Here is a 55886-nt window from a genome sequence, read left to right as displayed (position 1 = left end):
CATTACGCGATAAGCGTGTTATGACGTTAGATATGGGTACAGTTGTTGCTGGCACGAAATACCGTGGTGAGTTTGAGGATCGTTTAAAGAAAGTGATGGATGAAATTCGCCAAGCTGGTAATATCATTCTATTTATTGATGAACTTCATACATTAATTGGTGCAGGTGGTGCAGAAGGTGCAATTGACGCATCCAATATTTTGAAACCATCATTAGCACGTGGTGAATTGCAATGTATTGGGGCGACAACATTAGATGAGTATCGTAAATACATTGAAAAAGATGCAGCACTAGAAAGACGTTTCCAACCAATTCATGTTGACGAGCCAAGCTTAGAAGAATCGATTCAAATTTTAAGAGGGTTACGCGATCGTTACGAGGCGCATCACCGCGTTTCCATTACAGATGATGCAATTGAAGCAGCTGTAAAACTTTCGGATCGTTATATTACAGATCGTTTCTTACCTGATAAAGCAATTGACTTAATCGATGAAGCAGCTTCAAAAGTACGCTTACGTTCTTATACAACACCACCAGATTTAAAAGAACTTGAAGTGAAACTTGAAGAAATTCGAAAAGAAAAGGATGCAGCCGTACAGAGCCAAGAATTTGAAAAGGCAGCTTCTTTACGAGATATGGAACAACGTTTACGTGAAAAATTAGAGGATACAAAACGTCAGTGGAAAGAGCAGCAAGGAAAAGAAAATTCAGAAGTAACAGTAGAAGACATTGCAAATGTTGTTTCTACGTGGACGCGTATTCCGGTTTCTAAACTTGCACAAACAGAAACAAATAAATTATTGAATCTAGAATCCATTTTACATGACCGTGTAATTGGCCAAGATGAAGCTGTTGTCGCAGTAGCGAAAGCAGTGCGCCGCGCAAGAGCAGGTTTAAAAGATCCGAAACGCCCAATTGGTTCATTTATTTTCTTAGGACCGACTGGTGTAGGTAAAACGGAGCTTGCGCGTGCATTAGCAGAATCTATGTTTGGTGATGAAGATGCAATGATTCGTATTGATATGTCTGAGTATATGGAGAAACATTCTACTTCTCGCTTAGTGGGGTCTCCCCCAGGATATGTGGGATATGAAGAAGGCGGCCAATTAACAGAAAAAGTTCGTCGCAAACCATATTCTGTCGTGCTGTTAGATGAAGTAGAGAAGGCACATCCAGATGTATTTAACATTTTACTGCAAGTGCTAGAAGATGGGCGTTTAACAGACTCTAAAGGGCGTACAGTTGATTTCCGAAATACAATTGTTATTATGACATCTAACGTTGGTGCCGAAGCATTAAAACGTAATAAACATCTCGGTTTTAACGTACAAGATGAGAGTCGTGATTATTCAGATATGAAGGGTAAAGTAATGGATGAATTGAAAAAAGCATTTCGTCCAGAGTTCTTAAACCGTATTGATGAAATCATTGTTTTCCATATGCTTGAGAAAAAACATATTCAAGAAATTGTAACGCTTATGGTTAATCAATTAGTAAATCGGTTAAAAGAACAAGAGATTGAATTAGAGTTAACAAGTACAGCAATTGAAGCGATTGCTGATAAAGGATTCGATCGTGAGTATGGTGCTCGTCCACTTCGTCGAGCAATCCAAAAACATGTGGAAGATCGATTGTCAGAAGAACTTCTAAAAGGAGCAATTGAGAAAGGTCAAAAAGTTGTCTTTGACGCCGAAGGGGAATCATTTGTCATTCGCAGTGCAGAAAAGGTAAAATAAGTATAGACAAACAAGGAGGGCTAAATAATAGCCCTCTTTCTTGTACGAGAAGGATGTATGTTTATAGATGAAAGTGAAGTGAAGTAAAAACAAGATGGCTAAAAAGAAAACGAAATTTATATGTCAAGAATGTGGTTATCAGTCACCAAAATATATGGGTAAGTGCCCTGGATGTGGGCAATGGAATACGCTTGTCGAAGAGATGGAACAAGTTGTATCATCGCGTCGCATCAACTATGCAAATGCGATTCAAACGGAAGTAACAAAGCCAAGGCGTCTTACAGAAGTAGAAACAAAGTCAGAGGCACGGATTGAAACAAAATTCCAAGAATTTAATCGTGTACTCGGTGGAGGAATTGTTGACGGTTCCCTCGTACTTATTGGAGGAGATCCTGGAATTGGAAAATCAACCTTACTACTACAAATATCATCGCAATTAGCAGATTCTTCGTATGATGTATTGTATATATCTGGTGAAGAATCAGCAAAACAAATTAAACTTCGTGCAGATCGTCTACATGTAAATGGAAGCAACTTATTTGTTGTTTCGGAAACAGATTTACAGCGAATTGCGGCACATATCGATGAAATGAACCCTTCCTTTGTTGTCATTGATTCCATTCAAACTATTTATTTGCCAGAAGTAACCTCAGCACCAGGTAGTGTTTCGCAAGTACGTGAATGTACAGCGGAACTGATGAAACTTGCAAAAACGAAAGGAATTCCAATTTTTATCGTAGGACATGTAACGAAAGAAGGGGCAATTGCAGGACCGCGTATGTTAGAACATATGGTGGATGCGGTTCTTTATTTTGAAGGAGACCGTCATCATACATATCGTATTTTGCGAGCGGTTAAAAATCGCTTTGGTTCTACAAATGAGATGGGTATTTTTGAAATGAAGGAACTCGGTCTTGCGGAAGTATTAAATCCTTCTGAAATTTTTCTAGAAGAAAGACCTGTTGGAGTTGCTGGCTCTACAGTTGTTGCTTCTATGGAAGGGACAAGGCCTGTTTTAGTAGAAATACAAGCATTAATTTCTCCTACTAGTTTTGGAAATCCACGAAGAATGGCTACAGGGATTGATCATAATCGTGTATCGCTTATTATGGCAGTGCTAGAAAAAAGAGCAGGTTTATTATTGCAAAACCAAGATGCGTATTTAAAGGTTGCTGGAGGATTGAGATTGGATGAACCAGCAATTGATTTGGCAGTGGCTTTAAGTATTGCATCGAGTTTTCGAGATAAGTCAACTGCCCCGACCGATGCGGTAATAGGAGAAGTTGGGTTAACTGGAGAAGTAAGAAGGGTATCGAGAATTGAACAACGAGTACAAGAAGCGGCTAAATTAGGATTTCAGCGTGCCATCATCCCGCAAAAAAATTTAGGGGGTTGGACAATTCCTGAGGGGATTGAAGTAGTTGGTGTTTCTAATTTAGGAGAGGCGCTTCGTTTGACATTAGGAGGCTAGGCTATGGAAGAAAACAAGCAACGTGTCAAAAGTATGATTAATATTTTGCAGCTTGTTGCACCAGGGACACCTTTGCGAGAAGGCATAGATAATGTACTTCGTGCGCAAACAGGTGGCTTAATTGTCCTTGGGTATAATGATCAAATTAAAAGCATTGTTGATGGAGGATTTCACATTAATTGTGCATTCTCTCCCGCTAGTTTATACGAACTAGCAAAAATGGATGGAGCTCTTATTTTAAATGAGACGGGAAGTAAAATTTTAATTGCAAATGCACAGTTAGTTCCCGAGTCATCTATTGATTCCATTGAAACAGGAATGCGTCATCGCACAGCAGAACGTGTAGCGAAGCAAACAGGAAGTCTTGTTGTTGCTATTTCACAAAGACGTAACGTAATTACGCTATATCAGGGAGGTTTACGTTATACACTAAAAGACATAGGCGTTATTTTAACAAAGGCAAATCAGGCTATTCAAACTTTAGAAAAATATAAAGCAGTATGGAATGATGGTATTACGAACTTGGGTATTCTAGAATTTGAGGAAGTTGTTACGATGTCTGAAGTGGTCCACGTCCTACATAGTGTCGAGATGGTACTCCGTATTAAGAATGAAATTCTAAGTTATATTCATGAATTAGGAACAGAAGGTAGACTTATTCGTTTACAGCTTACTGAGCTGTTGGCTGATTTGGAAGCAGAGGCAGCATTATTAATTAAAGACTACTATCAAGAAAAGACGCAGGATCACTATCAAATTTTAAAAAAATTACAGGAACTTGCAAATGCACAGCTTTTAGAAGATAGTGATTTAGTGAAATTGCTTGGTTACCCAGGGCAAATGAGTTTAGAGGAAAGTGTTACACCGAGAGGATATAGGATTACAAGTAAAATTTCTCGGGTACCACCTCTTATTATTGAAAATTTGATCAATCGATTTAAAACATTGCAAGGCGTTTGTCGTGCAAGTATTAATGAGTTAGATGATGTAGAAGGAATTGGAGAAGTTCGGGCGAAAAAAATACGAGAAGGTTTAAAACGAATCCAAGAGCATTTATATATGAGTAGACACAATTAAGAATATTACATTGATTTCATAATATAACGACACTAGCACATTTTTGGTATATGATATGATATATTGGTAAATAAACCAATTTATAAAAAGACACGTCCGCTTTTGCATTCGGCGTTTTGATTAGCAAAACAATGGTTAATAATGAGTAGGAGGTGGTTGGATGTTAAAACGGATCGTACAGCTCTTCGTTCTAGTAATCGGAGGAGCGTTAGGGATTTATTTAATCCCGAAAGTTATTAATGTATTGGACATGGGTGCAATCCCGTTACTGGAGGGCTCGTATGTTCGTGCAATTATTGGTGCAATTATTTTATTTTTAACAACATTTTGGCTCGTAGATTATATTGTTCAGCTTATTAAACATATTGAGGAAGCTCTTGTAAAGGCGCCTGTAACAGATGTTTTATTTGGCACGCTAGGATTAATCTCAGGTCTTATTGTTGCGTATTTAATTTTGATACCAATTCGTGAATTTACAATTCCAGTCATTAGTACTGTATTGCAAATCTTCTTTACACTTCTACTTGGTTACTTAGGATTCCAGGTAGGATTTAAAAAGAGAAATGAATTGTTAGGATTATTTACACTACCACAACGCGGTGGCAAGAAGAAAAATAACAATAGTGATAATGAAGAGGCTGAAACGGAAACAGGAGTAGAGGAATCTTTTTCGCATTGGAAAATTCTTGATACTAGTGTAATTATTGATGGACGTATTGCTGATATTTGTCAAACGAAATTCCTAGAAGGAACGATTGTCATTCCTCAGTTTGTATTAGAGGAGTTGCAACATATTGCTGATTCTTCGGATGCATTAAAGCGTAATCGAGGACGTAGAGGATTAGATATTTTAAACCGTATTCAAAAAGAGATGCCAATTCCAGTAGAGATTTATGAAGGCGATTTCGAAGATATTCAAGAAGTGGACAGCAAGCTTGTGAAATTAGCGAAAGTAACTGGTGGTACTGTTGTCACAAATGATTTTAACTTAAATAAAGTTTCTGAACTACAAGGAGTAACAGTTCTAAACATTAATGATTTAGCAAATGCAATTAAGCCAGTTGTACTTCCCGGTGAAGAACTAAGCGTTTATGTTGTCAAAGATGGAAAAGAGCAAAATCAAGGTGTTGCTTATTTAGATGATGGTACGATGATTGTAGTAGAAGATGGTCGAGAATATGTTGGTTCACAACTTGATGTACTCGTTACAAGTGTACTACAAACATCTGCTGGTCGTATGATTTTTGCAAAGCGAAAATTACTAGAAAAAGCATTATAAGTAGAGGATTATTAGCATGTATACATTAATTATTCCGGCCGCGGGCCGAGGAAAGCGAATGGGTGCTGGTAAAAATAAATTATTTTTGCTTATTAATGAAGTGCCTATTATTGTGCATACATTACGTGTTTTTGAAAAAGATGAAGCATGTAAAAATATTATTATGGCAATTAATGAAGAAGAACGTTCCTATTTTGAAGGGTTAATACAGAGATATCCGATTCAAAAGAGTGTGCAGTTTATCCAAGGTGGGGCTGAAAGACAAGATAGTGTATATAATGCACTTCAATATGTGAAGCAAACCGAGTATGTTCTCGTACATGATGGAGCACGTCCGTTTGTAACGAATAAAATGACCCGTGATGTATTGATTGCAGCGAAGCAGAAAGGTGCTTCGATTTGCGCGGTACCTGTAAAGGACACAGTAAAACGGGTAGAACAAAATACAGTTGTTGAAACAGTTGAACGTTCTCAGTTGAGAGCCGTACAAACACCTCAAGGATTTTCTGTTCCACTTTTACTAGAAGCGCATCAAAGTGCAAAACAGGGATGTTTCCTTGGTACAGATGATGCAAGTCTTGTAGAACGTATTGGTAAGGAAGTGGGCGTAGTAGAGGGTAGTTATTACAATATTAAAGTGACAACGCCAGAAGATTTATTAATTGCTGAAAGTTTCTTGCGTGTTCAGAAGGGGTAGTAGAAAGAATATAAAGAAAAGCCCGGTTACTGCCGGGCTTTTCTTTATAGGTGCATAGATATAATATAGAATCATAACGTTCAGTAGTTTAGCTTGAGGAGGATGTAAAATGTTTCGAATTGGACAAGGTTTTGATGTACATGAATTTGCAGAAGGTAGACCGTTAATTATTGGTGGAATTACGATTCCGCATGAAAAAGGTTTGTTAGGTCACTCAGATGCAGATGTACTTTTACATACAATTGCTGATGCATGTTTAGGAGCAATTGCTGCAGGTGACATCGGAAAACATTTTCCAGATACAGATCCTGCCTTTAAGGATGCAGATTCAGCGGTGTTATTGCAAAAAGTTTGGGAGTTTGTGCGTGAACAAGGGTATGAGTTAGGTAATTTAGATTGTACAATTATTGCGCAGAAGCCGAAAATGGCACCACATATTGAAAATATGCGTAAGCGTATTAGTGAGTTATTAGAAACTTCTATAGGCAATATTAATGTGAAGGCAACAACAACTGAAAAATTAGGATTTACAGGAAGAGAAGAAGGGATTGCTTCTCAAGCAGTTGTATTATTACAGAAAAAATAGTTGTTTTTGATTCGTAAGATGGATAATCGGATTTTTTTGGTGTACAATTATAGAATGTGTTGACATTAAGAATGGAAGGTGTACCAATTATGGAAAAGCAAGTGAGAGTACGCTATGCGCCAAGTCCAACAGGACACTTACATATCGGAAATGCGCGTACGGCATTATTTAATTATTTATTTGCTCGTCATCAAGATGGCAAGTTTATTATTCGTATTGAAGATACTGATGTAAAACGTAATGTTGCTGGTGGTGAAGAAAGCCAATTAAAATACTTGAAATGGCTCGGTATGGACTGGGATGAAGGTGTTGATGTTGGTGGTGAATATGGACCATATCGTCAAACAGAACGTTTAGATATTTATAAAAAGTTATATGAAGATTTGCTAGAACGTGGTTTAGCTTATAAATGTTACATGACAGAAGAGGAATTAGAAGCAGAGCGTGAAGGACAAATTGCTCGTGGTGAAACACCTCGTTATGCAGGTAATCACCGTGATTTAACAGAAGAACAAATCAAGCAATTTGAAGCAGAAGACCGCATTCCAAGTATTCGTTTCCGTGTACCGGCTGACCGCGACTACACGTTTAAGGATGTCGTAAAAGATGAAGTTGCTTTCCACTCAAATGACTTTGGTGATTTCGTTATTGTGAAAAAAGATGGTATTCCAACTTATAATTTTGCAGTAGCGGTAGATGATCATTTAATGGAAATCACACATGTTCTTCGTGGCGATGACCATATCTCTAACACACCGAAACAAATGATGATTTATGAAGCATTTGGATGGGATATCCCACAATTCGGTCATATGACATTAATCGTAAATGAGAGCCGTAAAAAATTAAGTAAACGTGATGAATCTATTATTCAATTTATTGAACAATATAAAGCGCTTGGATATCTTCCAGAAGCGATTTTTAACTTTATCGCATTACTTGGTTGGTCACCAGTAGGGGAGGAAGAAATCTTCTCTAAAGATGAGTTTATTGAAATGTTTGATGCGGCACGTTTATCAAAATCACCTGCATTATTCGATTCTCAAAAACTAAAATGGATGAACAATCAATATATGAAAAAGCAAGACCTAGATGCTGTTGTTGCATTAAGCTTACCGCATTTAGTGAAAGCTGGTCGTGTAAGTGAAAACTTAAGCGAACAAGAACAGGTTTGGGTTCGTGGTGTAATTGCTTTATACCATGAACAAATGAGCTTTGGAGCTGAAATTGTAGAGCTTTCTGAAATGTTCTTCAAAGATCATGTAGACTATGAAGAAGAAGGACAAGAAGTATTAAAAGGTGAACAAGTACCTGAAGTACTTCGTGCATTTGCAGCAGGATTAGAAGCTTTAGATGAAGTAGAACCAGCAGCAATTAAGAAGGCAATTAAAGCTGTTCAAAAAGAAACAGGTCATAAAGGCAAAAATTTATTTATGCCAATTCGTGTTGCAACTACGGGTCAAACACATGGCCCAGAACTTCCAAACGCAATTGCACTTCTTGGAAAAGAAAAAGTTTTAAATCGTATTCGTAAAGTAATTGGTTAACATTTGACGAATTTAGAAATATAATAAGAATACTTAAAAACCTAATAAGGGAAAGCGACGAGAAGGAGAAGTAGAAAATCAGGCTTTTTACAGAGAGAACCACCTTTTGGCTGGAAGTGGTTTATAAGTGGATTTTTGAAATGCCCCTTCGAGTCTTCTGCTGAACAACGAAGAGTTTCGGGACGTCATAAGGACGCAAAGTAAGCAGAAGCGGTATAAACCGTTATCATGGATGAGTTTGAGGCTTTATTTGAGCCTAAACAGAGTGGAACCGCGCTTATAAGGCGCCTCTGTCAATATGACAGAGGCGTCTTTTTTTATACCATGTAAATAGGTATGGGTATAAGTTTTTGTACAGATGGATAAAGACTAGATAACAAACAAGGAAGTTAGCGATAAAGTGAACCTTTAATCAGTGGGGCTTCATTCCTCACTAATTATTAGCCTTCACCAATTGGGCCTTTACGGGTAATTCATCTCCAATCTAACTTCTTTTCTTTCACTGAATGATGAGGTGGAGGTAATACGGTCCACCAATAGCGGGGGAATCAGTTCACTCGGAATAGTAGTCCATAAAGGGGAGGGGACATCGATGTTTAAGAGGCTTCGAGAAGATATTGAAGTCGTTTTTGAACAAGATCCAGCGGCGCGAAATTATTTCGAAGTCATTTTAACTTACTCTGGATTACATGCAGTTTGGGCACACCGAATTGCACACGCCTTTTATAAACGAAATTTTTTCTTTATTGCGCGTTGGATTTCACAAGTTAGTCGTTTTTTTACTGGTATCGAGATTCATCCAGGAGCCACAATTGGTCGCCGTTTTTTTATTGACCATGGTATGGGAGTTGTTATTGGGGAGACATGTGAAATTGGAGACAATGTAACCATTTATCAAGGAGTTACATTAGGTGGTACAGGGAAAGAAAAAGGAAAAAGGCATCCAACAATTCAAGATAATGTACTTATTGCAACTGGTGCGAAAGTACTCGGATCCATTACGGTTGGAGAGAATTCCAAAATTGGTGCAGGGTCCGTTGTGTTGAAAGAAGTTCCTGCGCATTCGACAGTTGTAGGTATACCTGGTCGTGTCGTAATTCAGAATGGAGTAAAGGTAGGTCAGGAATTAAACCATTCGGATCTTCCGGATCCAATTTTTGATAAATTGAAAGTGATGGAAGCTGAGCTTGAGAAATTAAAAAAGCAACTTGAAGTAAAAGTGGAAAGGAAGGATGAAAATGACTATTCACATTTATAATACGTTAACGCGTCAGAAAGAGGAGTTTGTTCCTTTAGAAGAAAATAAAGTGAAGATGTATGTATGCGGGCCGACAGTATACAACTATATTCATATTGGAAATGCAAGACCGCCTATGGTATTTGATACAGTGCGTCGCTACTTAGAATATAAAGGGTATGATGTACAATATGTTTCTAATTTTACGGATGTAGATGATAAATTAATTAAAGCAGCAAATGAGCTAGGAGAGGACGTTCCAACAATTGCAGATCGCTTTGTTGAAGCGTATTTTGAAGATGTAACTGCATTAGGTTGCAAGCACGCTACAGTTCACCCTCGTGTAACAGAAAATATGGATATCATTATTGAGTTTATTGAGGAACTTGTGAAAAAAGGGTATGCATATGAATCAGAAGGAGATGTTTATTACAAAACGAAAGAATTTGAAGGCTACGGCAAATTGTCTCATCAACCAATTGCAGATTTGCGTCATGGTGCACGTATTGAAGTTGGAGAAAAGAAACAAGATCCACTTGACTTTGCATTATGGAAAGCTGCGAAAGAAGGAGAGATCTTCTGGGAGAGCCCTTGGGGGAAAGGTCGTCCGGGATGGCATATTGAATGCTCTGCAATGGCACGGAAATATTTAGGAGATACAATCGATATTCACGCTGGTGGTCAAGATTTAGCGTTCCCACATCATGAAAATGAGATTGCACAATCAGAAGCTTTGACTGGAAAAACATTTGCACGTTACTGGATGCATAATGGATATATTAATATTAACAATGAAAAAATGTCTAAATCATTAGGGAACTTCATTTTAGTTCACGATATTATTAAGCAATATAATCCGCAATTAATTCGCTTCTTTATGCTATCGGTTCACTATCGTCATCCAATTAACTTTAGTGAAGAATTATTACAGAATACGAATAATGGGTTAGAGCGTATTAAAACGGCATACGGTAATTTAAAACATCGCATGGAAAGCAGTACGGATTTAACGGATCATAACGAGAAGTGGTTAGCTGAAATGAAGAAATTCCAAGTTGCATTTGAAGCAGCGATGGATGATGATTTTAATACAGCAAACGCAGTAACAGAATTATATAACTTAGCAAACCATGCAAATCAATATTTACTAGAAGAACATACATCAAAAGCTGTGCTTGAGGCGTATGTAAAACAGTTTGAAACATTATTTGGCATCTTAGGATTAGAATTAACAAAAGAAGAATTACTTGATGAAGAGATTGAAGTGTTAATTCAAAAACGTATTGAAGCTCGTAAAAATCGTGATTTCGCATTATCAGATCAAATTCGCGATGATTTAAAAGAGCGCAATATTATTTTAGAAGATACAGCACAAGGTACAAGATGGAAAAGAGGATAAGCATGATTGATGCAAAGCAATTGAACAGCTTAGCGTTAGCCTATATGGGTGATGCGGTATATGAACAATATATCCGCTATCACCTCCTTCAAAAAGGAACAGTTCGTCCCAATCAACTACATCGTTTAGGGACAAGCTTTGTTTCAGCAAAGGCGCAGGCGAAAGTTGTTTATCATTTTTTAGAGACAGCATTTCTAACAGAGGAAGAAGAAGCGGTACTAAGAAGAGGACGTAATGCGAATTCTGGTACTGTTCCAAAAAATACGGATGTACAAACGTATCGCCATAGTACGGCCTTCGAGGCATTGCTCGGCTATCATTATTTATTGAACAATCGTGAACGATTAGAAGAGCTTGTATATAAAGCAATTGATGTATTAGAAGTAAAAGAAGGAGGCGCATCAACATGAGTAGTGAATACATTATCGGCCGTAACCCTGTAATTGAAGCGTTACGATCAGGGCGAGATATTAATAAGATTTGGATTGCAGAAGGTGCTGCCAAGGGACAAGTGCAAATTGTATTAGCGTTAGCGAAAGAGAATAAAATTATTTTACAGCATGCACCAAAGAAAAAATTAGATCAGCTTGTTGAAGGAAATCATCAAGGGGTGATTGCGCAAGTTGCGGCATATCAGTATGCGGAATTAGAAGATTTATTTGAGGTAGCTGCTAAGCGTAACGAAGATCCGTTCTTCTTAATTCTTGATGAAATTGAAGACCCACATAACCTAGGATCTATTATGCGTACAGCAGATGCAACGGGAGCGCATGGGATTATTATTCCAAAGCGCCGAGCAGTTGGGTTAACGGCATCGGTTGCAAAGGCTTCAACAGGGGCAATTGAATACATTCCAGTTGCTCGTGTGACAAATTTATCACGAACAATTGATGAGTTAAAGGAACGTGGTCTTTGGATTGCGGGCACAGATGCAAAAGGGAAAACAGATTATCGCAACTTAGATGGCAATATGCCGATTGGGTTAGTAATTGGTAGTGAAGGGAAAGGTATGAGCCGTATTATTGGTGAAAAGTGTGATTTCCTTATTCATTTACCGATGGTTGGTAAAGTTACATCCTTAAATGCTTCAGTAGCTGCTAGTCTGCTAATGTACGAGGTATATCGCAAACGTCACCAAATTGGTGAGTAAAAATGGACGATATTTTAATCGTTGACGGTTATAACGTTATTGGAGCTTGGAGAGACTTGAAAAAATTGAGGGATGTAGACTTACAGGCATCAAGGGACGCGCTAATTGATAAGATGGCGGATTATCAGGGCTATACAGGAACAAGAGTAATGATTGTATTTGATGCTTATACAGTTCAAGGTATTGAGAAGAAGATGAAGCAATCGCGTGTTGAAGTTATTTTCACAAGGAGAAATCAAACTGCTGATGAAAAAATTGAACAGCTCGCGATTGAGCTTCGTAACATTAATACACAAATTTATGTTGCAACTTCCGATTATACAGAACAGTGGGTTATTTTTGCGCAAGGAGCACTTAGGAAATCAGCCCGTGAACTAGAGATAGAAGTACAGGCGGTGGAACAACAAGTGCGCCATCAAACGCGAGAGGTAAAAGATAAACAACCAGCTATGCGAACGATATTTAGCAAGGATATTACAGAAAAGTTAGAAAAATTAAGGCGAGGAGAGCGTTGAACCATTGACGCTCTTCAAGCGCTTACTGTATAATATTTCTAAATAAATAGCGGTCGGAGGGATCAGAGTGGAAACAGGCTTCGTAAGTACCAACAACGTTACGTTTCGCGATTTAGAGGATGAGGCAATAGTTGAGTTAGTTCGAAAAGGTAATATTGATGCTCTTGAATATTTAATTCACAAGTACAAGAACTTTGTTCGCGCAAAATCAAGATCGTATTTTTTAGTAGGTGCCGATCGGGAAGATATTGTTCAAGAAGGTATGATTGGATTGTTTAAAGCTATTCGTGATTATAAAGAGGACAAGCTCTCTTCTTTTAAAGCATTTGCTGAATTATGTATTACTCGTCAAATTATTACTGCTATTAAGACAGCAACGAGACAAAAACATATTCCTTTAAATTCATATGTTTCTTTAGACAAACCGATTTACGATGAGGAATCTGATCGTACGCTATTAGATGTTATTTCAGAAGCAAAGGTAACTGATCCTGAAGAGATGATTATTAGCCAGGAAGAATATACCGACATAGAACTAAAAATATCTGAATTATTAAGCGATTTAGAAAGGAAAGTCCTTTCTTTATACTTAGATGGTCGCTCTTATCAAGAAATCTCAGAACAGCTAAATAGACACGTAAAGTCTATTGATAACGCCCTGCAGCGTGTGAAAAGAAAACTTGAACGATATATGGAAATGAGAGAAAATACAACTTTAAACTCATAGTATATGTCGCAGGAGGTAAAGTGATTCTCCTGTTTTCTTTTTGTAAGGTAGTAAGCGGCATGTCATTGACATTGTCTTTTATTGTATGATACATTTTTAGGGACATAATGTTACAAGGTTGGTGTAACAAATGAGGAAAAAAGTTGTACTCTCATGTGAAGAGTGTAAGAATCGAAACTACTCCACAATGAAAGATACGAGCTCAGTAGAGCGACTTGAGATAAAGAAGTTTTGTAAAATATGCAATATGCATACAGTTCATAAGGAAACAAAATAAATAATCGAAACAATACACTGGAGGTCCCGTAAATGCGTTTGACGAACTTTTTCGGCGATGTAGGTCGCGAAATGAAAAAAGTAAGTTGGCCTAAGAAAGATGAATTACTCCGTTCAACAGCTACTGTTATTGCGACAGTTGTGTTTTTTGCAGTTTTCTTTGCAGTAGTTGACATGGGTATTTCTTCTTTAATTCGGTTAATTCTTGGTTAGTTCTTGAATAAGAAGCACTTATCCATGATATAATGTTATTTATACGAACTGTGTAAAAGCCCGATGAACGGGTTTTTTCATTTGCACAAAAAAATGTACGTCAGGGAGGGAAGGACGCTCGTCCTAAATGAATGGAAAAAAGTTGGTATGTTGTCCATACTTATTCTGGATATGAAAATAAAGTAAAAGCAAACCTAGAGAAACGTGTAGAATCAATGGGAATGCAAGATAAAATTTTCCGTGTTGTTGTTCCGGAAGAAGTAGAAGTAGAAATGAAAAACGGAAAAGAAAAGTTAACAAAAAGAAAAGTATTCCCAGGTTATGTATTAGTTGAACTAATTATGACTGATGATTCTTGGTATGTTGTTCGTAATACACCAGGCGTAACAGGTTTTGTTGGATCTTCTGGGTCAGGTTCAAAGCCATCTCCTTTATTAGAAGAGGAAGTTGTTACCATTATGAAGCATATGGGAATGGACAATGAAGTGGTTGATTTTGACTTTGAACTTCATGAAACAGTGCGTGTAAATGAAGGGCCATTCGCGAACTATACAGGCGCAATCGAAGAGATTGATATGGAAAAACAAAAAGTAAGAGTGCTTGTAGACATGTTTGGTCGTGAAACACCGGTCGAGCTGGATTTCCATCAAATTGAAAAATTATAAAATGAAACTTGAAATGAATTGTAAAAAGTGATAATATCTTTTAAGTCAGTACGTCTTCGGTAACGGAGACGTTTTTTGAAAAGATTTTATCGTACAGATAAAATAAAAGTGGGAGGGCAAATCACTGCCCAATTGACCACATCACGGACTTAAGGAGGTGTGTCTCGTGGCTAAAAAGGTAATTAAAATGGTAAAACTTCAAATTCCTGCAGGTAAAGCTAACCCAGCTCCACCAGTTGGTCCAGCATTAGGACAAGCGGGTGTTAATATCATGGGCTTCTGTAAAGAGTTCAACGCTCGTACAGCAGATCAAGCTGGTCTTATCATTCCTGTTGAAATTACGGTATTCGAAGACCGTTCATTCACTTTCATTACTAAAACTCCTCCTGCTGCTGTTCTTCTTAAGAAAGTAGCTGGTATCGAGTCTGGTTCTGGTGAACCAAACCGTAATAAAGTGGCAACTGTTAAGCGTGATAAAGTTCGCGAAATCGCTGAAACTAAAATGCCTGACCTAAACGCTGCTAGTGTAGAAGCTGCAATGCGTATGGTTGAAGGTACTGCACGCAGTATGGGCATCGTAATCGAAGACTAATTCGATTTGTTTTTTGTAAAAAAGGTTGCGGGTCTGGAATTCCAATTCGCAACCTTTATTATCGTAAATGAGTATCGTTTTTAAATAAATGGATGGGCGCACATCCTCGGGGGTTCCCGGAATGAAGGCGTAAACGTGGGAGGTTATTCCGCTAAAACCACATTCAAGGAGGAAATAAACATGGCTAAAAGAGGTAAAAAGTACGTAGAAGCTGCGAAGCTTGTTGATCGTGCAACTGCATACTCTGCAACAGAAGCAGTAGAATTAGTAAAGAAAACAAACACAGCTAAATTTGATGCAACTGTAGAAGCTGCATTTCGTTTAGGTGTTGACCCTAAGAAAGCTGACCAACAAATTCGTGGTGCAGTTGTTCTTCCACACGGTACTGGTAAAGTTCAACGTGTATTAGTATTCGCTAAAGGCGAAAAAGCAAAAGAAGCTGAAGCTGCTGGCGCTGACTTCGTAGGTGATACTGATTACATCGGCAAAATCCAACAAGGTTGGTTCGATTTCGATGTAGTAGTAGCAACTCCTGACATGATGGGTGAAGTTGGTAAACTTGGTCGTGTATTAGGACCTAAAGGTTTAATGCCGAACCCTAAAACTGGAACAGTTACTTTCGATGTAACAAAAGCTGTTAACGAAATCAAAGCTGGTAAAGTTGAATACCGCGTTGATAAAGCTGGTAACATCCATGTTCCAATCGGTAAAGTATCTTTCGAAGATGCTAAACTAGTAGAAAACTTCAAAACAATTGCTGACACGCTGTTAAAAGCTAAACCAGCTGCTGCAAAAGGTACTTACATGAAGAACGCAACTGTTGCTTCTACAATGGGACCTGGCGTACGTGTAGACGTTTCTACAATCGCGTAAAAATTGGAAGTTGACTTCATAAAGAAGTTTTAATATAATCATTTATGTTGTGAATTTAAATAGTGTACCGTAGACAGTGGGTGCCAACTTGGCTTAATTTCCCACCTAGGTGTTAATATACGAAACGGAATTTTTTCTGTGACTATATGCCTCCATGTCTACAATTGGGCATGGGGGTTTTTTAGTGCACTGTCGGTACATCTTCTATATAATCTACAGGAGGTGTAATAACATGAGCAAAGCAATCGAAACTAAACAACAAGTTGTAACTGAAATCGCTGAAAAACTTCGCGAAAGTAAATCTACAATCGTTGTTGACTACCGTGGTTTAACAGTTGCTGAAGCAACAGAATTACGTAAAAACTTACGTGAAGCTGGCGTTGAGTTCAAAGTTTACAAAAACTCTTTAACTCGTCGTGCTGCAGAATCTGTTGAAATGGCTGGGTTAAACGAATTCTTAACAGGACCAAACGCAATCGCGTTCAGTAACGAGGATGTAATTGCTCCTGCGAAAGTTTTAAACGACTTCGCTAAAGATCATGAAGCTTTAGAAATTAAAGCAGGCGTAATCGAAGGTAAACTTGTATCACTTGATGAGGTTAAAGCTATCGCTACTCTTCCATCACGTGAAGGCTTACTTTCTATGCTTCTTAGCGTTCTTCAAGCTCCAATGCGTGGTCTTGCAATCGCTACTAAAGCAGTTGCAGATCAAAAAGAAGAGCAAGGCGCTTAATTTTCAAAAGATAATTACGTGTTATCGATAAAACAATAAGAACCTAATTAAGGGAGGATATTTACAATGACTAAAGAACAAATCATTGAAGCAGTTAAATCTATGACTGTATTAGAACTTAACGACTTAGTAAAAGCTATCGAGGAAGAATTCGGCGTAACTGCTGCTGCTCCTGTAGCTGTAGCTGGTGGCGCTGGTGAAGCTGCTGCTGAGCAAACTGAATTTGATGTTGTACTTGCTAGCGCAGGCGCACAAAAAATCAAAGTTATCAAAGTTGTTCGTGAAATCACTGGTCTTGGCTTAAAAGAAGCTAAAGAAGTAGTTGACAACACTCCAAAAGCAGTTAAAGAAGGCGCTTCTAAAGAAGAAGCTGAAGAAATCAAAGCTAAACTTGAAGAAGTTGGCGCTTCTGTAGAAGTTAAGTAATTAACTTTTGAAGCTATAAAAAAGCTCGCTCTTATGCGGGCTTTTTTTTTAACTGTAAAGAAGAGAGGTGGCCATATGGCAGACCATTATTTTTCTAATGACCCTTCGAGCAAAAGTGATCGTAAACGATGGGAATATACATTGCGAGGATCTCAATTTGCTTTTTTATCTGACCATGGGGTGTTTTCGAAAAACGAGGTGGACTTTGGTTCTCGTCTTTTAATTGAAGCGTTTCAAATGCCGGATATTAAAGGTGACGTATTAGACGTGGGATGTGGATACGGTCCAATCGGTTTGTCGTTAGCGAAAGAGTTTCAAGAGCGTAGCGTTCACATGGTGGATGTGAACGACAGGGCACTTGGACTTGCAAAAGAAAATGCTGCTAATAACAAAATTGAAAACGTTCGTATTTTTCAAAGTAGTGTCTATGAAAATGTAGATGGCAAGTATGCTGCTATTCTATCTAATCCTCCAATTCGTGCTGGTAAGCATATCGTGCATGAGATTTTAGAAAAAGCTGCCCTTCATCTAGTGTCGGGTGGAGAGCTTTGGATTGTTATTCAAAAGAAACAAGGTGCACCATCTGCGCTTAAAAAACTAGAGGAAACATTTTCTGAAGTTGAAGTTGTAGAAAAGAAAAAAGGATATTATATCATAAAATCAAAAAAACGTTGACGGTTATTTTTGGCTATGTTAACATTATACAATGCCAATATATGATTTTCTGCGTTGAGAACGATGTATATTTTTGCTTCTCTTGGAAAAGATAGTAAAATCAGCAGATGATGAAACAGAATGATGGTTTTCTTATAGAAGCCATTTTTCTTTTTTGAGCAGGTAGAAAGACTCAACGTATCTATCTTTGAGAGAAAAAAGCTGCGCTACTGGCGTTAGCTATATTTATTTGTGATTTTGCACAATTTTTTTGTGCATTTATAATACTCATGATTTGAGGGGTGAAGCAGTTGACAGGTCAACTAGTTCAATACGGACGCCACCGCCAACGAAGAAGTTATGCCCGTATTAGTGAAGTATTAGAGTTACCAAATCTTATCGAAATTCAAACCTCTTCTTATCAGTGGTTTCTTGATGAGGGTTTGCGAGAAATGTTCCAAGACATTTCTCCGATTGAAGACTTTACGGGAAATCTATCGCTTGAATTTATCGACTACAGCTTAGGTGAACCTAAATACTCTGTAGAAGAATGTAAAGAGCGTGATGTGACGTATGCAGCACCACTTCGTGTGAAAGTTCGTCTAATCAATAAGGAAACTGGTGAAGTAAAAGAACAGGATGTGTTCATGGGAGATTTCCCACTCATGACAGAGACAGGAACATTCGTAATTAACGGTGCAGAACGTGTTATCGTTTCCCAGTTAGTTCGCTCTCCAAGCGTATACTATAGTGGCAAAGTGGATAAAAACGGAAAACGTGGTTTTACTGCTACTGTAATTCCAAACCGCGGAGCTTGGTTAGAGTATGAAACAGATGCTAAGGATGTTGTATATGTGCGTATCGACCGTACGCGTAAACTTCCTGTAACTGTTTTGTTACGCGCATTAGGGTTTGGCTCTGATCAAGAAATCACCGAGCTTTTAGGTGATAACGAATACTTAAGCAATACGCTAGAAAAAGACAACACAGATAGCACAGAAAAAGCATTGCTTGAAATTTATGAGCGTCTACGCCCAGGTGAACCACCAACAGTAGAAAATGCGAAAAGCTTGCTTGTTTCTCGCTTCTTTGATCCGAAGCGCTACGATTTAGCAAATGTAGGTCGTTACAAGATCAACAAAAAGTTACACATTAAAAACAGATTGTTTAACCAACGCTTAGCTGAAACATTAGTAGATCCAGAAACTGGAGAAATTTTAGCGGCAGAAGGAACAATCTTAGACCGTCGTACACTAGATCGCATTTTACCTTACTTAGAGAAAAACATTGGATTCAAGACAGCGAAACCAATGGGTGGAGTGGTAGAAGGCGATGTTGAGCTGCAATCGATTAAGATTTATGCTCCAGAGTCAGACGGTGAACGTTCTATCAATGTAATTGGGAATGCAAATATCACTCGTGACGTAAAACACATCACACCAGGTGATATCCTTGCTTCTATTAGCTACTTCTTTAACTTACTATACAAAGTAGGGGATACAGATGATATTGACCATTTAGGAAACCGTCGTCTTCGTTCTGTAGGGGAGTTATTACAAAACCAATTCCGCATCGGTCTTTCTCGTATGGAACGTGTTGTTCGTGAGAGAATGTCGATCCAAGATACAAATGCAATTACACCGCAAGCGTTAATTAACATTCGTCCGGTTATTGCATCTATTAAAGAGTTCTTCGGAAGTTCTCAGTTATCTCAGTTCATGGACCAAACAAACCCATTAGCAGAGTTAACACACAAACGAAGACTATCCGCATTAGGACCTGGTGGTTTAACGCGTGAGCGTGCAGGCTTTGAAGTACGTGACGTTCACTACTCTCACTATGGTCGTATGTGTCCAATCGAAACGCCAGAGGGACCAAACATCGGTTTGATCAACTCATTATCTTCATTCGCGAAAGTAAATGAGTTTGGTTTCATTGAAACACCATACCGTCGTGTTGATCCAGAAACTGGACGTGTAACGGGCCATGTTGATTACTTAACAGCAGATGAAGAAGATAACTATGTTGTAGCCCAAGCGAACATGAAATTATCTGAAGAAGGGGAATTCCTTGATGAAGATATCGTAGCTCGTTTCCGTGGTGAAAACATTGTCACAAATAAAGAACGTATCGATTACATGGATGTATCTCCAAAACAAGTAGTGTCCGCAGCGACAGCTTGTATTCCGTTCTTAGAAAACGATGACTCCAACCGTGCACTTATGGGTGCGAACATGCAACGTCAGGCGGTTCCGTTAATGAATCCGGAATCTCCGATTGTAGGTACAGGTATGGAGTACGTATCAGCAAAAGACTCAGGAGCTGCAGTAATCTGTAAACATCCTGGTACTGTTGAGCGCGTAGAAGCACGTGAAGTTTGGGTACGTCGCTATGTAGAAGTTGACGGTCAAAAAGTAAAAGGCGATTTAGATCGCTACAAAATGTTGAAATTCATTCGTTCTAACCAAGGAACTTGTTACAATCAACGTCCAATTGTAAGTGTTGGAGATCAAGTTGTAAAAGGTGAAATCCTTGCGGATGGTCCTTCTATGGAAAAAGGTGAACTAGCACTTGGACGTAACGTGCTTGTTGGCTTTATGACATGGGATGGTTATAACTACGAGGATGCAATCATCATGAGTGAGCGCCTTGTAAAAGATGATGTGTACACTTCTGTCCATATTGAAGAATATGAATCGGAAGCTCGTGATACGAAGCTTGGACCAGAAGAAATTACACGTGATATCCCGAATGTTGGGGAAGATGCACTTCGTAATCTTGACGAGCGCGGTATTATTCGCGTCGGTGCTGAAGTAAAAGATGGAGATCTACTTGTTGGTAAAGTAACGCCAAAAGGTGTAACAGAATTAACAGCAGAAGAACGTCTATTACATGCAATCTTCGGTGAAAAAGCACGTGAAGTACGTGATACATCACTACGTGTACCACATGGTGGTGGCGGTATTATCTTAGACGTAAAAGTATTCAACCGTGAAGATGGCGATGAATTGCCACCAGGTGTGAACCAACTTGTACGTGCATATATCGTTCAAAAACGTAAAATTTCTGAAGGTGACAAGATGGCCGGTCGTCATGGTAACAAAGGTGTTATCTCTCGTATTTTACCAGAAGAAGATATGCCTTACTTACCAGATGGCACGCCAATCGATATCATGTTGAACCCATTAGGGGTACCATCTCGTATGAATATCGGTCAGGTATTAGAGCTTCATCTTGGTATGGCAGCAAGATACCTTGGCATCCATATTGCAACGCCAGTATTCGATGGTGCTCGTGAGGAAGACGTATGGGGTACAATCGAAGAAGCTGGTATGGCAAATGATGCGAAAACAATCCTTTATGATGGACGTACTGGTGAACCATTCGACAATCGCGTATCTGTTGGTGTCATGTACATGATCAAACTTGCGCACATGGTTGACGATAAACTTCATGCTCGTTCTACTGGACCATACTCACTTGTAACGCAGCAACCTCTTGGAGGTAAAGCTCAGTTCGGTGGACAGCGTTTCGGTGAGATGGAGGTTTGGGCACTTGAAGCTTACGGTGCTGCTTATACTCTTCAAGAAATCTTAACAGTGAAGTCTGATGATGTTGTTGGACGTGTTAAGACGTACGAAGCAATTGTTAAAGGTGAAAATGTTCCAGAACCAGGCGTTCCAGAATCATTCAAAGTATTGATTAAAGAACTGCAAAGTTTAGGTATGGACGTTAAAATGATGTCTAGTGACGATACAGAAATTGAGATGCGTGATACGGAAGATGATGATCATCAATCAGCAGACAAATTGAATATCGAAGTTGAGACAACTAAGGAATAATTGGGATAACCTGTAGACTAAAAGGGAGGTAGGCCCCTTGATAGATGTAAATAACTTTGAATATATGAAGATTGGACTTGCTTCACCTGACAAGATTCGTTCTTGGTCATACGGTGAAGTTAAGAAACCAGAAACGATTAACTATCGTACGTTAAAGCCTGAAAAAGATGGCTTGTTCTGTGAGCGTATTTTCGGACCACAAAAGGACTGGGAATGTCATTGCGGAAAATATAAACGTGTACGTTATAAAGGTGTAGTTTGTGATCGATGTGGCGTTGAAGTAACGCGTGCAAAAGTTCGTCGTGAACGTATGGGCCATATCGAATTAGCTGCTCCTGTATCTCATATTTGGTATTTCAAAGGTATCCCGAGCCGCATGGGACTTGTCTTAGACATGTCCCCTCGCGCGCTTGAAGAAGTAATTTATTTCGCTTCTTATGTTGTAACAGAAAGTGGAGATACACCACTTGATAAGAAGCAATTACTTTCTGAAAAAGAATACCGTGCATATCGTGATCGATATGGTAGCACATTCCAAGCTGCTATGGGTGCAGAAGCAATTAAGAAGCTATTACAAGACATCGATTTAGATAAAGAAGTAGACTTCTTAAAAGAAGAATTAAAAACAGCACAAGGACAACGCCGTACTCGTGCTATTAAACGTCTAGAAGTATTAGAAGCATTCCGTAACTCTGGAAATGAGCCATCTTGGATGATCTTAGATGTTCTTCCAGTTATCCCGCCAGAACTACGCCCAATGGTACAGTTAGATGGTGGACGTTTTGCAACTTCTGACTTAAATGATTTATATCGTCGTGTAATTAACCGTAATAATCGTTTAAAACGTCTATTGGACTTAGGTGCACCAAGCATCATCGTTCAAAACGAAAAACGTATGTTACAAGAAGCTGTAGACGCATTAATCGATAATGGTCGTCGTGGCCGTCCAGTTACTGGACCAGGTAACCGTCCATTAAAATCACTATCTCACATGCTTAAAGGTAAACAAGGACGTTTCCGTCAAAACTTATTAGGTAAACGTGTTGACTACTCTGGCCGTTCTGTAATCGTTGTAGGACCGAACTTAAAGATGTATCAATGTGGATTACCGAAAGAGATGGCGCTTGAACTGTTCAAACCTTTCGTTATGAAAGATTTAGTGGAAAAAGGATTAGCACACAACATTAAGAGTGCGAAGCGTAAAATCGAGCGTGTACAACCTGAAGTTTGGGATGTTTTAGAATCTGTGATTAAAGAACACCCTGTACTTCTAAACCGTGCTCCAACGCTTCACCGTCTTGGTATTCAGGCGTTCGAACCTACATTAGTAGAAGGACGCGCAATCCGTCTTCATCCACTTGTATGTACTGCATACAACGCGGACTTTGATGGTGACCAAATGGCGGTTCACGTTCCGTTATCATCAGAAGCTCAAGCGGAAGCTCGTCTTCTTATGTTAGCGGCACAAAACATCTTGAACCCGAAAGATGGAAAACCAGTTGTTACTCCATCTCAGGATATGGTATTAGGTAACTACTACTTAACACTTGAGCGCGAGGGTGCAATTGGTGAAGGTATGGTGTTCAAAGATGCAAATGAAGCATTGCTTGCATATCAAAATGGATATGTACATCTGCACACACGTGTTGCAGTTGCTGCAAGTTCAGTAAACAACGAAACATTTACTGAAGAGCAAAAGAGCAAACTTCTATTAACAACAGTTGGTAAATTAATGTTTAACGAAATCTTACCGAAGTCGTTCCCTTATATTAACGAACCGACAAATTCAAACCTTGAAAAAGAAACACCAGCGAAGTATTTCGTTGAAAAAGGTGCGAACATTAAAGAGATTATCGCTAGTCGTGAAGAAGTGGCGCCATTTAGCAAGAAAATCCTTGGAAATATCATTGCGGAAGTATTTAAACGTTTCCAAATTACGGAAACATCTCGTATGCTTGATCGCATGAAAAACTTAGGATTTAAATATTCTACAAAAGCTGGTATTACAGTTGGGGTAGCGGATATTCTTGTATTAGGTGAAAAAGATGAAATTCTCCACGAAGCACAAGCAAAAGTGGATAATGTAATTAAACAATTCCGTCGCGGTTTAATCACGGAAGAAGAACGTTACGATCGTGTTATCTCTATTTGGAGTAATGCGAAAGATGTTATCCAAGGAAAACTGATGAAATCCTTGAATAAGCGCAATCCAATCTTCATGATGAGTGATTCTGGTGCCCGTGGTAACGCATCGAACTTTACTCAGCTTGCTGGTATGCGTGGTTTGATGGCAAACCCATCTGGTCGTATCATTGAACTTCCAATCAAATCAAGTTTCCGTGAAGGTTTAACAGTACTTGAGTACTTCATCTCTACGCATGGTGCGCGTAAAGGTCTTGCCGATACAGCACTTAAAACTGCCGATTCTGGTTACTTAACACGTCGTCTTGTAGACGTTGCACAAGATGTAATTGTCCGTGAAGATGATTGTGGAACAGATCGTGGTTTACTAATTGGTGCGATTAAAGAGGGTAATGAAGTTATTGAGTCATTATATGACCGTCTTGTTGGACGTTTTGCAAGAAAAACTGTAAAACATCCTGAAACAGGTGAAGTATTAGTTGGTGAAAACCAATTAATTACTGAAGATATCGCTCATATCGTTGAAAATTCGGGTGTTGAAACTGTAAACATTCGTTCAGCGTTTACATGTAATACTCGCCATGGTGTATGTAAGAAGTGTTACGGTCGTAACTTAGCAACTGGTACAGACGTAGAAGTAGGAGAGGCGGTAGGTATTATCGCAGCTCAATCTATCGGTGAGCCAGGTACACAGTTAACGATGCGTACGTTCCATACAGGTGGGGTTGCCGGGGATGATATCACACAAGGTTTACCTCGTATCCAAGAGATCTTCGAAGCTCGTAATCCGAAAGGTCAGGCAGTTATCAGTGAAATCGACGGTGTTATCGCAGCGATCAACGATGTTAAAGATCGCCAAGAAGTAGTTGTACAGGGTGAAGTTGAAGCTCGTACGTATGCTATTCCTTACGGTGCTCGTCTGAAAGTAACTCCAGGACAGCCTATCAGTCACGGAAAAGAGTTAACAGAAGGTTCTATTGATCCGAAAGAATTATTAAAAGTAACTGATATTACAGCAGTTCAAGAATACTTACTACGTGAAGTTCAAAAAGTATACCGTATGCAAGGGGTAGAAATTGGTGATAAGCACGTAGAAGTAATGGTTCGCCAAATGCTTCGTAAAGTTCGCGTAAGCGATGCTGGTGAAACTGATGTATTACCAGGAACGTTACTAGACATCCATCAGTTCACTGATGCGAATGCGAAGGTGTTACTATTAGGTAAACAACCAGCAACGGCTAGACCGGTTCTTCTTGGTATTACAAAAGCTTCACTAGAAACAGATTCATTCTTATCTGCAGCATCGTTCCAAGAAACAACTCGTGTTCTAACAGATGCAGCAATTAAAGGAAAACGTGATGAACTTCTAGGATTGAAAGAGAATGTTATTATCGGTAAACTTGTTCCTGCTGGAACAGGTATGAATCGTTATCGCAAAGTGGATCTTGTGAAAACAACACAAGATGACATGAATGTAGAAAACGATGAAGTTTATGTGGAACAGTAAAATTTTCCGTCGTAAATTTTGTATAAAAACAGATAATCCTAGTTGACATTATATGAGTCAAAATGTTACTATAAGCAAGGTTGCTCCTGAACGATGCTTTGGAGGATATGTATATGTCTTATCAAAAAGTGTCAACTGCTGAAAATGTAGTCGTTGGTCATAAACGAACATTGGAAGCAATCAAAAATGGTACAGTTAAAGAAGTTGTCATTGCAGAAGATACTGACATGCGGTTAACCCATGTTATTACTCGTACTGCATTGCAATATAACGTACCCATAACCAAAGTTGAATCAATTCGTAAACTTGGAAAAGTTTCGGGGATTCAAGTGGGAGCTTCAGCAATAGGAATAATAAGTTAAAACTGTTTTTGTGAGGAGAGAGCATTTGCTCTTCCTTGCAAAAACTTTGTTTTCAACTAATAATGAACCACCTGGATATGTGGTCATACAAACATGCGAAGGGAGGATAAATCAAATGCCTACTATTAACCAATTAGTGAGAAATGGTCGTACTGATAAAGTATGGAAATCTAAATCACCTGCGTTAAACAAAGGTTTCAACTCTTTAAAGAAAAAATCAACTGATATCTCTGCACCTCAAAAACGTGGTGTGTGTACTCGTGTTGGTACAATGACTCCAAAGAAACCGAACTCAGCGTTACGTAAATACGCTCGTGTACGTTTAACAAATGGTATCGAGGTTACAGCTTACATCCCAGGTATCGGTCATAACCTACAAGAGCATAGCGTAGTATTAATTCGCGGTGGTCGTGTAAAGGATTTACCAGGGGTACGTTACCACATCGTTCGTGGTGCGCTTGATACAGCTGGTGTTGACAAACGTATGCAAGGACGTTCTAAATATGGTACTAAGCGACCAAAACCTGCTAAAAAATAATAAACTTAAAATGAAAGGAGGAACTCAATATGCCTCGTAAAGGACCTGTTGCGAAACGTGACGTGTTACCAGATCCAATGTACAATTCTAAACTTGTAACACGCCTAATCAACAAAATGATGGTTGACGGTAAAAAAGGTAAATCTCAAACAATTCTTTATAACGCGTTCGATATCGTTCGTGAACGTGCTGGTAAAGAGCCTATGGAAGTATTCGAGCAAGCTCTTAAGAACATCATGCCTGTTCTTGAAGTACGTGCTCGTCGTGTTGGTGGTGCTAACTACCAAGTTCCAGTTGAGGTTCGTCCAGAACGCCGTACAACTTTAGGTCTTCGCTGGTTAGTAAACTATGCTCGTCTTCGTGGTGAAAAAACTATGGAAGAGCGTCTAGCTTACGAAATCTTAGATGCAGCTAACAACGCTGGTGCATCTGTTAAGAAACGTGAAGACACTCATAAAATGGCAGAAGCTAACAAAGCATTTGCTCATTACCGTTGGTAGGATTCAACGTAAAATAAATGTATGCATAAACCGCTTTATTTGTCGCTTATGGAAGTGTGGAGAGGGAGAATGCCTCTCCCTTTCGTTGGGCGCTCGTTTTACATAATGAGGGTACTGGACACTGGCATATGTAACAATATAAAGTGGCTTTTTTGCTACTTAAAATAAAATAATCCAATCCATATATGGAAGGAGCAAGACACCAAATGACAAGAGAGTTCTCTTTAGAAAACACTCGTAATATTGGTATCATGGCTCACATCGATGCTGGTAAAACAACAGCAACTGAGCGTATTCTGTATTACACAGGACGTATTCATAAAATCGGTGAAACTCATGAAGGTGCATCTCAGATGGACTGGATGGAGCAAGAGCAAGAGCGTGGTATCACAATTACTTCTGCTGCAACTACAGCTCAATGGAAAGGTCACCGTGTAAATATCATTGACACTCCAGGACACGTAGACTTCACAGTAGAAGTAGAACGTTCTTTACGCGTACTTGATGGTGCGGTAGCGGTACTTGATGCACAATCTGGTGTAGAACCACAAACAGAAACTGTTTGGCGTCAGGCTACTACTTACGGCGTACCTCGTATCGTATTCGTTAACAAAATGGATAAGATCGGTGCAGATTTCTTATACTCTGTAGGAACAATCCACGATCGTTTACAAGCAAACGCACATCCAATTCAGTTACCAATCGGTGCTGAGGACGAGTTCAATGGTATCATTGACCTTGTTGAAGAGTGTGCTTACATGTACGGTAACGATTTAGGAACAGACATCGAGCGTGTTGAAATTCCTGAAGAGCACAAAGAACTAGCTGAAGAATACCGTGGAAAACTTATTGAAGCGGTAGCTGAGCTTGATGAAGAAATGATGATGAAGTACCTAGAAGGTGAAGAAATTACTGTAGAAGAGCTTAAAGCTGGTATCCGTAAGGCTACAACTTCTGTTGAATTCTTCCCAGTAATCTGTGGTTCTGCATTCAAAAATAAAGGTGTTCAGATTCTGTTAGACGCAGTTATTGACTACTTACCATCTCCATTAGATGTACCTGCTATTAAAGGTACTCTTCCGGATACAGATGAAGCTGTAGAACGTAAGTCTAGCGATGAAGAGCCATTCGCAGCTCTAGCATTCAAAATCATGACTGACCCTTATGTTGGTAAATTAACGTTCTTCCGTGTATATTCTGGTGTGTTAAACTCTGGATCATACGTGAAAAACTCAACTAAAGGTAAGCGTGAGCGTGTAGGACGTATCCTACAAATGCACGCTAACAGCCGTGAAGAGATTTCAACAGTTTACGCTGGTGATATCGCTGCTGCTGTTGGTTTAAAAGATACTACTACTGGTGATACTCTTTGTGACGAGAAGAGCCTTGTTATCCTTGAGTCTATGGAATTCCCAGAGCCAGTTATCTCTGTAGCTATCGAACCAAAATCTAAAGCTGACCAAGATAAAATGGGTACAGCATTATCTAAGCTTTCTGAAGAAGATCCAACATTCCGTGCTCACACTGACCAAGAAACTGGCCAAACAATCATCGCTGGTATGGGTGAACTTCACCTTGATATCATCGTTGACCGTATGCGCCGTGAATTCAAAGTGGAAGCAAACGTTGGTGCTCCTCAGGTAGCATACCGTGAAACTTTCCGTGCTGCTGCGAAAGTTGAAGGTAAGTTCGCTCGTCAATCTGGTGGTCGTGGACAATTCGGTCACGTTTGGATTGAGTTTGAACCTAATGAAGAAGGTAAAGGATTCGAATTCCAAAACAAGATCGTCGGTGGTGTAGTTCCGCGTGAATACATCCCAGCTGTTGGAGCAGGTCTTGAAGATGCACTTAAAAATGGTGTACTAGCTGGTTATCCACTAGTTGACATTAAAGCTGCATTAGTTGATGGATCTTACCATGATGTTGACTCCTCTGAGATGGCGTTCAAAATCGCTGCATCTATGGCGCTTAAAGCTGCGGTTTCTAAATGTAGCCCAGTAATTCTTGAGCCAATGATGAAAGTTGAAGTTGTAATTCCTGAAGAGTACATGGGTGACATTATGGGTGACGTAACATCTCGTCGTGGACGTGTAGAAGGTATGGAAGCTCGCGGTAACGCACAAGTTGTTCGCGCTATGGTTCCACTTTCTGAAATGTTCGGTTATGCAACGTCATTACGTTCTAACACGCAAGGACGCGGAACATTCTCAATGACATTTGATCATTATGAAGAAGTACCGAAGTCTGTTTCAGAAGAAATTATCAAAAAAAATAAAGGTGAATAATTGATTTTTATCGATTGTTCAAGTATAACTACTTATGTAAGCTTAGAAAGTGGGACTTAAGTTTCACTTTCTAGTCTAAATATAAAATAACCTATATAAACTAAGGAGGAATTTAGAATGGCTAAAGCTAAATTCGAACGTTCTAAACCCCATGTTAACATCGGTACAATCGGCCACGTTGACCATGGTAAAACTACATTAACTGCTGCGATCACTACAGTTCTTGCAAAAGCTGGTGGTGCTGAAGCACGCGGATACGACCAAATCGATGCTGCTCCAGAAGAAAGAGAGCGCGGTATCACAATCTCAACTGCACACGTTGAGTACGAAACTGAAACTCGTCACTATGCACACGTTGACTGCCCAGGTCACGCTGACTATGTTAAAAACATGATCACTGGTGCTGCTCAAATGGACGGCGGTATCTTAGTAGTATCTGCTGCTGATGGCCCAATGCCTCAAACACGTGAGCACATCCTTCTTTCTCGTCAAGTAGGTGTTCCTTACATCGTTGTATTCTTAAACAAATGCGACATGGTAGACGACGAAGAATTATTAGAATTAGTAGAAATGGAAGTTCGCGACCTATTATCTGAATACGGATTCCCAGGCGACGATATTCCTGTAGTTAAAGGTTCTGCTCTTAAAGCTCTTCAAGGAGAAGCTGAGTGGGAAGAAAAAATCATCGAATTAATGGCTGAAGTTGATGCTTACATCCCAACTCCAGAACGTGAAACTGACAAACCATTCTTAATGCCTATCGAGGATGTATTCTCTATCACAGGTCGTGGTACAGTTGCAACTGGTCGTGTAGAGCGTGGAGTAGTTAAAGTTGGTGACGTAGTAGAAATCATCGGTCTTGCTGAAGAGAACGCTTCTACAACTGTAACTGGTGTAGAAATGTTCCGTAAACTTCTTGACCAAGCTCAAGCAGGAGACAACATTGGTGCTCTACTTCGTGGGGTTGCTCGTGAAGACATCCAACGTGGACAAGTTCTTGCTAAAAGCGGTTCTGTAAAAGCTCACGCTAAATTCAAAGCTGAAGTTTTCGTATTATCTAAAGAAGAAGGTGGACGTCACACTCCATTCTTCGCTAACTACCGTCCGCAATTCTATTTCCGTACAACTGACGTAACTGGTATCATCCAATTACCAGAAGGTACTGAAATGGTAATGCCTGGTGACAACATCGAAATGACTATCGAACTTATCGCTCCAATCGCAATCGAAGAGGGAACTAAATTCTCTATTCGTGAAGGTGGACGTACAGTAGGTTACGGTGTAGTTGCTACAATCGTTGCTGAATAATCTTTAAATAGATTATTAAAAACTCAAGGGATTCTCCCTTGAGTTTTTTTATTGCTTGTTTATATAGAAGAATGAGGTGCATTTTCTATTTTTGAATGAGTTTCTTCTATAGTATATAAAACGAAAGTAACGACCAAAAATTGTAAGTTAAATGAGAGTAGATGAAAACTTGAAATTCTTTAAAGTGCCATGTATAATAGCAAAAGTAGAGAAAAGTAGATGCAAACAAAAAGATGCTTGCATCTAGACGAATAACATTGTATAATAGACAATGTTGGTCTTTGACTGCGATGAAGTGGAAGGTTGCTGACACACCCGGCCGCTTTGCCATGGCATGGTGTGGGGAAATTTCCATGGAGAAGGTCTATTTTAGAAATAGGCGAACGAAGGAGGGAAAATAATGGCAAAAGAAAAAATCCGTATCCGTTTAAAAGCTTACGATCACCGTATTCTTGATCAGTCAGCTGAGAAAATTGTAGAAACAGCTAAGCGTTCTGGGGCAACAGTTTCTGGTCCGATCCCATTACCAACTGAAAAAACTGTTTACACAATTCTTCGTGCTGTTCATAAGTACAAAGATTCTCGTGAGCAATTCGAAATGCGCACGCACAAACGTCTAATCGACATCGTGAGTCCTACTCCGCAAACAGTAGATTCATTAATGCGTTTAGACTTACCATCTGGTGTAGATATCGAAATCAAATTATAATTTATATAACTTAAAAATGTAGGAGGTGTAACTCATGACCAAAGGAATCTTAGGAAGAAAGATCGGTATGACTCAAGTATTTGCTGAAAACGGTGAGTTAATCCCAGTAACAGTAATCGCTGCGACTCCAAACGTTGTTCTTCAAAAGAAAACAACAGAAACTGACGGCTATAATGCAATTCAGTTAGGATTTGACGATAAACGTGAAAAGTTAACTAACAAACCTGAACAAGGCCACACTGCTAAAGCATCTACTACTCCTAAGCGCTTCATTCGCGAAATCCGCGATGCAGACGTGGACGGATTAGAGGTTGGTCAAGAGGTAAAAGTTGAAGTTTTCACTGCAGGTGAAATCGTTGACGTAACAGGAATTTCTAAAGGTAAAGGTTTCCAAGGTGTTATTAAACGCCACGGACAATCTCGCGGACCTATGTCTCATGGTTCTCGCTATCACCGTCGTCCTGGTTCAATGGGCCCAGTTGCTCCGAACCGTGTATTCAAAGGTAAAAAACTTGCTGGACGTATGGGTGGAGACCAAGTTACAATCCAAAACTTAGAAATCGTTCAAGTTGACGCTGAGCGCAACTTATTACTAGTAAAAGGTAACGTTCCAGGTGCTAAGAAATCTCTTGTAGTTGTTCAAGGCGCTGTGAAGGTTAGTAAATAATTCACAATAGGAAGGAGGAATTCCAATGCCAAAAGTTACTGTATATAACCAAACTGGTTCACAGGTTGGTGAAATCGAATTAGCTGAAGCTATTTTCGGTATCGAACCAAATGAAGCTGTACTTTTCGAAGCTGTAATGATGCAACGTGCATCTTTACGTCAAGGTACACACAAAGTAAAAACTCGCTCTGAAGTGCGCGGTGGTGGTCGTAAACCATGGCGTCAAAAAGGAACTGGACGTGCTCGTCAAGGTTCTATCCGCTCTCCTCAATGGCGTGGTGGTGGTACGGTATTCGGACCTACACCAAGAAGCTATGCGTACAAACTTCCTAAGAAAGTTCGTCGCTTAGCTATTAAATCTGCATTAGCTACTAAAGTAGTTGAGAACAACATTGTAGTTCTTGAAGACCTAGTGTTAAATGCACCAAAAACAAAAGACATGGTAGCAGTACTTAAAGGATTAACTGTAGAGAAGAAAGCTCTTATCGTAACTGCTGATGCAAACGAAGCTGTAGAGTTATCTGCTCGCAATATTCCTGGAGTAACAGTAATCACTGCTGATGGCGTAAACGTTTTAGACGTGCTTCATCATGATAAGCTAATCATGACAAAAGCGGCAGTGGAAAAAGTAGAGGAGGTGCTTGCATAATGAGAGATCCTCGTGATATCATTAAGCGCCCAGTTATCACTGAACGTTCTATGGAAATGATGGCTGAAAAAAAATACACGTTCGATGTGGACGTTAAATCTAATAAAACAGAAGTTAAAGACGCTGTAGAAGCGATCTTTGGTGTTAATGTAGACAAAGTAAATATCATGAACTACAAGCCGAAAGCAAAACGCGTTGGTCGTCACGCTGGTTTTACTAACCGTCGTCGTAAAGCAATCGTTAAGCTAACTGCTGACAGCAAAGAAATCGAAATCTTCCAAGGTGTTTAATTCTTACTAAAGAAGGAGGGAAATTGAGATGGCAATTAAGAAGTATAAACCAACTACTAACGGTCGTCGTAATATGACAACGAATGATTTCGCTGAAATTACGACTGACAGACCGGAAAAGTCTTTACTTGCGCCTTTAAGCAAAAAGGCTGGTCGTAATAACCAAGGTAAAATTACTGTACGTCACCAAGGTGGCGGACATAAGCGTCAATACCGTATCATCGACTTTAAACGTAACAAAGATGGAATTCCAGGACGCGTTGCTACGATCGAATACGATCCAAACCGCTCTGCGAATATCGCATTAATTAACTACGTTGACGGTGAAAAACGTTACATCCTTGCTCCTAAAAACTTAGAAGTAGGTATGGAAGTTATGTCTGGCGCTGAAGCTGACATTAAAATCGGTAACGCATTACCATTAATCAACATTCCAGTAGGTACTGTTGTTCATAACATCGAGCTTAAGCCTGGTCGTGGCGGACAATTAGTTCGTTCTGCTGGTACATCTGCTCAAGTACTTGGTAAAGAAGGAAAATACGTACTTGTACGTTTAACTTCTGGTGAAGTGCGTTTAGTATTATCTGCTTGTCGCGCTACAGTTGGTCAAGTAGGTAACGAACAACATGAACTTATCAAAATCGGTAAAGCGGGTCGCTCTCGCTGGTTAGGTAAGCGCCCAACAGTTCGTGGTTCTGTAATGAACCCAGTTGATCACCCACACGGTGGTGGTGAAGGACGCTCTCCAATCGGACGTAAGTCTCCAATGTCTCCATGGGGTAAACCAACTCTTGGATTCAAGACTCGTAAGAAAAATAAAGCGTCTGATAAATTTATCGTTCGTCGTCGTAAAAAATAATGGGATTGTAGTACGGTTCATTTCTAGAACCGTACGCCAATCACGAAGGGAGGCACCACAATGGCTCGTAGCTTAAAAAAAGGACCATTTGTCGATGATCACTTAATGAGCAAAATGGAAAAATTAGTTGCATCTGAGCAAAAACAAGTTGTTAAAACTTGGTCTCGCCGTTCAACAATCTTCCCTCAGTTCATCGGTCATACAATTGCTGTATATGATGGTCGTAAACACGTACCTGTGTACATCACTGAGGATATGGTTGGCCATAAGTTAGGTGAATTCGCACCAACTCGTACGTACAAAGGTCACCTTGCTGACGATAAGAAAACTAGAAGATAATGAGAGGAGGCACTTCAATGCAAGCTAAAGCAGTAGCGAGAACAGTTCGTATTGCTCCTCGTAAAGTTCGTTTAGTTGTAGACTTAATCCGAGGTAAGCAAGTGGGTGAAGCGATTGCTATCCTTAACCACACACCAAAAACTGCTTCTCCAGTTGTAGAGAAAGTTTTAAAATCTGCAATCGCAAATGCAGAGCACAATTACGAAATGGACATTAACAACCTAGTTGTTGAAACAGTTTTCGTTGACGAAGGTCCAACGTTGAAACGTTTCCGTCCACGTGCAATGGGTCGTGCAAGCCAAATTAACAAACGCACAAGCCACATTACAGTTGTGGTATCAGAAAAGAAGGAGGGATAATCGATGGGTCAGAAGGTTAATCCAATTGGTCTTCGTGTCGGTGTTATCCGTGACTGGGAATCTCGTTGGTTCGCTGAAAAAGATTACGCTACATTATTACATGAAGACATCAAAATCCGTGAGTACATTACTGTACGCTTAAAAGATTCTGCTGTTGCTAAAGTAGAAATCGAACGTGCAGCAAATCGTGTAAATGTTACAATTCACACTGCAAAACCTGGTATGGTAATTGGTAAAGGTGGTACAGAAGTTGAAGCGCTTCGTAAAGCTCTTAACCAATTAACAGGCAAGCGTGTACACATCAACATCTTAGAAGTTAAGAGAGCTGATCTTAACGCTAAATTAGTAGGCGAAAACATCGCTCGTCAATTAGAAAACCGTGTATCTTTCCGTCGTGCACAGAAGCAAGTAATTCAACGTGCTATGCGTGCAGGAGCTAAAGGTATTAAAACACAGGTTTCTGGTCGTCTTGGCGGAGCTGATATCGCTCGTGCAGAATCTTACAGTGAAGGAACTGTTCCACTTCATACACTTCGCGCTGATATTGACTATGCAGCAGTTGAAGCTGATACAACATACGGTAAATTAGGCGTAAAAGTATGGATCTACCGTGGAGAAGTCCTTCCTACAAAAAAGAAAGCTTCTGAGGAAGGAGGAAAATAATATGTTAATGCCTAAACGCGTAAAATATCGTAGAGAGCATCGTGGTAAAATGCGTGGTCGTGCAAAAGGTGGAGCTGAAATTGCTTTCGGTGAATTCGGTTTACAAGCACAAGCTGCTTCATGGATTACAAACCGTCAAATCGAAGCTGCTCGTCGTGCAATGACTCGTTACATGAAACGTGGCGGTAAAGTATGGATTAAAATTTTCCCTTCTAAGCCTTACACTGCAAAACCTCTAGAAGTACGTATGGGTTCCGGTAAAGGGGCACCAGAAGGCTGGGTAGCAGTAGTAAAACCTGGGAAAATTATGTTCGAAATCGCGGGTGTATCTGAAGAGGTAGCACGCGAAGCCTTACGTCTTGCAGCTCACAAATTACCAGTGAAATGTAAATTCGTAAAACGTGAAGAAAATGGTGGTGAATCTAATGAAAACTAATGATATTCGTGAATTAACCACTGCCGAAATCGAAACAAAAGTTAAAGCTTTAAAGGAAGAGTTGTTTAATCTTCGCTTCCAACTTGCTACAGGACAATTAGAGAATCCAACTCGCATCCGTGAAGTGCGTAAAGCAATTGCTCGTATGAAAACTGTAGTTCGTGAAAGAGAGATCGGAATTAATCGATAAATTGAGGGGAGGTTTGCATAGTGAGCGAACGTAACCAACGCAAAGTTTATACTGGTCGTGTAGTGTCTGACAAAATGGACAAAACGATTACAGTTTTAGTTGAAACTTACAAAACTCATTCCTTGTACGGAAAACGTGTTAAGTATTCTAAAAAGTACAAAGCCCATGATGAGCAAAACCAAGCAAAAATTGGCGATATCGTAAAAATCATGGAAACTCGCCCGCTTTCTGCTACTAAGCGTTTCCGTTTAGTTGAAATCGTTGAAGAAGCGGTTATTATCTAAATAGACGAATCGGAATTTTTAGTCCGAAGGGAGGTTTCATAACATGATCCAACAAGAATCTCGTTTGAAAGTTGCTGACAATTCTGGTGCACGTGAACTTTTAACAATTAAAGTATTAGGCGGCTCTGGTCGTAAATATGCTAACATTGGTGATATTATCGTTGCTACGGTAAAACAAGCAACACCAGGTGGCGTTGTTAAAAAAGGTGACGTTGTTAAGGCAGTAGTGGTACGTACGAAGAGCGGAGCTCGTCGTACGGACGGTTCTTACATTAAATTTGATGAAAACGCAGCGGTTATCATTAAAGACGATAAGAGCCCACGTGGTACTCGTATTTTTGGACCAGTAGCTCGTGAATTACGTGATAGCAACTTCATGAAGATCGTTTCTTTAGCTCCAGAAGTTCTATAATTTAAGGTATTGCCTTGCTAAGGAGGTGCAGAATTAAGATGCATGTAAAAAAAGGTGATAAAGTACAGGTAATCACTGGTAAAGACAAAGGAAAACAAGGTGTTATCCTTGTGGCTTTCCCAAAGCAAAACCGTGTTATCGTTGAGGGTGTTAACATCGTTAAGAAACACTCTAAGCCATCTCAATTAAATCCACAAGGTGGAATTATTACGAAAGAAGCACCTATTCACGTTTCTAATGTTATGGTATTAGATCCGAAAACAGGCGAACCTACTCGTGTAGGCTTCAAAGTAGAAGATGGTAAAAAAGTTCGTATTGCAAAAAAATCTGGTGAATTATTAGATAAATAATTTTCTTAAGAAAGGAGGTCACTTCATTGAATCGCCTTAAAGAGAAGTTCCAAAAGGAAATTACTCCTGCTCTAGTGAGCAAGTTTAACTATAAATCTGTGATGGAAGTACCGAAAATCGAAAAGATCGTAATCAACACTGGTGTTGGTGACGCGGTATCTAACTCAAAAGCTTTAGACAATGCAGTAGAAGAATTAACGCATATCGCAGGTCAAAAACCTGTTGTAACTCGCGCTAAAAAATCAATCGCTGGTTTCCGTCTTCGTGAAGGTATGCCAATCGGTGCAAAAGTAACTTTACGCGGTGAGCAAATGTATGAGTTCTTCGACAAATTAGTATCAGTTTCTTTACCACGTGTGCGTGATTTCCGTGGTGTTTCTAAGAAATCATTCGACGGTCGTGGTAACTACACATTAGGTGTTAAAGAGCAACTAATTTTCCCTGAGATTGATTATGATAAAGTAAGTAAAGTCCGCGGTATGGACATCGTAATCGTTACTACAGCGAAAACTGATGAAGAAGCTCGTGAACTTTTAACACAATTCGGTATGCCATTCCAAAAATAATGGAAGCCAACGCTAAGTAGAGGAGGCGAAAACGTGGCTAAAAAATCTATGATCGCGAAACAAAAGCGTACTCCTAAGTTTAAAGTACAAGAGTATACACGTTGCGAACGCTGCGGTCGTCCGCATTCTGTATACCGCAAATTTAAGCTTTGCCGTATTTGTTTCCGTGAACTTGCATATAAAGGTCAAATTCCTGGTGTTAAAAAAGCTAGTTGGTAAAACCCACAAATGGGAAGGAGGTAAAACACATGGTGATGACAGATCCAATTGCAGACATGCTTACTCGCATCCGTAATGCGAACATGGTACGTCATGAGAAATTAGAGGTTCCTGCTTCTAAAATCAAAAAAGAGATCGCTGAACTTTTAAAACGTGAAGGTTTCATTCGTGATGTAGAATACATCGAGGATAACAAACAAGGTATCCTTCGTATTTTCCTGAAATATGGTGCAAACAATGAACGTGTAATCACTGGATTAAAACGTATCAGTAAACCTGGCTTACGCGTTTACGCTAAAGCTGACGAAGTACCACGTGTACTTAACGGATTAGGTATCGCTCTTGTTTCTACATCTAAGGGAGTAATGACAGACAAAGATGCTCGTCAATTACAAACTGGTGGAGAAGTAGTAGCATACGTTTGGTAATATATATTTAAAACGAACGGAGGTGTGACCACATGTCTCGTATTGGTAAAAAGATTCTTGAAATCCCTGCAGGTGTTACTATCACAGTTGCAGAAGACAATACTGTAACAGTAAAAGGCCCTAAAGGTGAATTAACTCGTACTTTCAATGCTGATATGTCTATCAAAATTGAAGAAAATACACTAACAGTTGAGCGTCCATCTGAACAGAAGGAACACCGTGCATTACACGGTACAACTCGTGCTTTAATCGGAAACATGGTTGAAGGTGTAACTACAGGTTTCGCACGCGGACTTGAATTAGTCGGTGTTGGTTACCGTGCTCAAAAACAAGGTGATAAACTTGTATTAAGCGTAGGTTATTCTCATCCAGTAGAAATGACTCCGGAAGCAGGACTTGAAGTTGAAGTACCTGCACCAACTAAAATCGTAATTAAAGGTATCGACAAGCAACGTGTTGGCGAATTTGCTGCTAACATCCGTGCTGTACGTGCTCCAGAGCCATATAAAGGCAAAGGTATTCGTTACGAAGGCGAAGTTGTTCGTCGTAAAGAAGGTAAAACTGCTAAGTAAACCCGTTAGGTGAGAGAAAGGAGTGACAAGAATGATCACTAAAGCTGATAAAAATGCGACTCGTAAGAAAAGACATGCACGTGTACGTGCAAAACTTACTGGTACTGCAGAACGTCCACGTTTAAATGTGTTCCGTTCTAACCAACATATTTACGCTCAAGTTATTGATGATGTAAATGGTGTAACATTAGTAAGTGCATCTACTCTTGATAAAGACCTTGCTCTTAACGGTACTAGCAATATTGAAGCTGCTACGAAAGTTGGAGAATCAGTTGCTAAGCGTGCTGTAGAGAAAGGCGTTAAAGAAGTAGTATTTGATCGCGGTGGTTACTTATACCATGGCCGTGTTAAAGCTCTAGCTGAAGCTGCTCGTGAGGCTGGATTACAATTTTAATGGTCAAAGGAGGGAAAATTGATGCATCGCATTGACCCAAGTAAATTAGAACTTGAAGAACGTGTAGTTACGATAAATCGTGTCGCGAAAGTTGTTAAGGGTGGTCGTCGTTTCCGCTTTGCTGCACTAGTTGTAGTTGGCGATAAAAACGGTCATGTTGGATTCGGTACGGGTAAAGCACAAGAGGTACCAGACGCAATTCGCAAAGCTATCGAAGACGCTAAGAAAAACTTAATCACAGTACCATTAGTTGGTACAACAATTCCACACACAATCAACGGTCATTTTGGAGCTGGTGAAGTATTCTTAAAACCTGCTGCTGAAGGTACTGGAGTTATTGCTGGTGGACCAGTTCGTGCGGTACTTGAATTAGCTGGTGTACAAGATATTCTTTCGAAATCTCTTGGTTCTAACACACCAATTAACATGATTCGCGCTACTGTGAACGGATTAAGCGAGCTTAAGCGCGCTGAAGATGTTGCAAAATTACGCGGTAAATCTGTAGAAGAGCTACTAGGTTAAGAAGGAGGGAAAACAAATGGCGAAAAAGTTAGAAATTACCCTCACTCGTAGTGTAATTGGTCGTCCACAAGATCAACGTGCGACGGTAGAAGCTTTAGGTCTTAAAAAGTTGAATTCAACTGTAGTTAAGGAAGAAACTCCTGCTATTCTTGGTATGATCAACAAAGTTTCTCACCTTGTAACTGTAAAAGAAGCTTAAGGATAACTCATTAATATAAGGAGGTGCCTGGGAATGAAACTTCATGAATTAAAACCTGCAGAAGGTTCTCGTAAAGTACGTAACCGTGTCGGTCGTGGTATCGGTTCTGGTAACGGTAAAACTGCTGGTAAAGGTCATAAAGGACAAAACGCACGTTCTGGTGGCGGTGTTCGTCTTGGCTTCGAAGGTGGTCAAACTCCATTATTCCGTCGTTTACCAAAACGCGGCTTCACAAACATTAACCGTAAAGAGTTTGCTATCGTAAACTTAGCAACGTTAAATCGTTTTGAAGATGGTACAGAAGTAACACCTGAATTATTGCTGGAAACTGGCGTTATCAGCAAATTAAACGACGGTGTTAAAGTTCTTGCAAGCGGAGCTGTAGAGAAAAAATTAACTGTTAAAGCGCACAAGTTCTCTTCAAGTGCTAAAGAAGCAATTGAAGCAGCTGGCGGATCAGTTGAGGTGATCTAATGTTTCGTACAATCTCCAACTTTATGCGCGTTGCTGAGATAAGACGTAAAATATTATTCACTTTAGCGATGCTAATCGTATTCAGGATTGGCACGTTTATCCCAGTGCCATTTACAAATGGAGACGTACTGAAAGCACAAGATCAGTTAAATGCATTAGGCATCCTAAATACATTTGGCGGTGGCGCGTTGAAAAACTTCTCCATCTTTGCGATGGGAATCATGCCGTATATTACAGCATCCATCATCGTGCAATTATTGCAGATGGATGTTGTTCCTAAATTTTCGGAATGGTCGAAGCAAGGCGAAATGGGCCGTCGTAAACTAACGCAATTCACGCGTTATTTTACAATTGTTCTTGCGTTTATTCAGGGGTTTGGTATGTCAATCGGTTTTAACGGTATGGTAGGTGGACAGTTAATTTTGAATCCAGGTTGGAGCACTTATTTATACATTGCTACGGTACTGACTGCTGGTACTGCATTTTTAATGTGGTTAGGTGAACAGATTACAGCTAAAGGTGTAGGTAATGGTATTTCCATCCTAATCTTTGGTGGTATTGCCGCAGCGATCCCAAGTGTAATATCTCAAGTGTATCAACAACAGTTTCAAAATGCCGGAGATCAATTGTTCATGAGTATCGTTAAAGTTGTATTGATTTTACTAGCTGTGTTAGCAGTTGTTGTTGGTGTTATTTTCATTCAACAAGCTGTTAGAAAGATCCCAATTCAATATGCGAAGCGTGTAACAGGAGGAAATGGTAATCATGCTGGAGCACAAAACACACATTTACCGCTTAAGGTAAATAGTGCGGGTGTTATTCCAGTAATTTTTGCTGTTTCATTCTTAATTACACCTCCAACTATTGCACAGTTCTTCCCGAAATACGATGTATCGAAGTGGATCATTGCAAACTTTAACTATTCCCACCCAGTGGGAATGATAATATATGTAGCGCTCATTGTAGCCTTCGCATACTTCTATGCATTTGTTCAGGTTAATCCAGAGCAAATGTCAGAAAACCTAAACAAGCAAGGTGGATATGTTCCAGGTATTCGTCCGGGTAAGAATACAGAACAATATCTAACAAAAATCTTGTATCGTTTGACCTTTGTAGGATCTATTTTCCTAGCAGCGATTGCAATTCTTCCAGTTATCTTTACGAAATTGGGAAATCTTCCTCCATCTGCACAGATCGGTGGAACGAGTATGTTAATCGTTGTCGGCGTTGCTTTAGAAACAATGAAGCAGCTAGAAAGCCAACTGGTAAAACGCCATTACAAAGGGTTTATCAAGCAGTGAGTAAGTGGGAAGAATTGTCTTCCCTACATGCTCATGTATTGAGGGGGAACAAGGATGAACTTAATTTTAATGGGGCTTCCTGGTGCTGGTAAAGGTACACAAGCCGAACAGATTGTTGCCAAGTATAACATCCCTCACATCTCAACAGGAGATATGTTCCGTGCAGCTATGAAGGCTGAAACTGAACTTGGTTTACAAGCAAAGTCCTTTATTGATAAAGGTGCGCTTGTTCCAGATGAAGTTACAATCGGAATTGTTCGTGAACGTTTAAGTCAAGAAGACTGTGTAAAAGGCTTCTTACTAGATGGTTTCCCACGAACAGTTGCACAGGCATCTGCACTTGAAGAGATTATGAAAGATCTTGGCAAAAAAATCGACTATGTTTTAAACATTAATGTGGATTCAGGATTGCTATTAAAACGTCTTACAGGCCGTCGTATTTGTAAAGAGTGCGGTGCGACTTATCACTTAGAATTCAATCCGCCAGCAAAAGCTGACGTGTGCGATAAATGTGGTGGCGAATTATATCAACGCTCTGATGACAATGAAGAAACTGTAGCGAATCGTTTAGAGGTAAATATTAAGCAAACAAAACCTTTGCTTGATTTCTATGAAGAGCTTGGTTACTTACAAAGCATTAATGGTGAGCAAGATATCAATAAGGTATTTGCTGATATTGATGTTCTCATTGGAGACTTAGCGTAATGATCATTTGCAAAACTCCTCGCGAGATAGAAATCATGCGAGAAGCTGGCAAGATCGTTGCTTTAACTCATCAAGAGTTGAAAAAGCATATTACTCCAGGAATTACAACGAAAGAGCTCGATCAAATAGCGGAAAAGACGATTCGAAAATATGGTGCTACGCCATCTTTTAAAGGATACAACGGATTTCCGGGAAGCATCTGTGCTTCTGTAAATGAAGAGCTTGTACATGGGATTCCAGGTAAGCGCAAGCTCCAAGAAGGTGATATCATCAGTATCGATATTGGTGCGAAATACAATGGGTACCATGGAGATTCTGCGTGGACGTATCCAGTAGGAAACATTTCTGAATCTGTTCAAAAGCTACTTGATGTCACAGAAAAATCGTTGTATCTTGGTCTAGAACAAATAAAACCAGGCGTGAGATTATCAAATGTTTCACATGCAGTTCAAACGTATGCTGAAGATAATGGATTCTCGATCGTTAGGGAGTATGTTGGTCACGGAATCGGGCAAGACTTACATGAGGACCCTCAGATCCCGCACTACGGTCCACCAAATAAAGGTCCTAGATTAAAGCCGGGAATGGTCATCTGTGTCGAACCGATGGTGAACCAAGGAAGACGATATGTAAAAACACTATCTGATGACTGGACAGTGGTAACGGTAGATGGTAAATGGTGTGCACATTTTGAGCACACGATTGCTCTTACAGAAGCAGGATACGAAATCCTTACCACTTTATAAGTAGCTGGCTCTCCGGGATTTCAGAGCAGTGTAAAATGTTACTGATTTGAAGAAGGGAGAACTATTGAATGGCTAAAGATGATGTAATTGAAGTCGAAGGTACCGTTCTTGAAACGTTGCCAAATGCTATGTTCAAAGTAGAATTAGAGAATGGGCATGTCGTATTGGCTCACGTTTCTGGTAAAATCCGTATGAACTTCATTCGGATTTTACCAGGAGACAAAGTTACGGTAGAATTATCTCCGTACGATTTAAATCGTGGTCGTATTACGTACCGTTTTAAATAATATAGCACTCCGTAATCTTTAAGGAGGTTCGAGACATGAAAGTAAGACCGTCAGTTAAACCAATCTGCGAAAAATGTAAAGTTATTCGTAGACGTGGAAAAGTAATGGTTATTTGTGAAAACCCTAAACATAAACAAAAACAAGGTTAATCAGAAGGAGGTGCATTCGGAATGGCACGTATCGCAGGTGTAGATATTCCTCGTGACAAGCGCGTTGTTATTTCTTTAACTTACGTATTCGGCATTGGTCGCACAACTGCTGAAAAAATTCTTGCTGAAGCTGGTGTTTCTGAAGAAACACGAGTTCGTGATTTAACGGAAGACGAATTAGGACGTATCCGTGACATCGTAGACCGCGTTAAAGTTGAGGGAGACCTTCGTCGTGAAGTTTCTCTTAACATTAAACGTCTAATGGAGATCGGTTCTTACCGTGGTCTTCGTCACCGTCGTGGTTTACCAGTTCGTGGTCAAAATTCTAAAAATAATGCTCGTACGCGTAAAGGTCCACGTCGTACAGTAGCAAATAAAAAGAAATAATAAGTAAAGGAGGTTGAACTAACAATGGCACGTAAAACAAACACTCGTAAAAAACGTGTGAAAAAGAATATTGAAGCTGGTATTGCTCATATTCGTTCTACTTTCAACAACACAATCGTAACACTTACAGATACTCACGGTAACGCACTTTCTTGGTCTAGTGCTGGTGCACTTGGTTTCCGTGGATCTCGTAAATCTACTCCATTCGCTGCGCAAATGGCTGCTGAAACTGCTGCTAAAGTTGCAATGGAGCATGGTTTAAAAACTTTAGAGGTTACTGTAAAAGGTCCTGGTGCTGGTCGTGAAGCTGCAATTCGTGCTCTTCAAGCTGCAGGTCTAGAAGTAACAGCAATCAGAGATGTTACTCCAGTTCCTCATAATGGATGTCGTCCGCCAAAACGTCGTCGTGTTTAATTTTTCTGTATAGAATTTTCCCTTTTGTCTATAATGGATATGATGCATTATCGAGAAATTTCGTACAGAAACATCGCTTGTTGTGCACAATCGGGAACTGCCTAAGGGGGACTTTCGGTTAGACAGAGGTTTTTTCCTTTGTTTAGCCGAGGTTTCGACGTTTTGAAGGAGGGTTTAGTTAATGATTGAAATTGAAAAACCGAAAATCGAAACGGTTGAACTTAACGAAGATGCTAAATATGGTAAATTCGTGATTGAACCGCTTGAGCGTGGATATGGTACTACTTTGGGTAACTCCTTACGTCGTATTCTTTTATCCTCACTCCCTGGTGCCGCTGTAACTGCTATCCAAATTGATGGCGTATTACACGAATTTTCAACAGTTGAGGGCGTAGTAGAGGACGTTACGACGATCATCTTAAACTTGAAAAAGTTAGCTCTTAAAATCTACTCTGAAGAAGAGAAGACGTTGGAAATCGATGTACAGGGCGAAGGTATTGTCACAGCTGCTGATATTACTCACGATAGTGATGTTGAAATCTTAAATCCAGATTTATACATTGCGACGTTAGCAAAAGATGCGCATTTCCGCGTGCGTTTAACTGCAAAGCGTGGCCGTGGGTATACGCCAGCTGATGCAAATAAAAGCGAAGATCAACCAATAGGAGTTATTCCTATTGATTCTATTTATACTCCAGTATCACGTGTGACTTACCAAGTGGAAAAGACACGTGTCGGACAAGTGGCAAATTATGATAAGCTTACGCTTGATGTATGGACGGATGGAAGCATCGGGCCAAAAGAAGCTATCTCTTTAGGTGCCAAAATCTTAACTGAGCATTTAAATATCTTCGTTGGTTTAACTGATGAAGCACAAAATGCTGAGATTATGGTCGAGAAGGAAGAAGATCAAAAAGAAAAAGTTCTAGAAATGACTATTGAAGAACTTGATCTTTCTGTTCGTTCTTATAATTGCTTAAAACGTGCAGGAATTAATACTGTACAAGAGCTTGCGAACAAAACAGAAGAAGATATGATGAAAGTTCGTAACTTAGGACGTAAATCCTTAGAAGAAGTTAAGCATAAGCTTGAGGAATTAGGTTTAGGCTTACGTAAAGACGACTGAGGATTTAATCTCATCAACAAAGGAGGGAACTACGAATGGCATACAGAAAATTAGGCCGTACAAGTGCGCAACGTAAAGCTATGTTACGTGACTTAGCTACAGATTTAATTATCAACGAGCGCATCCAAACGACAGAAACTCGTGCAAAAGAACTTCGTTCTGTAGTGGAAAAAATGATCACTTTAGGTAAACGCGGAGATCTTCATGCTCGCCGTCAAGCTGCATCTTTCATCCGCAATGAAGTTGCTAATGCTGAGACTGGTCAAGATGCACTTCAAAAATTATTCGCTGATGTAGCTCCACGCTATGCTGAGCGTCAAGGCGGATACACTCGTATTGCAAAAATTGGTCCACGTCGCGGAGACGCAGCACCAATGGTAATTATCGAGTTAGTATAATGATAATTAAAAGGGCAGGACAGTTCTTTTCAAGTAACTGGTCGTGGCCCTTTTTTTTTAAATATAGAAAATAGGCTAACTTGATGAAGTAATGAGAGAGGGTGCCTTGCATTGAAAAAAGAGAAACTTCGCACGCAAAATATATCATTTCAATATCCCGGGGCAACTTCTTATGCGCTAAAAGACGTATCATTCTCTTTATATGAGGGAGAATGGGTTTCTGTAATTGGACAAAATGGTTCAGGAAAGTCTACACTTGCAAAATTATTAAATGGTTTATTTTTACCGGAATCAGGCACGATTGTTGTAAATGATACAATGACTTTATCTGAAGAAACAGTATGGGATATTCGAAAGCAAATAGGTATGGTATTTCAAAATCCAGATAATCAATTTGTTGGGACAACAGTGCAAGATGATGTTGTATTTGGCCTTGAAAATATCGGGATGCCTCGGGAACAGATGGTAGAACGGATGAATCAAGCGCTGCAGATGGTCCGAATGGAAGAGTTTCTTAATGAAGAGCCTCATTCGTTATCTGGTGGACAAAAGCAACGTGTTGCAATTGCAGGTGTGCTAGCATTGCAACCATCTATTTTAATATTGGATGAAGCAACATCGATGTTAGATCCACAAGGACGACGTGAAGTAATTGAAACGGTGAGGAAGCTTGTGGATACAAAAGGTATTACCGTGTTATCGATTACGCATGATTTGGAAGAAGCTGCACAGTCAGACCGTGTTATCATTTTGAATCAGGGAGAAATATTAGAGGTAGGTACGCCAGAGCAAATTTTCAAGTCCTCTCATATGCTTAGGGAAATCGGATTAGATGTACCATTCTCAGTGAAAATAGCAGAATTATTAAAAAGAAATGAAATTCCACTGCAAAATACGCATCTTACAATGGAAAGCTTGGTGAACGAACTTTGGAGATTACATTCCAAACAGTAGAGCATCGTTATCAATATAAAACTCCATTTGAAAGACGCGCGCTTTATGATGTAAACGTGTCGTTTCCAAGTGGGGGGTATTATGCCATTATCGGTCATACTGGTTCCGGCAAATCGACGATGATTCAACATTTAAATGGTTTATTGCAGCCGACAAATGGCACGGTCCAAATTGGGGAGCATTTGATTTCCTCACAAAAGAAAGAAAAGAAATTAAAGCCGCTACGAAAAAAAGTAGGGGTTGTCTTTCAATTTCCAGAGCATCAGTTATTTGAAGAAACAGTTGAGAAAGATATTTGTTTTGGACCCTCAAATTTCGGAGTATCGAAAGAAGAGGCAAGACAAAAGGCAAGGGATGCAATTGAGATTGTAGGATTGGATCCAGAGCTATTAGCGCGTTCTCCGTTTGAGTTAAGTGGTGGACAAATGAGACGTGTTGCAATAGCAGGCGTACTTGCGATGGAACCGGAAGTGCTTGTATTAGATGAACCCACAGCAGGGCTTGATCCTAAAGGACAGCATGAGCTTATGGAGATGTTTTATAAGCTTCATAAGGAACAGGGGCTTACAGTAATCCTTGTTACCCATAATATGGAGGATGCTGCTAAATATGCGGATCAAATTGTGGTTATGCATAAAGGAACGGTTTTTTTGCAAGGAACAGCAGAGGAAGTATTTTTACATGCAGATGAGTTAGAACAAATCGGCGTGGATCTTCCAATGTCTTTAAAGTATAAACGTGCAATTGAAGAGAAGTTTGGTATTTCGATTCCGAAGGCTACCTTATCTTTAGAGGATCTTACTCATGAAGTTGTACAGGCGTTACGAAAAGGTGGTCATGAATCATGCAGCAGTTGATTATTGGGAGATATATTCCAGGTAGGTCACTCATTCATCAACTTGATCCACGTGCGAAGCTGTTGATTGTCTTTTTATATGTATTTGTTGTCTTTTTAGCAAATAATGCGATTTCATATGGACTTTTATTTTTATATGCACTCATTGCTTTATTTTTTGCAAAAGTGCCGATTCGTTATGTACTTTCGGGCTTAAAACCAATCTTATGGATTTTTCTGTTTACCTTTTTTCTGCATATTTTTACAAATAAAGAAGGGGATGTACTGCTTCAGCTTGGTTGGTTTTCGATACATGAAAAGGGATTAGAGCAAGGGATATATATTTCTATACGCTTCTTTGTCATTATTTTAATGACGACATTATTAACGTTAACAACAACACCAATTGAAATTACTGATGGTATGGAAACATTGTTAAAGCCATTAAAGCGTATAAAGGTTCCTGTTCATGAAATTGCATTGATGATGTCTATTTCTCTTCGTTTTATTCCAACATTAATGGATGAGACGAGTAAAATTATGAAAGCACAAGCATCCCGTGGTATTGATTTTTCTGGTGGGCCGATAAAGGATCGATTAAAGGCGGTTATTTCTTTGCTTGTACCGCTTTTTATTAGTGCCTTTAAGCGTGCTGAGGACTTAGCGATTGCAATGGAAGCGCGTGGGTATCAAAGTGGTGAGGGACGTTCTAAATTTAGGCAGCTACGCTGGAAAACAAGCGATACGTTAACGATAGTAAGTTTACTTTGTTTAGCATGTATTCTAGCATGGGTGCGATCGTAATGGAGAATAGAGAAATGGAAAGAATAAAATGTACAGTTGCATATGATGGCATCAATTTTTGCGGTTATCAAATTCAACCGCAGCATCGTACTGTTCAACAAGAAATAGAGAAAGCTCTGCAAAAGTTGCATAAAGGAGAGCTTGTTCGTGTTCAGGCATCAGGACGAACAGATTCTACTGTTCATGCAAGAGGACAGGTTATTCATTTTGACACACCGTTGTCTCTTGAAGAATGGCAATGGATGAATGCCTTAAATACGATGCTGCCAGACGATATAGTTGTCAGGCAAGTAGAGAAAAAAACAGAAGATTTTCATGCACGCTATGGTGTTGAGAGAAAAGAATATCGCTACCGTGTATTATTATCTAAAAATGCTGATGTATTCCGTAGAAATTACGTATACCAGTATCCATATCCGCTTGAGATAGAATCTATAAGAAAAGCAATTCCTTATTTTATTGGAACACATGATTTCACTTCGTTTTGTTCGGCAAAAACTGACAAAAAGGATAAAGTGCGAACAATTTATGAAATAGATTTAATGGAACAAGAGGATGAGTTAATTTTTCGTTTTGTAGGTAATGGATTTTTATATAATATGGTTCGAATTATTGTTGGTACACTACTTAGCATAGGACAAGGAAAGATGGTTCCTGACAGCATTCCAGAGATTTTAAAAAAACAAGATCGTCGTTTTTCCGGGAAGATGGTGCCAGGGCACGGGCTTTATTTATGGCAGGTAAACTATAACAACTAATCCTGGTGTAACATTTGCTTGACATTAGAAACTCAAAAGGATATCATAACATATGGTATTGTTTCTAAAACCACGATTAGCCCCGGAAGGAAATCGTGTTTAAGATAAACAATAGATTTTTTCTATGGAAAAGATAACGAGGAGGGAAACACATGCGTACGACTTTTATGGCAAAAGCTAACGAAGTTGAGCGTAAATGGTATGTGGTTGACGCTGAAGGTCAAACTTTAGGTCGCCTTGCTAGTGAAGTAGCATCCATTTTACGTGGTAAAAACAAACCAACATTTACACCACACGTTGACACGGGTGATCATGTAATTATTATTAACGCTGAGAAAATTCATTTAACAGGTAATAAATTAAACGATAAAATTTACTACCGTCACACTAACCACCCAGGTGGACTTAAACAAAGAACAGCTCTAGAAATGCGTACAAACTACCCTGTACAAATGTTAGAGCTTGCAATTAAAGGCATGCTTCCAAAAGGACGTTTAGGACGTCAAGTGTCTAAAAAATTAAATGTGTATGCTGGAGCTGAGCATCCACACCAAGCACAAAAACCAGAAGTTTACGAACTTCGTGGATAATTAATTAAAGGAGGGCTTACATTGGCACAGGTACAATACTATGGTACTGGACGTCGTAAGAGTTCAGTAGCACGCGTACGCCTAGTTCCAGGCGAAGGACGCGTTATCATTAACGGTCGTGATTTTGAAAACTATATCCCATTTGCTGCATTACGTGAAGTAGTGAAACAACCTCTAGTTGCAACAGAAACTTTAGGTAACTACGATGTACTTGTAAACGTAAATGGTGGTGGATACACTGGTCAAGCTGGTGCTATTCGTCACGGTATCTCTCGCGCTTTATTAAAAGCTGACCCAGAATACCGTCTAACATTAAAACGTGCAGGTCTATTAACTCGTGACGCACGTATGAAAGAGCGTAAAAAATACGGTCTTAAAGGCGCACGTCGTGCACCTCAGTTCTCAAAACGTTAATTTTTGCGAACTTCAAACCCCAGTCTATTGGCTGGGGTTTTTTATTATTTCAACCAGTAAGACCCCCTCCTCTAAACGAAGTGAAGGTGGGGGGAGTTCAATATGTCTAATGGAACTATATAAAGTGAAACTTCCACCCATCGTGAGCTTACGAGATAAATTCATTTTGATTTTTCACAATATAAATCACTGCTATGAAGAACAAAAGGTAACCTGCACTCGTATGTTCTTTTTGTTTAAACTTGGTTGGCATGGGGAAGAGAAAGGTTTTATATTGTTTTTTATTTATATAATTATCCTCAATTATTTTTAGTCCCCTTATTATTGCTTGGAATATTTTAGTGCTGCCTTCTTACGTATGCTTCATCTTTAGAAGTTTAGACTAATACGTATTAGGGAGGTTTATAAGTACTATGAATGTCATTGTTAGCTTACAAGAAAAACAAAAAGAAAAGCAGTTGAAATATGAACGGAAGATGCTTCGCGAACTATCATTAAAAACATTAAGATCTAATATTCGTGATGCCTTCGATATGAAAGAGCTGCACAGACAGTACGAGGATTATTGTATTGAACTTGGAATTGAATCGTACTTATTAGGAGCAAGATATAGCAAATTTGGCTATTATGGTGAATCTTTTTTTGATGTGAAATATAGAGCTTTAGAAGAGGAGCAGCAATTAACAGAAATGTTGTTTCAATTTTTAACAAGCATGACCATGCGGGAGATAGAATCAAACGATAAGGAGTTGCTGTATGAGTCCTGTGAACAGTTTATTAGTTCATGGTGGCGCGAAGGGTATGAAAAGGGTGAAAGAAGATATCGTTTAAAGCTGCATTAAGAGAAGCATAAACTTTCCTCTTGTCCCATATAAGTAATTAGAGGGACTAGCTGGAGGAGGAAAGGTATGAAGAGAATTCGAATTATCTCTTTTATGCTTGCTGCGGTTGTACTGTTTTTCTTGGTAAAACAAGAATTTCAAATTACAAAATCGTGGAGAGCTTGGAATTTACCCTTATCTGGAAAAGTAATTGTACTAGATGCCGGACATGGTGGACCAGATGGAGGGGCGGTTGGTGGTAAAGATATTGTAGAAAAAGACATTACGCTTGAAATTACAAAAATGGTACAAGACTATTTGCAAGAACAAGGTGCTTTAGTTATTTTAACGCGAGAGGGAGATTATGATCTAGCTGATAAAGACACAAAGTCATATAGTAGGCGCAAAGCAGAAGATCTCAAAAAACGTGTAGAGATTATTAATAAGCCGGATGTAGACTTTTTTGTGAGTGTTCACTTAAATGCTTTGCCTAGCAGTAGTTCGAAGGGAGCACAAACGTTTTATTATCGGTCTTTAATTGAAAATGAGCGTGCAGCAAAGTTTATACAGGCTGAATTGCGAACTAGCCTAGAAAATACGAACCGCTCAGCTAAAACAATCTCCCGTGTTTATTTACTTAAGTATGCAAAAACACCAGGTGCTTTAGTTGAGGCTGGTTTTTTATCGAATGTAAATGAACGATATATGTTAAATTCAGAGAAGTATCAGCAAAAGGTTGCAGCTGCGATATACCGGGGAATACTACGTTATTTTACGGAAAAAGGAAATCCTCCTGAGTAAGGAGGGTTTTTTGAGTTCCTCTCGTTAACGAAGTTTTCGGAAAATATGTTATACTGGAAATGTAAACGCATTTATTTTGGAAATGAAAATAAATAAACCCAATTTATTTAACATGACTTTATTTTTCATACAGGGGGCTGGGCTGATTATGGTAACGAAAGAGCAAGTAGTGGAGGCGCTTGAAGGGATTAATGATCCATTTCTACATAAAACATTAAAAGAAACAAATGCAATTAAAGAGGTAAATATAAAGCCTGAGAAAGAGCATGTCAGTGTTAAAATTGCAATTGTAAAAACAGGGACTGCTGAACAAATGCAATTGCAGGCTACTATTGTGAAGCTTGTGAAAGAACTTGGAGCAGCAACGGTTGGTTTGCGTTTCGCTGAATTTACAGAGGAAGAGCTAGCGCAGTTTGCGCCACCGCAAGAAGAGAAAGAAAGTCAATCTTTATTATCAGAGCATTCTAAAACAACATTTTTAGCAGTTGCAAGTGGAAAAGGCGGAGTTGGTAAATCAACTGTTTCTGTAAACCTTGCGATTTCATTAGCTCGTTTAGGAAAGAAAGTTGGTATTATTGACGCTGATATATATGGCTTTAGTGTGCCTGATATGATGGGAATCGAAAAACGTCCAATCGTAAGAGGCGATAAAATTATTCCAGTGGAGCGCTTAGGGGTAAAAGTAATTTCAATGGGCTTCTTTGTAGAAGACAATGCTCCTGTTATTTGGAGAGGGCCAATGCTTGGTAAAATGTTAAATCACTTTTTTACAGAGGTGGAATGGGGCGATTTAGACTATTTAGTATTAGACTTGCCACCAGGTACAGGGGATGTGGCTTTAGATGTTCACTCAATGCTACCATCTTGTAAAGAAATTATTGTAACAACGCCTCATCCAACAGCGGCATTTGTTGCAGCTCGTGCAGGTGCTATGGCACTTCGTACTGAACATAGTATTCTTGGGGTTGTTGAAAATATGGCCTACTTCGAGAGTAAAGTAACCGGTGAGAAAGAGTATGTGTTTGGAAAAGGCGGAGGAGATAAGTTAGCCGCAGAATTACAAACAGATGTATTAGGACGAATTCCACTTCAACAACCAGATTGGAATAAAGAAGATTTTGCGCCATCGGTATACGAGGATACACATAAAACGGGTGTCATCTATCGGACGATAGCTGAGCAAGTTATTGATAGAACATCAGTTAAACAAAAATAAATTTATGCAAGTAGAAAAATTCCCCATCCTGTATGTGGTGATGGGGAATTTCCTATGTGCAAGGAGTTGTTTTATTTTTGTTCTTTGCTTCCGCCTTTTGAACCGCCTTCTCCGCCAGATTCTTTTTTTTCAGAGCCGCCGCTCTTTTCGGCTTTTTCAATACCTTTGCTAATGATATCAATTATCTTAGTTTGGAAGAGTGGACTTTCAGCGGACTCTGTTAATACTTGTTGTAAATATTGACGATACTCTTTGCTTTTCATTGTTTGTAGCATCATCTTCTCTACTTCGGGATTTTTCATAATTTCTATAACGCCTGCTTGATATTCAGGGTCTTTTAATAGAGTTTTCATTAAGGCTGTTTGTTCTTTACTGATACTTTTTGCGAATTTCGCTGAAAACTCTGGGTCTTTAAATAGTTTTTCCCAAAGCTGCTGCCCTTTTTCGGATACCATCGCATCTTCAATCGTTTTTTTGACCACAGTTTCATCCAATATAAGTGCTTGTTTCATTTTCTCATCTGTTAATACATCTTGAATTGCTTTTTTTCCTTGATCGGTTTTTAAAATATCGACAATCATTTTTTTTGTTTGATCGTAATCTAATTCAGATTTCGCTTCTTTTCCTTGTGCACATGCGACAAGTACAGTAAAAAGAAGTGAAGAAACTAAAACGAGCAGCATCCGTTTCATTAGCTGGAGCTCCTTTCAACACAGTTCTCTTTTTTAATATAAATATCTTAGAGGAATTTATACATGTTCATGGCTAGCTTTTTGAAATTGTCATTGATACAATTTAAGTAGAAATATATCAATAATGGGGGATGTGTTGTGAATAGCCGAAAATGGGTACGACTATTTTTAACGACGTTGCTACTTGGGGGGATTAGTACAATCCTTATTGGTTTTATTTTAGGATGGGACAAGTACGCTAAATTTTTTCAAAATTTCGACGGTAAAGAGATTCTAATGATTTCTTTTTGGTTACTTGGCGTTGGTTTTATTTTTAGTGTAATTAGTCAAATGGGCTTTTTTGCGTATTTAACAGTTCATCGTTTTGGACTAGGAATGTTCCGATCGTCTGCTCTTTGGAACGCAGTTCAGCTCTTTTTCATTGCATTTGTACTTTTTGATTTTGTTTATTTAAGATCGGTACTCGTTGCAAATGGAGATGTTTCGTTTGGGAATAATATTCTTGTAGCAGGAATGTTGTTTTTATTTGGAGCACTTGTAGCCTATATAAAGAGTAAAGAGACGAATAAAAAAGCGTTTATACCGGCTTTATTCTTTATGGTCGTCGTAACAATCCTTGAATGGGTACCGGCGCTTCGGATTAATGATACTGATTGGTTATATTTGATGGTTATACCACTTTTATTGTGTAATGCATATCAGTTACTCATATTACATCGTTTAATAGGACAAAGAAGTAAGTCAGTTAGTTAACAATATACGAGTGAAAAAGGATACAGCACCTTTCGTATGGGGTGCTGTATCCTTTTTAGTATGGGGGATTTTTATCCTGCTATTTGCGGACAGTAACACTTCCACCTCAAAATTCAGCGGAATTAAAGAGGTTAGGTGCAAGATGAACGGTCCATAAAAGCCCGATTGGTGAGGGCTAATAATCAGCGGAGAGAATTCCCACTGATTAAAGTTTTACTTTATGTCATTACTTCTTGCACTTGTGTTAGAAATAAGCTGTGATACAGATACTTGCTCATAGCCATCGCTTTTTAATTTCTGCAGGAGCAGCGGTAGAGATTTATTTGTTTGAAGTGCCGAATCGGAAGCGTGTAATAAAACGATGTCTCCACCTCGTAGATTGTTAGCAACTGTTGATACAATTTTATTTACACCAGGGTTTTTCCAGTCGTTTGAATTATTACTCCAGTGTACAACAGTATATCCAAGAGACTCTGCTACTTTGAGAACTGTTTTATTAAATTCCCCACTAGGAGGCCGCAAGAGCTTGACTTGTTTTATGCCAAGCTTTGTAAACACATCTTGCGAACGTAAAAGGTCTCTTCGCATTTCGTTCGCCTCCAAAGAAGTATAAGATGTATAGTTATATCCCATACTGCCAATTTCGTGACCATCCTGTATAATCCGTTCGACAATATCGGGGTGTCTTTCTGCCCATGCTGCAGAAAGGAAGAAAGTCGCATTTTTAATTTCTCTTTCTTTTAAAGTATCAAGAATAGGAACTGCTTTTTTATCTCCCCAGCTAATATCGAATGTTAACGCAACTTGTTTTTTTGCGGTATCGCCTTTGTAAATGACTTTTGGACCAGTTGCAGTTGAAAAAGCCGATTGATGAGAATATGTCTTAAAAAAAAGAAGCCATGCTGTAAACAAGGACAGTATAATAATTAAACTAATGTGCTTAAATTTACGTTTACTTGTTATAAAAAAGAAAAACATAATACTCCGCCCCTTTGTCCAATCCTTTTCAGTTACTTATATGCTCAAAAAGTTGAAAAGAGAACTGAACGATTAATATCGTAGGAAATGGATATAATGGACAATATAGTATGAATTGTAATTTTGGTGGTGATGCATTCGTCATTAGAGTTGATGAATATATTACGTTATTTTATATATATGTTTTGATTTTCTGACATATAAGTCGCTGCTAGGAAGAACAAAGGGTGATCTGCACTCGTTTCTCTCTTTGTTTTAATTTGGCATAGGGCGCGGAAAGAGGGTCTGATCGCTCCTATGCATGACCGGATGTTCTCTCCCACCTAAAGATTAGAGTTTATGTGGGTTTTTTAATTTGTATTTATATAGGCATATGAGTAATTGTTGAGGTGATAGTTTGCTTGGGATTATGATTACAAAAGAAGAACAGAAAGAAATAGAATATGTATTGAAGAGAGAGCTGGATGAGCTTTTATTTGATTTTGCAGACGAGCGAATACATGATGTCGTAAAAAAGACAATGGAAGAACGATATAAAATTCTCTTTTGTTTATTTAGAAGAGTAGCAAATGCAGAAGAATGCATCCGTTATGTAAGAAAAAGAATTTTTTATTAAAAAGTGTTGACTCAAGTAGTTAACATATGATAAATTAATAACCGTCGCTGATGCGGAACAGCAGAAAGCGAAAAAAGAAATTAAAAAACTTAGTTGACATCGAAAAAAGAAGATGTTAACATAAGGAAGTCGCAAATGAGCGACAAACAAGTTCTTTGAAAACTGAACGAAACAAACAACGTGAAACGTCAATTTTTATTTTAGATGCTAGACAAACTAACTT

Annotated in this window: 71 protein-coding genes and 2 other annotated features (1 of these 73 running past the window's edge); of the genes, 69 read left to right on the top strand and 2 right to left on the bottom strand. The window is 39.2% G+C overall.

What is annotated here, in order from left to right:
• From clpC to JDS96_RS17665, 67 genes are all read left to right on the top strand, one after another.
• Positions 1–1736 carry the 3' portion of an ATP-dependent protease ATP-binding subunit ClpC gene (clpC, locus tag JDS96_RS17995; protein ID WP_006093090.1) on the top strand. It extends 700 nt beyond the left edge of the window, so 1736 of the gene's 2436 nt are visible here — the last part of the coding sequence; the start codon falls outside the window, past its left edge; the stop codon is at positions 1734–1736.
• 94 nt (positions 1737–1830) lie between these two features.
• Positions 1831–3207 (top strand): DNA repair protein RadA, encoded by a 1377-nt coding sequence (radA, locus tag JDS96_RS17990; RefSeq protein ID WP_003194303.1) that lies wholly within the window; start codon positions 1831–1833, stop codon positions 3205–3207.
• Between the two features lie 3 nt (positions 3208–3210).
• Complete coding sequence (gene disA / locus JDS96_RS17985; protein WP_003194305.1) at positions 3211–4284, top strand: DNA integrity scanning diadenylate cyclase DisA; 1074 nt, start codon at positions 3211–3213, stop codon at positions 4282–4284.
• Between the two features lie 160 nt (positions 4285–4444).
• Complete coding sequence (locus tag JDS96_RS17980) at positions 4445–5563, top strand: PIN/TRAM domain-containing protein (RefSeq protein WP_003194307.1); 1119 nt, start codon at positions 4445–4447, stop codon at positions 5561–5563.
• A 16-nt stretch (positions 5564–5579) separates the two neighbouring features.
• On the top strand, positions 5580–6260 hold the full coding sequence (gene ispD, locus JDS96_RS17975; protein ID WP_199667606.1) for a 2-C-methyl-D-erythritol 4-phosphate cytidylyltransferase: 681 nt from the start codon (positions 5580–5582) through the stop codon (positions 6258–6260).
• Between the two features lie 109 nt (positions 6261–6369).
• Entirely contained in the window at positions 6370–6846 is a 477-nt protein-coding gene (ispF, locus tag JDS96_RS17970) for a 2-C-methyl-D-erythritol 2,4-cyclodiphosphate synthase (protein WP_003205484.1), read from the top strand.
• Positions 6847–6935: 89 nt separating this feature from the next.
• Positions 6936–8393, top strand: coding sequence for a glutamate--tRNA ligase (gene gltX, locus JDS96_RS17965; RefSeq protein WP_199667605.1), 1458 nt, complete (start codon positions 6936–6938; stop codon positions 8391–8393).
• Positions 8394–8441: 48 nt separating this feature from the next.
• Positions 8442–8688, top strand: a binding site (T-box leader).
• 297 nt (positions 8689–8985) lie between these two features.
• Positions 8986–9651: a serine O-acetyltransferase gene (gene cysE, locus JDS96_RS17960; protein WP_199667604.1), complete on the top strand. Its 666-nt coding sequence runs from the start codon at positions 8986–8988 to the stop codon at positions 9649–9651.
• On the top strand, positions 9632–11029 hold the full coding sequence (cysS, locus tag JDS96_RS17955; RefSeq protein ID WP_018767351.1) for a cysteine--tRNA ligase: 1398 nt from the start codon (positions 9632–9634) through the stop codon (positions 11027–11029). The genes cysE and cysS overlap by 20 nt, the downstream gene beginning before the upstream one ends.
• 2 nt (positions 11030–11031) lie before the next feature.
• Positions 11032–11439 (top strand): Mini-ribonuclease 3, encoded by a 408-nt coding sequence (locus JDS96_RS17950; RefSeq protein WP_003205491.1) that lies wholly within the window; start codon positions 11032–11034, stop codon positions 11437–11439.
• Positions 11436–12179, top strand: coding sequence for a 23S rRNA (guanosine(2251)-2'-O)-methyltransferase RlmB (gene rlmB / locus JDS96_RS17945; RefSeq protein WP_003194319.1), 744 nt, complete (start codon positions 11436–11438; stop codon positions 12177–12179). Before JDS96_RS17950 ends, rlmB begins: the two co-directional genes overlap by 4 nt.
• A 2-nt stretch (positions 12180–12181) precedes the next feature.
• A complete protein-coding gene (locus tag JDS96_RS17940; protein WP_006093115.1) occupies positions 12182–12694 on the top strand; it encodes an NYN domain-containing protein in 513 nt (170 codons plus the stop codon).
• A gap of 67 nt (positions 12695–12761) precedes the next feature.
• The gene (locus tag JDS96_RS17935) at positions 12762–13421 is read left to right on the top strand and encodes an RNA polymerase factor sigma-70 (RefSeq protein WP_003194323.1); all 660 of its coding nucleotides are present in this window, start codon (positions 12762–12764) and stop codon (positions 13419–13421) included.
• A 130-nt stretch (positions 13422–13551) separates the two neighbouring features.
• The gene (gene rpmG, locus JDS96_RS17930; RefSeq protein WP_199667603.1) at positions 13552–13698 is read left to right on the top strand and encodes a 50S ribosomal protein L33; all 147 of its coding nucleotides are present in this window, start codon (positions 13552–13554) and stop codon (positions 13696–13698) included.
• A gap of 32 nt (positions 13699–13730) precedes the next feature.
• Positions 13731–13910: a preprotein translocase subunit SecE gene (gene secE / locus JDS96_RS17925; protein WP_003194325.1), complete on the top strand. Its 180-nt coding sequence runs from the start codon at positions 13731–13733 to the stop codon at positions 13908–13910.
• A gap of 131 nt (positions 13911–14041) precedes the next feature.
• Complete coding sequence (gene nusG / locus JDS96_RS17920; RefSeq protein WP_000415795.1) at positions 14042–14575, top strand: transcription termination/antitermination protein NusG; 534 nt, start codon at positions 14042–14044, stop codon at positions 14573–14575.
• Positions 14576–14741: 166 nt separating this feature from the next.
• On the top strand, positions 14742–15167 hold the full coding sequence (gene rplK, locus JDS96_RS17915) for a 50S ribosomal protein L11 (protein ID WP_001085872.1): 426 nt from the start codon (positions 14742–14744) through the stop codon (positions 15165–15167).
• A 180-nt stretch (positions 15168–15347) separates the two neighbouring features.
• Positions 15348–16040, top strand: coding sequence for a 50S ribosomal protein L1 (rplA, locus tag JDS96_RS17910; RefSeq protein WP_003205496.1), 693 nt, complete (start codon positions 15348–15350; stop codon positions 16038–16040).
• Positions 16041–16089: 49 nt separating this feature from the next.
• Positions 16090–16232, top strand: a sequence feature (ribosomal protein L10 leader region).
• A gap of 40 nt (positions 16233–16272) precedes the next feature.
• Positions 16273–16773: a 50S ribosomal protein L10 gene (gene rplJ, locus JDS96_RS17905; RefSeq protein WP_003194331.1), complete on the top strand. Its 501-nt coding sequence runs from the start codon at positions 16273–16275 to the stop codon at positions 16771–16773.
• A 66-nt stretch (positions 16774–16839) separates the two neighbouring features.
• Positions 16840–17199: a 50S ribosomal protein L7/L12 gene (rplL, locus tag JDS96_RS17900; protein ID WP_003194333.1), complete on the top strand. Its 360-nt coding sequence runs from the start codon at positions 16840–16842 to the stop codon at positions 17197–17199.
• A 75-nt stretch (positions 17200–17274) separates the two neighbouring features.
• A complete protein-coding gene (locus JDS96_RS17895; RefSeq protein ID WP_199667602.1) occupies positions 17275–17874 on the top strand; it encodes a class I SAM-dependent methyltransferase in 600 nt (199 codons plus the stop codon).
• A 290-nt stretch (positions 17875–18164) separates the two neighbouring features.
• Complete coding sequence (gene rpoB / locus JDS96_RS17890; protein ID WP_199667601.1) at positions 18165–21695, top strand: DNA-directed RNA polymerase subunit beta; 3531 nt, start codon at positions 18165–18167, stop codon at positions 21693–21695.
• Between the two features lie 37 nt (positions 21696–21732).
• Positions 21733–25344, top strand: coding sequence for a DNA-directed RNA polymerase subunit beta' (gene rpoC / locus JDS96_RS17885; protein WP_003194339.1), 3612 nt, complete (start codon positions 21733–21735; stop codon positions 25342–25344).
• Between the two features lie 113 nt (positions 25345–25457).
• Positions 25458–25706 carry a ribosomal L7Ae/L30e/S12e/Gadd45 family protein gene (locus JDS96_RS17880; protein ID WP_199667600.1) on the top strand — a complete coding sequence of 83 codons (249 nt, stop codon included), beginning with the start codon at positions 25458–25460 and terminating at the stop codon, positions 25704–25706.
• A gap of 115 nt (positions 25707–25821) precedes the next feature.
• Positions 25822–26244: a 30S ribosomal protein S12 gene (gene rpsL / locus JDS96_RS17875; protein ID WP_001142341.1), complete on the top strand. Its 423-nt coding sequence runs from the start codon at positions 25822–25824 to the stop codon at positions 26242–26244.
• 29 nt (positions 26245–26273) lie between these two features.
• Positions 26274–26744, top strand: a complete 471-nt coding sequence (gene rpsG / locus JDS96_RS17870) for a 30S ribosomal protein S7 (protein WP_003194344.1) — start codon at positions 26274–26276, stop codon at positions 26742–26744.
• Between the two features lie 206 nt (positions 26745–26950).
• Positions 26951–29029, top strand: coding sequence for an elongation factor G (fusA, locus tag JDS96_RS17865; protein ID WP_018767347.1), 2079 nt, complete (start codon positions 26951–26953; stop codon positions 29027–29029).
• A 117-nt stretch (positions 29030–29146) separates the two neighbouring features.
• Entirely contained in the window at positions 29147–30337 is a 1191-nt protein-coding gene (tuf, locus tag JDS96_RS17860) for an elongation factor Tu (protein ID WP_003205504.1), read from the top strand.
• 400 nt (positions 30338–30737) lie between these two features.
• Positions 30738–31046, top strand: a complete 309-nt coding sequence (gene rpsJ / locus JDS96_RS17855) for a 30S ribosomal protein S10 (RefSeq protein ID WP_001040596.1) — start codon at positions 30738–30740, stop codon at positions 31044–31046.
• Positions 31047–31080: 34 nt separating this feature from the next.
• Positions 31081–31713 carry a 50S ribosomal protein L3 gene (gene rplC, locus JDS96_RS17850; protein ID WP_003194350.1) on the top strand — a complete coding sequence of 211 codons (633 nt, stop codon included), beginning with the start codon at positions 31081–31083 and terminating at the stop codon, positions 31711–31713.
• Between the two features lie 25 nt (positions 31714–31738).
• A complete protein-coding gene (gene rplD / locus JDS96_RS17845; protein WP_003194351.1) occupies positions 31739–32362 on the top strand; it encodes a 50S ribosomal protein L4 in 624 nt (207 codons plus the stop codon).
• The gene (gene rplW, locus JDS96_RS17840) at positions 32362–32652 is read left to right on the top strand and encodes a 50S ribosomal protein L23 (RefSeq protein WP_003194353.1); all 291 of its coding nucleotides are present in this window, start codon (positions 32362–32364) and stop codon (positions 32650–32652) included. Before rplD ends, rplW begins: the two co-directional genes overlap by 1 nt.
• A gap of 28 nt (positions 32653–32680) precedes the next feature.
• Complete coding sequence (gene rplB / locus JDS96_RS17835) at positions 32681–33511, top strand: 50S ribosomal protein L2 (protein WP_003194355.1); 831 nt, start codon at positions 32681–32683, stop codon at positions 33509–33511.
• A 60-nt stretch (positions 33512–33571) separates the two neighbouring features.
• On the top strand, positions 33572–33850 hold the full coding sequence (gene rpsS / locus JDS96_RS17830; RefSeq protein WP_000124454.1) for a 30S ribosomal protein S19: 279 nt from the start codon (positions 33572–33574) through the stop codon (positions 33848–33850).
• A gap of 17 nt (positions 33851–33867) precedes the next feature.
• The gene (rplV, locus tag JDS96_RS17825; protein ID WP_003194358.1) at positions 33868–34209 is read left to right on the top strand and encodes a 50S ribosomal protein L22; all 342 of its coding nucleotides are present in this window, start codon (positions 33868–33870) and stop codon (positions 34207–34209) included.
• Between the two features lie 3 nt (positions 34210–34212).
• Positions 34213–34872, top strand: a complete 660-nt coding sequence (gene rpsC, locus JDS96_RS17820; RefSeq protein WP_000529958.1) for a 30S ribosomal protein S3 — start codon at positions 34213–34215, stop codon at positions 34870–34872.
• A 1-nt stretch (position 34873) separates the two neighbouring features.
• Positions 34874–35308 (top strand): 50S ribosomal protein L16, encoded by a 435-nt coding sequence (rplP, locus tag JDS96_RS17815; protein WP_016116953.1) that lies wholly within the window; start codon positions 34874–34876, stop codon positions 35306–35308.
• Positions 35298–35498 (top strand): 50S ribosomal protein L29, encoded by a 201-nt coding sequence (gene rpmC, locus JDS96_RS17810; RefSeq protein WP_000855718.1) that lies wholly within the window; start codon positions 35298–35300, stop codon positions 35496–35498. The genes rplP and rpmC overlap by 11 nt, the downstream gene beginning before the upstream one ends.
• Positions 35499–35518: 20 nt before the next feature.
• Positions 35519–35782 carry a 30S ribosomal protein S17 gene (rpsQ, locus tag JDS96_RS17805; RefSeq protein WP_016116954.1) on the top strand — a complete coding sequence of 88 codons (264 nt, stop codon included), beginning with the start codon at positions 35519–35521 and terminating at the stop codon, positions 35780–35782.
• Positions 35783–35825: 43 nt separating this feature from the next.
• Positions 35826–36194 (top strand): 50S ribosomal protein L14, encoded by a 369-nt coding sequence (rplN, locus tag JDS96_RS17800; protein WP_061129083.1) that lies wholly within the window; start codon positions 35826–35828, stop codon positions 36192–36194.
• Positions 36195–36232: 38 nt separating this feature from the next.
• Positions 36233–36544, top strand: a complete 312-nt coding sequence (gene rplX, locus JDS96_RS17795) for a 50S ribosomal protein L24 (RefSeq protein ID WP_000558201.1) — start codon at positions 36233–36235, stop codon at positions 36542–36544.
• A gap of 26 nt (positions 36545–36570) precedes the next feature.
• Positions 36571–37110, top strand: a complete 540-nt coding sequence (gene rplE, locus JDS96_RS17790) for a 50S ribosomal protein L5 (RefSeq protein ID WP_018767345.1) — start codon at positions 36571–36573, stop codon at positions 37108–37110.
• A 33-nt stretch (positions 37111–37143) separates the two neighbouring features.
• Positions 37144–37329, top strand: a complete 186-nt coding sequence (rpsN, locus tag JDS96_RS17785; RefSeq protein ID WP_001085700.1) for a 30S ribosomal protein S14 — start codon at positions 37144–37146, stop codon at positions 37327–37329.
• Positions 37330–37358: 29 nt separating this feature from the next.
• Positions 37359–37757, top strand: a complete 399-nt coding sequence (gene rpsH, locus JDS96_RS17780; RefSeq protein WP_000245511.1) for a 30S ribosomal protein S8 — start codon at positions 37359–37361, stop codon at positions 37755–37757.
• A 32-nt stretch (positions 37758–37789) separates the two neighbouring features.
• Complete coding sequence (gene rplF, locus JDS96_RS17775) at positions 37790–38329, top strand: 50S ribosomal protein L6 (protein ID WP_003194369.1); 540 nt, start codon at positions 37790–37792, stop codon at positions 38327–38329.
• Between the two features lie 31 nt (positions 38330–38360).
• A complete protein-coding gene (gene rplR, locus JDS96_RS17770) occupies positions 38361–38723 on the top strand; it encodes a 50S ribosomal protein L18 (protein WP_000628816.1) in 363 nt (120 codons plus the stop codon).
• A gap of 21 nt (positions 38724–38744) precedes the next feature.
• Entirely contained in the window at positions 38745–39245 is a 501-nt protein-coding gene (gene rpsE / locus JDS96_RS17765) for a 30S ribosomal protein S5 (protein ID WP_003194373.1), read from the top strand.
• A gap of 16 nt (positions 39246–39261) precedes the next feature.
• Positions 39262–39444 (top strand): 50S ribosomal protein L30, encoded by a 183-nt coding sequence (gene rpmD / locus JDS96_RS17760; RefSeq protein WP_001085234.1) that lies wholly within the window; start codon positions 39262–39264, stop codon positions 39442–39444.
• Positions 39445–39477: 33 nt separating this feature from the next.
• The gene (rplO, locus tag JDS96_RS17755) at positions 39478–39918 is read left to right on the top strand and encodes a 50S ribosomal protein L15 (protein ID WP_018767344.1); all 441 of its coding nucleotides are present in this window, start codon (positions 39478–39480) and stop codon (positions 39916–39918) included.
• Positions 39918–41219 (top strand): preprotein translocase subunit SecY, encoded by a 1302-nt coding sequence (secY, locus tag JDS96_RS17750; RefSeq protein WP_018783074.1) that lies wholly within the window; start codon positions 39918–39920, stop codon positions 41217–41219. Before rplO ends, secY begins: the two co-directional genes overlap by 1 nt.
• A gap of 54 nt (positions 41220–41273) precedes the next feature.
• Positions 41274–41924 carry an adenylate kinase gene (locus JDS96_RS17745; protein WP_003194378.1) on the top strand — a complete coding sequence of 217 codons (651 nt, stop codon included), beginning with the start codon at positions 41274–41276 and terminating at the stop codon, positions 41922–41924.
• Positions 41924–42670 (top strand): type I methionyl aminopeptidase, encoded by a 747-nt coding sequence (gene map / locus JDS96_RS17740; RefSeq protein ID WP_018767342.1) that lies wholly within the window; start codon positions 41924–41926, stop codon positions 42668–42670. The genes JDS96_RS17745 and map overlap by 1 nt, the downstream gene beginning before the upstream one ends.
• A gap of 68 nt (positions 42671–42738) precedes the next feature.
• Complete coding sequence (infA, locus tag JDS96_RS17735) at positions 42739–42957, top strand: translation initiation factor IF-1 (protein ID WP_001029884.1); 219 nt, start codon at positions 42739–42741, stop codon at positions 42955–42957.
• Positions 42958–42992: 35 nt separating this feature from the next.
• Positions 42993–43106, top strand: a complete 114-nt coding sequence (gene rpmJ / locus JDS96_RS17730; protein ID WP_000868344.1) for a 50S ribosomal protein L36 — start codon at positions 42993–42995, stop codon at positions 43104–43106.
• 21 nt (positions 43107–43127) lie between these two features.
• Positions 43128–43493: a 30S ribosomal protein S13 gene (gene rpsM / locus JDS96_RS17725; RefSeq protein ID WP_003194382.1), complete on the top strand. Its 366-nt coding sequence runs from the start codon at positions 43128–43130 to the stop codon at positions 43491–43493.
• Between the two features lie 24 nt (positions 43494–43517).
• Positions 43518–43907: a 30S ribosomal protein S11 gene (rpsK, locus tag JDS96_RS17720; RefSeq protein ID WP_003194384.1), complete on the top strand. Its 390-nt coding sequence runs from the start codon at positions 43518–43520 to the stop codon at positions 43905–43907.
• Positions 43908–44088: 181 nt separating this feature from the next.
• On the top strand, positions 44089–45033 hold the full coding sequence (locus tag JDS96_RS17715; protein WP_000569645.1) for a DNA-directed RNA polymerase subunit alpha: 945 nt from the start codon (positions 44089–44091) through the stop codon (positions 45031–45033).
• Between the two features lie 35 nt (positions 45034–45068).
• Positions 45069–45431: a 50S ribosomal protein L17 gene (gene rplQ / locus JDS96_RS17710; protein WP_000331491.1), complete on the top strand. Its 363-nt coding sequence runs from the start codon at positions 45069–45071 to the stop codon at positions 45429–45431.
• Positions 45432–45542: 111 nt separating this feature from the next.
• Positions 45543–46385, top strand: coding sequence for an energy-coupling factor ABC transporter ATP-binding protein (locus tag JDS96_RS17705; protein ID WP_003194387.1), 843 nt, complete (start codon positions 45543–45545; stop codon positions 46383–46385).
• Complete coding sequence (locus JDS96_RS17700) at positions 46361–47242, top strand: energy-coupling factor ABC transporter ATP-binding protein (RefSeq protein WP_199667599.1); 882 nt, start codon at positions 46361–46363, stop codon at positions 47240–47242. The genes JDS96_RS17705 and JDS96_RS17700 overlap by 25 nt, the downstream gene beginning before the upstream one ends.
• Positions 47230–48024 carry an energy-coupling factor transporter transmembrane component T family protein gene (locus JDS96_RS17695; protein WP_033795814.1) on the top strand — a complete coding sequence of 265 codons (795 nt, stop codon included), beginning with the start codon at positions 47230–47232 and terminating at the stop codon, positions 48022–48024. The genes JDS96_RS17700 and JDS96_RS17695 overlap by 13 nt, the downstream gene beginning before the upstream one ends.
• A 14-nt stretch (positions 48025–48038) precedes the next feature.
• Positions 48039–48782: a tRNA pseudouridine(38-40) synthase TruA gene (truA, locus tag JDS96_RS17690; protein ID WP_199667598.1), complete on the top strand. Its 744-nt coding sequence runs from the start codon at positions 48039–48041 to the stop codon at positions 48780–48782.
• Positions 48783–48934: 152 nt separating this feature from the next.
• Positions 48935–49372 (top strand): 50S ribosomal protein L13, encoded by a 438-nt coding sequence (gene rplM / locus JDS96_RS17685; RefSeq protein ID WP_001260793.1) that lies wholly within the window; start codon positions 48935–48937, stop codon positions 49370–49372.
• A gap of 21 nt (positions 49373–49393) precedes the next feature.
• Entirely contained in the window at positions 49394–49786 is a 393-nt protein-coding gene (gene rpsI, locus JDS96_RS17680) for a 30S ribosomal protein S9 (RefSeq protein ID WP_000079986.1), read from the top strand.
• Between the two features lie 413 nt (positions 49787–50199).
• Positions 50200–50628 carry a DUF2521 family protein gene (locus JDS96_RS17675; protein ID WP_003194397.1) on the top strand — a complete coding sequence of 143 codons (429 nt, stop codon included), beginning with the start codon at positions 50200–50202 and terminating at the stop codon, positions 50626–50628.
• Positions 50629–50694: 66 nt separating this feature from the next.
• On the top strand, positions 50695–51408 hold the full coding sequence (gene cwlD, locus JDS96_RS17670) for an N-acetylmuramoyl-L-alanine amidase CwlD (RefSeq protein WP_016116963.1): 714 nt from the start codon (positions 50695–50697) through the stop codon (positions 51406–51408).
• Between the two features lie 148 nt (positions 51409–51556).
• On the top strand, positions 51557–52624 hold the full coding sequence (locus JDS96_RS17665; RefSeq protein ID WP_018783612.1) for an Mrp/NBP35 family ATP-binding protein: 1068 nt from the start codon (positions 51557–51559) through the stop codon (positions 52622–52624).
• Between the two features lie 71 nt (positions 52625–52695).
• Here JDS96_RS17665 and gerD read toward each other — a convergent pair whose 3' ends face one another.
• On the bottom strand, positions 52696–53316 hold the full coding sequence (gene gerD / locus JDS96_RS17660) for a spore germination lipoprotein GerD (RefSeq protein ID WP_003205520.1): 621 nt from the start codon (positions 53314–53316) through the stop codon (positions 52696–52698).
• Positions 53317–53454: 138 nt separating this feature from the next.
• Here gerD and JDS96_RS17655 point away from each other — a divergent pair, with 138 nt between their 5' ends.
• Positions 53455–54069, top strand: coding sequence for a KinB-signaling pathway activation protein (locus JDS96_RS17655; protein WP_006093095.1), 615 nt, complete (start codon positions 53455–53457; stop codon positions 54067–54069).
• 213 nt (positions 54070–54282) lie between these two features.
• Here the strand turns inward: JDS96_RS17655 and pdaB are convergent, their stop codons facing one another.
• Complete coding sequence (gene pdaB, locus JDS96_RS17650; RefSeq protein ID WP_006093094.1) at positions 54283–55047, bottom strand: polysaccharide deacetylase family sporulation protein PdaB; 765 nt, start codon at positions 55045–55047, stop codon at positions 54283–54285.
• Positions 55048–55444: 397 nt separating this feature from the next.
• Here pdaB and JDS96_RS17645 point away from each other — a divergent pair, with 397 nt between their 5' ends.
• The gene (locus JDS96_RS17645) at positions 55445–55663 is read left to right on the top strand and encodes a hypothetical protein (protein ID WP_006093093.1); all 219 of its coding nucleotides are present in this window, start codon (positions 55445–55447) and stop codon (positions 55661–55663) included.
• Positions 55664–55886: the final 223 nt, after the last annotated feature.

This window comes from Bacillus cereus group sp. N21 (genome assembly GCF_016483395.1).
In the GTDB taxonomy this organism is placed as follows: domain Bacteria; phylum Bacillota; class Bacilli; order Bacillales; family Bacillaceae_G; genus Bacillus_A; species Bacillus_A pseudomycoides.
The sequence above is the reverse complement of the archived record's forward strand: the minus strand, read 5'-3'. Positions and strand labels throughout refer to the sequence as shown.

What these genes read in the sequence shown, in the direction of transcription:
- infA (WP_001029884.1), top strand. Translation starts at nt 42,739, where the DNA reads ATGGCTAAAGATGATGTAATTGAAGTCGAAGGTACCGTTCTTGAAACG.
- rpmC (WP_000855718.1), top strand. Translation starts at nt 35,298, where the DNA reads ATGAAAACTAATGATATTCGTGAATTAACCACTGCCGAAATCGAAACA.
- JDS96_RS17895 (WP_199667602.1), top strand. Translation starts at nt 17,275, where the DNA reads ATGGCAGACCATTATTTTTCTAATGACCCTTCGAGCAAAAGTGATCGT.
- rplR (WP_000628816.1), top strand. Translation starts at nt 38,361, where the DNA reads ATGATCACTAAAGCTGATAAAAATGCGACTCGTAAGAAAAGACATGCA.
- rpsK (WP_003194384.1), top strand. Translation starts at nt 43,518, where the DNA reads ATGGCACGTAAAACAAACACTCGTAAAAAACGTGTGAAAAAGAATATT.
- rplO (WP_018767344.1), top strand. Translation starts at nt 39,478, where the DNA reads ATGAAACTTCATGAATTAAAACCTGCAGAAGGTTCTCGTAAAGTACGT.
- rplL (WP_003194333.1), top strand. Translation starts at nt 16,840, where the DNA reads ATGACTAAAGAACAAATCATTGAAGCAGTTAAATCTATGACTGTATTA.
- rplF (WP_003194369.1), top strand. Translation starts at nt 37,790, where the DNA reads ATGTCTCGTATTGGTAAAAAGATTCTTGAAATCCCTGCAGGTGTTACT.
- rpsM (WP_003194382.1), top strand. Translation starts at nt 43,128, where the DNA reads ATGGCACGTATCGCAGGTGTAGATATTCCTCGTGACAAGCGCGTTGTT.
- rplM (WP_001260793.1), top strand. Translation starts at nt 48,935, where the DNA reads ATGCGTACGACTTTTATGGCAAAAGCTAACGAAGTTGAGCGTAAATGG.
- rpmD (WP_001085234.1), top strand. Translation starts at nt 39,262, where the DNA reads ATGGCGAAAAAGTTAGAAATTACCCTCACTCGTAGTGTAATTGGTCGT.
- pdaB (WP_006093094.1), bottom strand. Translation starts at nt 55,047, where the DNA reads ATGTTTTTCTTTTTTATAACAAGTAAACGTAAATTTAAGCACATTAGT.
- truA (WP_199667598.1), top strand. Translation starts at nt 48,039, where the DNA reads ATGGAAAGAATAAAATGTACAGTTGCATATGATGGCATCAATTTTTGC.
- rpsC (WP_000529958.1), top strand. Translation starts at nt 34,213, where the DNA reads ATGGGTCAGAAGGTTAATCCAATTGGTCTTCGTGTCGGTGTTATCCGT.
- rplX (WP_000558201.1), top strand. Translation starts at nt 36,233, where the DNA reads ATGCATGTAAAAAAAGGTGATAAAGTACAGGTAATCACTGGTAAAGAC.
- fusA (WP_018767347.1), top strand. Translation starts at nt 26,951, where the DNA reads ATGACAAGAGAGTTCTCTTTAGAAAACACTCGTAATATTGGTATCATG.
- radA (WP_003194303.1), top strand. Translation starts at nt 1,831, where the DNA reads ATGGCTAAAAAGAAAACGAAATTTATATGTCAAGAATGTGGTTATCAG.
- JDS96_RS17715 (WP_000569645.1), top strand. Translation starts at nt 44,089, where the DNA reads ATGATTGAAATTGAAAAACCGAAAATCGAAACGGTTGAACTTAACGAA.
- gerD (WP_003205520.1), bottom strand. Translation starts at nt 53,316, where the DNA reads ATGAAACGGATGCTGCTCGTTTTAGTTTCTTCACTTCTTTTTACTGTA.
- rlmB (WP_003194319.1), top strand. Translation starts at nt 11,436, where the DNA reads ATGAGTAGTGAATACATTATCGGCCGTAACCCTGTAATTGAAGCGTTA.
- rplC (WP_003194350.1), top strand. Translation starts at nt 31,081, where the DNA reads ATGACCAAAGGAATCTTAGGAAGAAAGATCGGTATGACTCAAGTATTT.
- rpmJ (WP_000868344.1), top strand. Translation starts at nt 42,993, where the DNA reads ATGAAAGTAAGACCGTCAGTTAAACCAATCTGCGAAAAATGTAAAGTT.
- rplD (WP_003194351.1), top strand. Translation starts at nt 31,739, where the DNA reads ATGCCAAAAGTTACTGTATATAACCAAACTGGTTCACAGGTTGGTGAA.
- rpsS (WP_000124454.1), top strand. Translation starts at nt 33,572, where the DNA reads ATGGCTCGTAGCTTAAAAAAAGGACCATTTGTCGATGATCACTTAATG.
- JDS96_RS17665 (WP_018783612.1), top strand. Translation starts at nt 51,557, where the DNA reads ATGGTAACGAAAGAGCAAGTAGTGGAGGCGCTTGAAGGGATTAATGAT.
- rplQ (WP_000331491.1), top strand. Translation starts at nt 45,069, where the DNA reads ATGGCATACAGAAAATTAGGCCGTACAAGTGCGCAACGTAAAGCTATG.
- JDS96_RS17675 (WP_003194397.1), top strand. Translation starts at nt 50,200, where the DNA reads ATGAATGTCATTGTTAGCTTACAAGAAAAACAAAAAGAAAAGCAGTTG.
- rpmG (WP_199667603.1), top strand. Translation starts at nt 13,552, where the DNA reads ATGAGGAAAAAAGTTGTACTCTCATGTGAAGAGTGTAAGAATCGAAAC.
- rplJ (WP_003194331.1), top strand. Translation starts at nt 16,273, where the DNA reads ATGAGCAAAGCAATCGAAACTAAACAACAAGTTGTAACTGAAATCGCT.
- cwlD (WP_016116963.1), top strand. Translation starts at nt 50,695, where the DNA reads ATGAAGAGAATTCGAATTATCTCTTTTATGCTTGCTGCGGTTGTACTG.
- rplA (WP_003205496.1), top strand. Translation starts at nt 15,348, where the DNA reads ATGGCTAAAAGAGGTAAAAAGTACGTAGAAGCTGCGAAGCTTGTTGAT.
- nusG (WP_000415795.1), top strand. Translation starts at nt 14,042, where the DNA reads ATGGAAAAAAGTTGGTATGTTGTCCATACTTATTCTGGATATGAAAAT.
- rpsJ (WP_001040596.1), top strand. Translation starts at nt 30,738, where the DNA reads ATGGCAAAAGAAAAAATCCGTATCCGTTTAAAAGCTTACGATCACCGT.
- cysS (WP_018767351.1), top strand. Translation starts at nt 9,632, where the DNA reads ATGACTATTCACATTTATAATACGTTAACGCGTCAGAAAGAGGAGTTT.
- tuf (WP_003205504.1), top strand. Translation starts at nt 29,147, where the DNA reads ATGGCTAAAGCTAAATTCGAACGTTCTAAACCCCATGTTAACATCGGT.
- rplV (WP_003194358.1), top strand. Translation starts at nt 33,868, where the DNA reads ATGCAAGCTAAAGCAGTAGCGAGAACAGTTCGTATTGCTCCTCGTAAA.
- rplP (WP_016116953.1), top strand. Translation starts at nt 34,874, where the DNA reads ATGTTAATGCCTAAACGCGTAAAATATCGTAGAGAGCATCGTGGTAAA.
- ispD (WP_199667606.1), top strand. Translation starts at nt 5,580, where the DNA reads ATGTATACATTAATTATTCCGGCCGCGGGCCGAGGAAAGCGAATGGGT.
- JDS96_RS17695 (WP_033795814.1), top strand. Translation starts at nt 47,230, where the DNA reads ATGCAGCAGTTGATTATTGGGAGATATATTCCAGGTAGGTCACTCATT.
- rplW (WP_003194353.1), top strand. Translation starts at nt 32,362, where the DNA reads ATGAGAGATCCTCGTGATATCATTAAGCGCCCAGTTATCACTGAACGT.
- cysE (WP_199667604.1), top strand. Translation starts at nt 8,986, where the DNA reads ATGTTTAAGAGGCTTCGAGAAGATATTGAAGTCGTTTTTGAACAAGAT.
- JDS96_RS17940 (WP_006093115.1), top strand. Translation starts at nt 12,182, where the DNA reads ATGGACGATATTTTAATCGTTGACGGTTATAACGTTATTGGAGCTTGG.
- rpsG (WP_003194344.1), top strand. Translation starts at nt 26,274, where the DNA reads ATGCCTCGTAAAGGACCTGTTGCGAAACGTGACGTGTTACCAGATCCA.
- disA (WP_003194305.1), top strand. Translation starts at nt 3,211, where the DNA reads ATGGAAGAAAACAAGCAACGTGTCAAAAGTATGATTAATATTTTGCAG.
- JDS96_RS17745 (WP_003194378.1), top strand. Translation starts at nt 41,274, where the DNA reads ATGAACTTAATTTTAATGGGGCTTCCTGGTGCTGGTAAAGGTACACAA.
- JDS96_RS17880 (WP_199667600.1), top strand. Translation starts at nt 25,458, where the DNA reads ATGTCTTATCAAAAAGTGTCAACTGCTGAAAATGTAGTCGTTGGTCAT.
- secY (WP_018783074.1), top strand. Translation starts at nt 39,918, where the DNA reads ATGTTTCGTACAATCTCCAACTTTATGCGCGTTGCTGAGATAAGACGT.
- rpsH (WP_000245511.1), top strand. Translation starts at nt 37,359, where the DNA reads ATGGTGATGACAGATCCAATTGCAGACATGCTTACTCGCATCCGTAAT.
- ispF (WP_003205484.1), top strand. Translation starts at nt 6,370, where the DNA reads ATGTTTCGAATTGGACAAGGTTTTGATGTACATGAATTTGCAGAAGGT.
- JDS96_RS17980 (WP_003194307.1), top strand. Translation starts at nt 4,445, where the DNA reads ATGTTAAAACGGATCGTACAGCTCTTCGTTCTAGTAATCGGAGGAGCG.
- gltX (WP_199667605.1), top strand. Translation starts at nt 6,936, where the DNA reads ATGGAAAAGCAAGTGAGAGTACGCTATGCGCCAAGTCCAACAGGACAC.
- secE (WP_003194325.1), top strand. Translation starts at nt 13,731, where the DNA reads ATGCGTTTGACGAACTTTTTCGGCGATGTAGGTCGCGAAATGAAAAAA.
- map (WP_018767342.1), top strand. Translation starts at nt 41,924, where the DNA reads ATGATCATTTGCAAAACTCCTCGCGAGATAGAAATCATGCGAGAAGCT.
- rpsE (WP_003194373.1), top strand. Translation starts at nt 38,745, where the DNA reads ATGCATCGCATTGACCCAAGTAAATTAGAACTTGAAGAACGTGTAGTT.
- rplB (WP_003194355.1), top strand. Translation starts at nt 32,681, where the DNA reads ATGGCAATTAAGAAGTATAAACCAACTACTAACGGTCGTCGTAATATG.
- rpsL (WP_001142341.1), top strand. Translation starts at nt 25,822, where the DNA reads ATGCCTACTATTAACCAATTAGTGAGAAATGGTCGTACTGATAAAGTA.
- rplN (WP_061129083.1), top strand. Translation starts at nt 35,826, where the DNA reads ATGATCCAACAAGAATCTCGTTTGAAAGTTGCTGACAATTCTGGTGCA.
- JDS96_RS17950 (WP_003205491.1), top strand. Translation starts at nt 11,032, where the DNA reads ATGATTGATGCAAAGCAATTGAACAGCTTAGCGTTAGCCTATATGGGT.